42 protein-coding genes (1 of these 42 running past the window's edge) are annotated in these 43702 nt (G+C 52.9%); 40 read left to right on the forward strand and 2 right to left on the reverse strand.

Annotation, left to right across the window (positions count from 1 at the left end; translation table 11 throughout):
• From JNK54_04945 to ltrA, 38 genes are all read left to right on the forward strand, one after another.
• Window positions 1–638: the 3' portion of an ABC transporter ATP-binding protein gene (locus JNK54_04945; protein ID MBL8023612.1), read on the forward strand. 124 nt of this gene lie to the left of the window's left edge; the window shows 638 of its 762 coding nt (coding positions 125–762); its start codon lies off the left edge, out of view; the stop codon is at window positions 636–638.
• Window positions 635–2287, forward strand: coding sequence for a hypothetical protein (locus tag JNK54_04950; protein ID MBL8023613.1), 1653 nt, complete (start codon window positions 635–637; stop codon window positions 2285–2287). The genes JNK54_04945 and JNK54_04950 overlap by 4 nt, the downstream gene beginning before the upstream one ends.
• A 92-nt stretch (window positions 2288–2379) precedes the next feature.
• Window positions 2380–2667 carry a MerR family transcriptional regulator gene (locus tag JNK54_04955; GenBank protein MBL8023614.1) on the forward strand — a complete coding sequence of 96 codons (288 nt, stop codon included), beginning with the start codon at window positions 2380–2382 and terminating at the stop codon, window positions 2665–2667.
• 68 nt (window positions 2668–2735) lie between these two features.
• Window positions 2736–3155, forward strand: a complete 420-nt coding sequence (locus JNK54_04960; protein MBL8023615.1) for an Hsp20/alpha crystallin family protein — start codon at window positions 2736–2738, stop codon at window positions 3153–3155.
• A 17-nt stretch (window positions 3156–3172) separates the two neighbouring features.
• Window positions 3173–3676: an Hsp20/alpha crystallin family protein gene (locus JNK54_04965; GenBank protein MBL8023616.1), complete on the forward strand. Its 504-nt coding sequence runs from the start codon at window positions 3173–3175 to the stop codon at window positions 3674–3676.
• A 77-nt stretch (window positions 3677–3753) separates the two neighbouring features.
• Window positions 3754–4926 carry a histidinol dehydrogenase gene (hisD, locus tag JNK54_04970; protein MBL8023617.1) on the forward strand — a complete coding sequence of 391 codons (1173 nt, stop codon included), beginning with the start codon at window positions 3754–3756 and terminating at the stop codon, window positions 4924–4926.
• Entirely contained in the window at window positions 4923–5555 is a 633-nt protein-coding gene (gene hisB, locus JNK54_04975; protein ID MBL8023618.1) for an imidazoleglycerol-phosphate dehydratase HisB, read from the forward strand. The genes hisD and hisB overlap by 4 nt, the downstream gene beginning before the upstream one ends.
• Before the next feature lies 1 nt (window position 5556).
• Window positions 5557–6198 carry an imidazole glycerol phosphate synthase subunit HisH gene (gene hisH / locus JNK54_04980; protein ID MBL8023619.1) on the forward strand — a complete coding sequence of 214 codons (642 nt, stop codon included), beginning with the start codon at window positions 5557–5559 and terminating at the stop codon, window positions 6196–6198.
• Window positions 6199–6201: 3 nt separating this feature from the next.
• A complete protein-coding gene (gene hisA / locus JNK54_04985) occupies window positions 6202–6924 on the forward strand; it encodes a 1-(5-phosphoribosyl)-5-[(5-phosphoribosylamino)methylideneamino]imidazole-4-carboxamide isomerase (GenBank protein ID MBL8023620.1) in 723 nt (240 codons plus the stop codon).
• The gene (gene hisF / locus JNK54_04990; protein ID MBL8023621.1) at window positions 6925–7758 is read left to right on the forward strand and encodes an imidazole glycerol phosphate synthase subunit HisF; all 834 of its coding nucleotides are present in this window, start codon (window positions 6925–6927) and stop codon (window positions 7756–7758) included. It abuts the gene before it with no gap.
• Window positions 7759–7772: 14 nt separating this feature from the next.
• A complete protein-coding gene (gene hisI / locus JNK54_04995) occupies window positions 7773–8150 on the forward strand; it encodes a phosphoribosyl-AMP cyclohydrolase (GenBank protein MBL8023622.1) in 378 nt (125 codons plus the stop codon).
• Between the two features lie 3 nt (window positions 8151–8153).
• Complete coding sequence (gene lepB, locus JNK54_05000; GenBank protein MBL8023623.1) at window positions 8154–8660, forward strand: signal peptidase I; 507 nt, start codon at window positions 8154–8156, stop codon at window positions 8658–8660.
• Window positions 8657–10117: an anthranilate synthase component I gene (gene trpE, locus JNK54_05005; protein MBL8023624.1), complete on the forward strand. Its 1461-nt coding sequence runs from the start codon at window positions 8657–8659 to the stop codon at window positions 10115–10117. Before lepB ends, trpE begins: the two co-directional genes overlap by 4 nt.
• Entirely contained in the window at window positions 10114–10689 is a 576-nt protein-coding gene (locus JNK54_05010) for an aminodeoxychorismate/anthranilate synthase component II (protein MBL8023625.1), read from the forward strand. The genes trpE and JNK54_05010 overlap by 4 nt, the downstream gene beginning before the upstream one ends.
• A complete protein-coding gene (trpD, locus tag JNK54_05015) occupies window positions 10686–11723 on the forward strand; it encodes an anthranilate phosphoribosyltransferase (protein ID MBL8023626.1) in 1038 nt (345 codons plus the stop codon). Before JNK54_05010 ends, trpD begins: the two co-directional genes overlap by 4 nt.
• A complete protein-coding gene (gene trpC, locus JNK54_05020) occupies window positions 11720–12520 on the forward strand; it encodes an indole-3-glycerol phosphate synthase TrpC (GenBank protein MBL8023627.1) in 801 nt (266 codons plus the stop codon). The genes trpD and trpC overlap by 4 nt, the downstream gene beginning before the upstream one ends.
• On the forward strand, window positions 12510–13145 hold the full coding sequence (locus JNK54_05025) for a phosphoribosylanthranilate isomerase (protein MBL8023628.1): 636 nt from the start codon (window positions 12510–12512) through the stop codon (window positions 13143–13145). The genes trpC and JNK54_05025 overlap by 11 nt, the downstream gene beginning before the upstream one ends.
• A gap of 68 nt (window positions 13146–13213) precedes the next feature.
• Window positions 13214–14404, forward strand: coding sequence for a tryptophan synthase subunit beta (trpB, locus tag JNK54_05030; protein MBL8023629.1), 1191 nt, complete (start codon window positions 13214–13216; stop codon window positions 14402–14404).
• 42 nt (window positions 14405–14446) lie between these two features.
• A complete protein-coding gene (locus tag JNK54_05035) occupies window positions 14447–15244 on the forward strand; it encodes a tryptophan synthase subunit alpha (GenBank protein MBL8023630.1) in 798 nt (265 codons plus the stop codon).
• Between the two features lie 2 nt (window positions 15245–15246).
• A complete protein-coding gene (locus JNK54_05040) occupies window positions 15247–16083 on the forward strand; it encodes an acetyl-CoA carboxylase carboxyltransferase subunit beta (protein ID MBL8023631.1) in 837 nt (278 codons plus the stop codon).
• Window positions 16084–16086: 3 nt separating this feature from the next.
• A complete protein-coding gene (locus JNK54_05045; GenBank protein MBL8023632.1) occupies window positions 16087–17388 on the forward strand; it encodes a bifunctional folylpolyglutamate synthase/dihydrofolate synthase in 1302 nt (433 codons plus the stop codon).
• Window positions 17385–18290, forward strand: coding sequence for an ROK family protein (locus JNK54_05050; protein MBL8023633.1), 906 nt, complete (start codon window positions 17385–17387; stop codon window positions 18288–18290). The genes JNK54_05045 and JNK54_05050 overlap by 4 nt, the downstream gene beginning before the upstream one ends.
• Window positions 18291–18294: 4 nt before the next feature.
• Entirely contained in the window at window positions 18295–20520 is a 2226-nt protein-coding gene (locus JNK54_05055; GenBank protein ID MBL8023634.1) for a hypothetical protein, read from the forward strand.
• Window positions 20521–20523: 3 nt separating this feature from the next.
• Window positions 20524–21549 carry a dTDP-glucose 4,6-dehydratase gene (rfbB, locus tag JNK54_05060; GenBank protein ID MBL8023635.1) on the forward strand — a complete coding sequence of 342 codons (1026 nt, stop codon included), beginning with the start codon at window positions 20524–20526 and terminating at the stop codon, window positions 21547–21549.
• A 16-nt stretch (window positions 21550–21565) separates the two neighbouring features.
• Window positions 21566–22882 carry a UDP-glucose/GDP-mannose dehydrogenase family protein gene (locus JNK54_05065; protein ID MBL8023636.1) on the forward strand — a complete coding sequence of 439 codons (1317 nt, stop codon included), beginning with the start codon at window positions 21566–21568 and terminating at the stop codon, window positions 22880–22882.
• A gap of 132 nt (window positions 22883–23014) precedes the next feature.
• Window positions 23015–23185: a hypothetical protein gene (locus JNK54_05070; GenBank protein ID MBL8023637.1), complete on the forward strand. Its 171-nt coding sequence runs from the start codon at window positions 23015–23017 to the stop codon at window positions 23183–23185.
• Window positions 23186–23257: 72 nt separating this feature from the next.
• The gene (locus JNK54_05075; GenBank protein MBL8023638.1) at window positions 23258–25105 is read left to right on the forward strand and encodes a thiamine pyrophosphate-binding protein; all 1848 of its coding nucleotides are present in this window, start codon (window positions 23258–23260) and stop codon (window positions 25103–25105) included.
• 116 nt (window positions 25106–25221) lie between these two features.
• A complete protein-coding gene (locus JNK54_05080) occupies window positions 25222–26286 on the forward strand; it encodes a methyltransferase domain-containing protein (GenBank protein MBL8023639.1) in 1065 nt (354 codons plus the stop codon).
• 179 nt (window positions 26287–26465) lie between these two features.
• Window positions 26466–27905 (forward strand): ABC transporter substrate-binding protein, encoded by a 1440-nt coding sequence (locus JNK54_05085; protein ID MBL8023640.1) that lies wholly within the window; start codon window positions 26466–26468, stop codon window positions 27903–27905.
• A 482-nt stretch (window positions 27906–28387) separates the two neighbouring features.
• Window positions 28388–29272 (forward strand): transporter, encoded by an 885-nt coding sequence (locus tag JNK54_05090; protein ID MBL8023641.1) that lies wholly within the window; start codon window positions 28388–28390, stop codon window positions 29270–29272.
• Window positions 29273–29351: 79 nt separating this feature from the next.
• The gene (gene coaD, locus JNK54_05095) at window positions 29352–29855 is read left to right on the forward strand and encodes a pantetheine-phosphate adenylyltransferase (GenBank protein ID MBL8023642.1); all 504 of its coding nucleotides are present in this window, start codon (window positions 29352–29354) and stop codon (window positions 29853–29855) included.
• A gap of 201 nt (window positions 29856–30056) precedes the next feature.
• Window positions 30057–31001 (forward strand): phosphate acetyltransferase, encoded by a 945-nt coding sequence (locus JNK54_05100; GenBank protein ID MBL8023643.1) that lies wholly within the window; start codon window positions 30057–30059, stop codon window positions 30999–31001.
• A 23-nt stretch (window positions 31002–31024) separates the two neighbouring features.
• On the forward strand, window positions 31025–32689 hold the full coding sequence (tadA, locus tag JNK54_05105; protein ID MBL8023644.1) for a Flp pilus assembly complex ATPase component TadA: 1665 nt from the start codon (window positions 31025–31027) through the stop codon (window positions 32687–32689).
• 149 nt (window positions 32690–32838) lie between these two features.
• Window positions 32839–33915 carry a type IV pilus twitching motility protein PilT gene (locus JNK54_05110; GenBank protein ID MBL8023645.1) on the forward strand — a complete coding sequence of 359 codons (1077 nt, stop codon included), beginning with the start codon at window positions 32839–32841 and terminating at the stop codon, window positions 33913–33915.
• 13 nt (window positions 33916–33928) lie between these two features.
• The gene (locus JNK54_05115) at window positions 33929–35518 is read left to right on the forward strand and encodes a response regulator (protein ID MBL8023646.1); all 1590 of its coding nucleotides are present in this window, start codon (window positions 33929–33931) and stop codon (window positions 35516–35518) included.
• Window positions 35519–35568: 50 nt separating this feature from the next.
• A complete protein-coding gene (locus JNK54_05120; protein MBL8023647.1) occupies window positions 35569–36795 on the forward strand; it encodes a type II secretion system F family protein in 1227 nt (408 codons plus the stop codon).
• A gap of 158 nt (window positions 36796–36953) precedes the next feature.
• The gene (locus JNK54_05125; GenBank protein MBL8023648.1) at window positions 36954–37385 is read left to right on the forward strand and encodes a prepilin-type N-terminal cleavage/methylation domain-containing protein; all 432 of its coding nucleotides are present in this window, start codon (window positions 36954–36956) and stop codon (window positions 37383–37385) included.
• 605 nt (window positions 37386–37990) lie between these two features.
• A complete protein-coding gene (gene ltrA / locus JNK54_05130; GenBank protein ID MBL8023649.1) occupies window positions 37991–39226 on the forward strand; it encodes a group II intron reverse transcriptase/maturase in 1236 nt (411 codons plus the stop codon).
• A gap of 144 nt (window positions 39227–39370) precedes the next feature.
• Here ltrA and JNK54_05135 read toward each other — a convergent pair whose 3' ends face one another.
• Window positions 39371–39583, reverse strand: coding sequence for a hypothetical protein (locus JNK54_05135; GenBank protein ID MBL8023650.1), 213 nt, complete (start codon window positions 39581–39583; stop codon window positions 39371–39373).
• Window positions 39584–39929: 346 nt separating this feature from the next.
• On the opposite strand from JNK54_05135, the gene JNK54_05140 reads away from it, so the two are divergent.
• Both JNK54_05140 and JNK54_05145 read left to right on the forward strand, forming a co-directional pair.
• Window positions 39930–41591: a VWA domain-containing protein gene (locus tag JNK54_05140; GenBank protein MBL8023651.1), complete on the forward strand. Its 1662-nt coding sequence runs from the start codon at window positions 39930–39932 to the stop codon at window positions 41589–41591.
• 105 nt (window positions 41592–41696) lie between these two features.
• Window positions 41697–42203 (forward strand): hypothetical protein, encoded by a 507-nt coding sequence (locus tag JNK54_05145; GenBank protein MBL8023652.1) that lies wholly within the window; start codon window positions 41697–41699, stop codon window positions 42201–42203.
• Between the two features lie 102 nt (window positions 42204–42305).
• On the opposite strand, the gene JNK54_05150 is transcribed toward JNK54_05145, so the two are convergent.
• On the reverse strand, window positions 42306–43702 hold a 1397-nt coding region (locus tag JNK54_05150; GenBank protein ID MBL8023653.1), incomplete at its 5' end, for a catalase.

Here is a 43702-nt window from a genome sequence, read left to right on the forward strand (position 1 = left end):
AAACAACCACCGTGAAATTGATGACCGGGTTGTTGCGTCCCACGGCGGGGCGGGCGTGGGTGGGCGGTTTCGATGTTCAATTGAATCCGCGTCAAGCCAAGAAAGTGATGGGGCTCGTTCCGGATCAGCCTTACGTTTATCCCCACCTCACGGGGAACGAATTTCTCCGGTTCATTGGAGACATCTACGAAGTGGATCTTTCATACCAAAAAAAGAAAATTCCCGAGTTGTTGGAAATGTTTGAGTTGGGGGAGATGGGGTCGGAACTGGTGGAAACCTACTCGCACGGAATGAAGCAAAAACTTGTTCTCGCGGGGATCCTTCTTCATCAACCGAAAGTCTTGTTTTTAGACGAGCCCATGGTGGGATTAGACCCCAAAAGCGCTCGATTGGTCAAGGATGTGTTCAAAAGATTGTCAGAGAACGGGGTGACGCTTTTTATGTGTACCCATGTTCTTGAGATCGCTGAACGACTTTGCCATCGGGTGGGGATTGTTCAGCGCGGGTGTCTCACCCGTGTGGGGACGGTGGCCGAGCTTCGTGGCCAGTCGACTGAGGGCGGGTCTTTGGAGGACATTTTCCTGGCGCTCACGGGTGGGGATCACTATCGGGACCTCTTGAAATACCTTAACGAATGAGGTGGCTCCTTCGCGTTCAGTTCCTTAAGTTCAAGAACTGGATCACTCATGGGTCTGCGGGGGATCGGGTCAAGGCGGCGGGGTTCCTCTTTTTAGGGTTACTTTTTGTTTCAGGTCTCTACTGGGGATTTTTTCGGTTTTTGACTGTTCTTCAAAACGTGGAGCTGGTGGGCGATCTTCTTTTGATGAAGGTCTTGGCGATGGCGTTCATGACGAGTTTTTTGATGATTATTTTCTCCAGTACCATCGCCAGTTTCTCCACGCTTTTTTTTGCCCGTGACCTTTCAATGTTGGTTCATACCCCGTTGCCTTACCGAACCCTGTTTGCTTTTAAATCCATAGAAACGACCATTTTTTCTTCTTGGATCATGGTCATGGCGCTCTTCCCCTTTCTCGCGGCTTTCGGTCGCGTGATGGGGCAGGGGGCAGCGTTTTTCCTTTTGTTGTCGGGTCTTATTGTCCCTTTCGCGTGGATTGCGAGCGCTCTGGGGATTGGGCTCTCGTTACTGCTCATGCTCGTTTTTCCCGCTCGCCGTGTCAGAGAAGTCATGTTGGTGGTGGCCGTGCTGATCGGCACCGGTCTTTTCCTTTGGGTCCGATGGTTGGCCCCCGCCCAGTTCCTTCGGGCGGACACTCTGGATTTTGTTATTCAATACATTTCTCTCTTAAAGGCGCCCACCGCGCCCTATTTGCCTTCCTACTGGTTCGCTCAGTCCCTGGGTGGGTTTGCCATGGGCCAGAAAGAGGTGGCTCTCCAATCCGGTTCTCTGTTGGTAGGGACCGCCCTGTTGGTTTGGTTCGGATTACTCTTTTTTGGGGAGAAGGCTTACTATGGGGGGTGGGCTGCCGCTCAGGAGTCCAGCCGGCGTGGACGGCCCCAATCTTTGGGAGGGGAATGGCGATGGATTCCTCCTCTCTTCGGTGTTCGGTTTCAGGCGACGCTTGGAAAAGATCTTGCTGTTTTTCGAAGAGACTCCAATCAGTGGTCACAGCTTCTCATGTTGGCGTCCATCATTGCCATCTATCTGATCAGTATTCGAAAACTTCCCTTGGACTCACGCTACTTGCGGGCGTTGATTTCGTTCCTGAATATTGGAATGGTGGGGTTTGTTCTGGCCTCTGTGGCGCTTCGGTTTGTTTTCCCCGCCATAAGCTTGGAGGGGAAAAGTTGGTGGGCGCTGCGGGCCGCCCCCTTAAGTCTTTGGGAAATCCTGTGGGGGAAGTTCCTGGGCGGGTTCATCCCTATTGGGGTCATGGGGGTGCTCCTCGTTTGGATTTCGAATTCGTTCTTGGGCGTGGACCCTTTTGTTGTTCACCTCTCGAATGTGACCGTTTTAGTTATGGCGCTGACTCTTTCCGCCATGGGTGTCGGGTTCGGGGCGATGTTTCCTCGGTTTGGAATGGAGAACGTGGCCCAAATTCAAACATCTCCCGGGGGGATCCTGTTCATGGTCACGGCGCTCTTTTACGTGGGGGTCACCCTGGCCCTCGAGGCCATTTTGATGAAGAGGCACTATTTCTCTGGGCGATCCGTCTGGGGGTCGACGGAGGCCTTCTATGTCCTCGGGACATTGTTCCTTATCAATCTGGCTGGGTTCTTCCTCCCCTTGTTTTTCGGAAAAGCAAACCTCGATCACGCTGACCTTTAAACGAATGTGTGCACAAACCTTATATATCTTGTTAGGTTATCTATTGACAAAATTTAATTTTCATGATAGTCTCTAATAACGAAGAGGGGACTATGGACCAGGAAGTGATCATTCGAAGGACGCGTCGGACCCCCCTCTACAGTATTGGGGTGGCTTCCCGCCTATGCGGGATTTCTATTCACACCCTGCGCTGGGTGGAGCGGGCAGGGCTGGTTGCACCCAGTCGAACGGAGGGGAACCAGCGGCTTTTTTGTGATGAGGATATGGACCTTCTGGTTGAAGTTCGGAATCTTTTAGCTCAGCGGGTGAATCTTTCTGGGATCCGAATTATTTTACGAATGCAAGCAGGTGATGGAAAAAAAGAAAAAGGGCGGGAATAGGGCCTCTTTTTTTTGTGATTATATTAGCAGTCAATGTTAGAGAGCGCTAGGATAAAAAGGAGGTATTAATGTCGTACATTGCGAGTTGGGTGGATCCATTCCTGAGAGACGTTTCGGAAAGGCGTTTGGCGGGGGAGTCCGCTTCAAGGCCAGAAACGAAGGTGTTACCCGTCACCGATGTTTTAGAACGTCCCGAGGCTTGGGTGTTATTGTCGGACATGCCTGGGGTGGAGCCTGCCGGAGTGGAGGTTTCGGTAAATGAAGGGGTGTTGCATCTGACCGGTCGCCGATCAACAAGCGCGGAAGCAGGAGCCGGTATTGTTGAGGCGGAACGCACCAAAGGGGCCTTCCACAGGTCTTTCAAATTGGACCTGACCAAAGTTGATGTGGCCGCCATATCCGCCACGATTAAGAACGGCGTGCTCCGGGTGTGTGTTCCGAAGAGCGGGCCAGCGCGTGTTCATCGAATTCAGGTTAAATCCGAATAAAAAAGGAGGCGGTTGCCATGACGGACAAAGAAATGGTCCCCTCGGGGGACAAACGGGAAACGGGTTCAATGGGTGTGTGGACTCCCTTCGGATCGTTTTCCCGGGAAATGGATCGGTTGTTTGATGATGTCGGACGGGGGTGGGGAATCGCGCCCTTCCGGTTATTCGAGCCGCGAACATCAGCGGATCGAATTCCCCGGCTGGATATCGCGGAAACAGAAAAGGAGATCCGAGTGACGGCGGAACTTCCAGGGATGGACGAGAAGGATGTTGATGTGTCTTTGGAAGGAGATCTCCTCACCTTGAAGGGTGAAAAGAAAGCGGAAGCGGAAGAAAAAGGAAAAAACTTCCATCATATGGAGCGCTCTTACGGGTCGTTCCTTCGCACCGTGAGGCTTCCAATGGAAGTGGATCCCACGAAGGTCACCGCGGGGTTTAAAAAAGGTGTGCTCACCGTGACATTGACCAAAAGTCCGGCGGCTCAAAACCGGACCCGTAAAATAGAGGTCAAAGCGGAATAAGAAAACGTTGTCCCAATGAAAAAATGACGTATTCAAAAGGGGGCCTGCGGGCCCCCTTTTGATATAATCAAGTTCTCGTGCCCCTACAATCGAAAGTAACCTCTATCCTAAACGACATCCAAAAACGTGGAGATTCCGCGATCCAAGCAGCACTCCTGCGTTTTGATGGTGTGGATATTAAGCCCTCTGGTTGGAAGGTTCCTCTTGCACGGGCAAAGACAGCACTGAAAAATCTCGCTAGGGAAAAACGCCAGACCTTGGAGGTGTGTGCCAAAAGGATAAGGCTCTTTCATGAGGCGGAGCGCCGTCATTCGCCACGCTCCTGGCGGGAACGGGTGGCGGGGACTGTTTTGGGGCAGGAGGTTCGGCCGGTGGAATCTGTCGGTGCCTATGTGCCGGGCGGGCGTTTTGCCTACCCCTCCACGGTTCTGATGACATGTATTCCCGCGCGTGTGGCGGGGGTGGGCCGTGTGGTCGTTTGCACGCCGCCGAAACACTTGACGGAGGAAGTCTTGGCCGCCTCCGTGTTGGCCGGAGTTGATGAGCTCTATCAAATCGGTGGCGTGGCCGCGGTGGGGGCGATGGCTTTTGGTACGAAAACAGTTCCCGGGGTGGATTTAATCGTTGGCCCTGGTGGGGCCTGGGTGACGGAGGCCAAACGACAAGTTTTTGGAAAAGTGGGTATCGACATGCTGGCGGGCCCCAGTGAGATTGTTATTCTCGCTGATCGATCCGTTCCGGCCGAATGGCTGGCCGCGGACATGATGGCCCAAGCGGAGCATGACCCACTGGCCCGGGCCACATTGATTTCGTTAAACGCCGAGGTCCTCTCGCGAGTCCGGCGGGGGATCGCGCCTCTTTACCGAAAACAATGCCGTTTTTTTCAGGCGCGATCCTGGGCCATGGCTATGGAAGAGGCCAATCGTTTAGCGCCGGAACATTTTTCGTTAGCGGTGTCCTCTCCCTCTTTAATGCTTTCAATGGTTCGGAACGCGGGCGCAGTGTTTGTTGGGCCGTACTCTCCTGTGGCGGCGGGAGATTATTGGGCGGGGCCGTCCCATGTTCTTCCCACAGGGCGGTCCGCGCGTTTTTCATCAGGTCTGTCCCTTCAATCCTTTTTGAAACGCACGAGCGTTATAGAGATCCCTCCACGCGTCCTGGGGCAGGTGTCCCCGTTGATTGCGGGGTTTGCGGAGGCCGAAGGGCTGCGTTGCCACGCGGCGTCCGTGCGGGGTCGGGAGAAACCATGAAAAAGCGAGCGGCTGAACGAAATCGAATCACTTCGGAGACCAAGGTGAAGGTGACCTTGGGACTGGATGGTCCCGGGAAATATCACGTTCAAACAACGATCCCCTTTCTTGACCACATGCTGGAACTCTTTGCCAAGCACGGGAACTTTGCTCTGACGGTTGACGCCCGGGGCGATACGCACATTGACGATCACCATCTGGTGGAAGACATTGGACTGGCTCTGGGCGAAGTCTTGGGGGAAGCTCTCGGCGAAAAACGTGGCATCACCCGTTACGGGCAGGCCCTGAAAATCGGGACGGACGGTCGTGGCCTTGGGCGGGCCCTCACGCCCATGGACGAAACGGTTTCTTACGTCGCGCTCGATCTTTCCGGGCGGCCGGCTTTTGATTTTAAAGTTAAATTCAGGGTGCAAAATAAGGCCCCCTTTTGTTTTGAACTGTTGGAAGATTTTTTCCAGGCTTTGGCCATGACGGCCAAGATGAATCTGCACATCAAATTGCTCCAGGGGCGAAATAATCATCACATCGCGGAATCCCTTTTTAAAGGGTTTGGACGAGCGTTGGCCCAAGCGGTGACAATCGATCCGCGGCGGGTGGCCTCTGTCCCTTCGACAAAAGGAATCCTTTGAAATGAAAGGGCCCGTAGGTGTTCTTGACTACGGGATGGGGAACCTGCGTTCCGTTGAAAAAGCGCTGATTCATTCGGGGGCCAAAGCGTTCGTCTCCGATGATCCCCACGCTTTGAGCCAGGCCGCTCTTTTGGTGGTCCCTGGGGTCGGGGCATTCGACGCGGCGATGACGGTCTTACGCAAAAAAAAATTGGATCGTTTTATCCAGGATTGGGTGAACAAGGACCGTCCTTATCTTGGAATTTGTCTTGGGCTTCAACTGCTTTTTGAATCGAGCGAAGAGGCTCCCGGCAAAAAAGGACTGGGGGTGTTGAAAGGAAAGGTGGTGAAGTTTCGTTTGGCCGATCGCCGATTGAAAGTCCCCCATATGGGGTGGAACGAAGTCCATCCCAAAAAAAATGCGGCGGGGTGTTGGAAAAAAGTCCTGACCCGAAAGGACTACTTTTATTTTGTTCATTCGTATCTGGCCCGTCCAACGGATCCTGCTTTGGTTTGGACAAACACACCCTACGCGGGTGAATTTTGTTCGGCCGTGGCTCGAGGGAATCTTTTGGCCACGCAGTTTCATCCGGAAAAAAGCGGCCCCACAGGCCTTCGTTTCTTGAGAGAAGTCTTAAAGAGTGTTTCTTTAAACCCGAGGTGACCTATGCTCGTTATTCCCGCCATTGATATTAAAGCCGGATCCGTCGTTCGTTTGGTTCACGGAGACCCGAAACAGCAGACGACGTACTCTTCCGATCCTGTGGAAGTCGCCAAGCAGTGGGTGGCCCAAGGGGCGCAACGCCTTCATGTGGTGGACCTGGACGGTGCTTTCAGCGGTCAAGCCGCCAACCTGGATCTTTTATTTCGAATTAAAGACGCGGTCAATGTGGTGGTTCAGTTCGGGGGTGGACTTCGGGATCCAGAATCGGTGCGAAAAGTTTTAGAAAAGGGGGTGGGCCGGGCGATTGTGGGGACCGCAATTCTTAAATTCCCTCAGTGGATCAAATCGGCGATTGCCGAGTTCCCCGGTCGATTGATGGCCTCCCTCGATGCGGTGAACGGTGAAGTCATGATCGAAGGCTGGCAGGCGGATTCGGGGCATAGTTTGGCCGACGCCATCAAGACCATTGATCAGTTGGGGTTTCGGGAACTCGTTTACACGGACATCAAGCAGGACGGGACCTTGAAAGGCCCCAACTTGAAATCGATTGAAGACGTTTTGGGCATGACCCATATGGGCGTTTATGCTTCGGGGGGTATTTCTGGGCTAGCGGACATCCAGGCGTTAAAGAATTTAGAAGCCAAGGGTCTCCGAGGTTGTATTTTGGGGAAGGCACTTTACGCGGGCAAAGTTACCTTGCCCGAGGCTCTCGCCGCCGCGCGTTAGATGGGGAAAAAGATTCGTTCCTCCTCCCCGCGAAAAAAAATCCCGAGTATCGTTTTCGGGAATTCGGGGCTCACGCGCCGAATCATTCCCTGCCTGGACGTCAACGCGGGGCGGGTGGTTAAAGGTACGAAGTTTGTTCACTTGAGGGACGCGGGCGATCCCGTGGCGGTGGCTGAGCGCTACAATCGGGAGGGGGCTGACGAAGTGGTGTTTCTCGACATCACGGCGTCTTCCGACCAGCGGCCGATCCTTTTGGATGTGGTGCGGCGAACGGCGGAAACGGTATTCATCCCGTTAACAGTGGGCGGGGGGGTTCGCCGGTTGGAAGACATTCGCCTTCTTTTGAACGCCGGGGCAGACAAAGTTTCGATTAACACGGCCGGTGTTCTACGCCCCGGTTTTTTTGGAGAAGCGTCCAAGCGGTTCGGCGCCCAATGTGTTGTGGCGGCGATAGACGCCAAGCGGCATGGAAAAGGGTGGGAAGTTTTTATCCATGGGGGGCGTACGCCAACGGGTCGTGACCTGGTGGCTTGGGCTCGGGAAGTGGAACGGCGCGGAGCGGGAGAACTATTGTTGACGAGCATGGACGCGGATGGGACGAAGGCCGGGTATGATGTGGCAATGTTGGCGGCGGTATCGAAAGCGGTGAGAATTCCGGTCATTGCTTCGGGCGGGGCTGGGAAGGTCGATCATTTTTTTGACGCGTTTCAGGCGGGGGCCGACGCGGCTTTGGCCGCCTCGCTGTTTCACTTTAAAGAATTAGAAATTCATCATCTGAAACACGGTTTGCGCCGTCGTGGCGTACCCATACGAATGGAAAGGAGGGCATCATGAATATCCCCGACTGGATGAACGAGGTTAAATACGATGACAGGGGATTGGTCCCTGCGGTGGTTCAGGACGATAAAGATGGAACGGTGTTGATGGTGGCGTACATGAACCGGGAATCTCTGTTGGAATCCTTAGATCGCCGTCGGGGTGTTTTCTTTAGTCGGTCCCGCAACAAGTTATGGCGAAAAGGGGAGGAGAGCGGTAACCATCAAGAGATCCGATCCATCGCGTTGGACTGTGACAAAGATTGTGTTCTTATTCGGGTTCATCAGGTGGGCGGAGCGGCTTGTCACACGGGGCGGAAATCTTGTTTTTTCCATCAAGTGACGTCCGAAAACCTTTTGGAAACCACCGGTGAAATTCTATTCGATCCTGCGAAGGTCTATAAGAAATAACCCATGGCGCGGGTCTTCTTTTTGGTCGCGTTGGGGTTAGGCGGGGCGTTTTTTCTGCGGACATTTGCTTTTGAGCGGATCGAAATTGTTTCGGGTTCCATGGAGCCCGCCCTGCCTGTAGGGGCCCGTGTGATGGTAAACAAGCTGGCTTACGTCTTCCACCCTCCTGAACGGGGGGATATTGTGACCTTTCTATCGCCGAAAGGGGAAAAAGGTTTGGTGAAACGCGTTGTGGCGGTGGGGGGAGACAATGTTCGTGTGGTCAAAAAAAAAGTTGTTTTAAATGGAAAGCCGCTTGAAGAACCTTACGTGAAACACACTCGCCCGAACGAGCTTTTAAAGGGAGACGATTTCAATATGGGGAAGGTCCCTTCAGGGTTTGTGGTGGTCATGGGGGATAATCGGGACGAATCCGGTGACAGTCGGGATTGGAAAGGGACGGTCACAGGTCTCCCCACTCCTTTCGTTTCCCAAAAAGCCATTGAAGGGAAACTGATGGTTAACCCATGATCTATCCATCACTTACCGAATTTAAGTCGTTGGCAAGAAAACATTCTCTGGTCCCTGTTTGGGTGGAATGTCCCGGGGATGAAGTGACACCCTTGGCCCTTTTTCATGCGCTCTACGCCCAAAGTCCCCAATGTTTTCTCTTGGAAAGCGTGGAAGGGGGGGAACATTTGGGGCGGTATTCCTTTGCGGCTTTTGAGCCCAGCGTTGTCCTGCGCTCGAAAACGGTGACTTCCCCTATTCCCACTCCCCAAGGGGTTGGACCTCTGGAAGCGTTGCGGGTTGCGCTGGCCCATCGACGGGCGCCAGAAGTTCGGGGGCTTCCCCGGTTTTATGGCGGGGCTGTGGGATTTACCAGCTACGATATCCTTCGTCATTTTGAGCGATTGCCTTCCCGAACCAAAGATGTTTTGGGTGTTCCGGATTTCGTTTTCATGTTAACGGGGGACATGTTTATCTTTGATCATGTGGCCCATACCATCCGTCTGGTGCGCACGGTGGCGATCCCGCGAGGGGCTTCCGCCGAAAAAATACATCGGAGAGCCGGCCGCGAATTGGTGGAAAAGCTTTCCCGTCTCCGTCCCACGCCGGCCCCCTTGACGCCCCTGGCCAGGGCCGAACGGAAGCCCTTGGCTTATTCTTTGGAAGATCGGCGTCGTTTCGAAAGCGGTGTGCGATTGGCAAAAAAATACATCAACGCGGGGGATATTATTCAGGTGGTTCCCTCGCGCCGGGTGACGCGACAGGTGAAAGCTCACCCTTTAGAAATATACCGAGCTCTTAGACGGGTGAACCCCTCCCCCTATATGTACTTCTTTCGGGACGGGGAGACCCATGTCATTGGTTCAAGCCCTGAAATGCTTGTGCGGTTGGACGATGGTGTTGCGGAAACCCGCCCCATTGCCGGAACCCGACCTCGGGGAACCACGCCAGAAGCCGACGACCGGCTGGCCCAACAGCTTTTGGCGGATCCCAAAGAGCGGGCGGAACATCTGATGCTGGTGGATTTAGCCCGAAACGATTTGGGGCGAGTGTCCCGCAACGGGTCGGTCCGTGTTTCGGATTTCATGGGGATAGAGCGTTACAGTCATGTGATGCACATCGTTTCCAAAGTCACGAGTCGCCTTCTCCCCCACCACGACGCCTTTGATTTATTTCGGGCGGTATTTCCCGCGGGGACGCTTTCGGGGGCGCCCAAAATTAGGGCAACGGAAATCATTGAAGAACTTGAATCCACACGGAGAGGTCTCTATGGGGGAGCCGTGGGCTATTTTTCGTACACGGGGAATATGGACATGGCCATCGCCATACGAACCATCTTGATGCAAAAAAACAGGGTGCACCTGCAGGCCGGCGCGGGCATCGTGGCCGATTCCGTTCCTGTGAAAGAGTTTGATGAAACACAAAGTAAAATGGCGGCACTCGTCGCCGCCCTTCGCTTGGCGGGAGAAAAAATTTGATTTTGGTCATTGATAACTACGATTCTTTTACCTATAACTTGGTTCAATATCTTGGGGAACTGGGAGAAAAGGTTCTTGTGGTCCGGAACGATGAAATTTCCGCCGCAGACGTGGGGCGACTGAACCCCACGCACCTTTTGGTTTCTCCGGGGCCGTGTACGCCAAAACAGGCAGGGATATCGGTGGGTGTTATTCGGCTTTACGCGGGGAAATTGCCTGTTTTTGGGGTTTGTCTCGGCCATCAATCTCTGGGGGTCGCTTTCGGCGGAAAAATTGTTCGGGCCAAAAAATTAATGCACGGAAAAACATCCCAGATTTCTCATGATGGGAAGGGGTTGTTCAAGGGGTTGAAAAACCCCTTTACCGCAACCCGATACCATTCCCTGGTCATTGAAAAGAAGACCTGCCCAAAAGAGTTGATCGTTACAGCGACCAGTGAAGACGGGGAGATTATGGGGGTTCGGCATCGACGTCTCCCCGCTTTGGAAGGGGTGCAATTTCACCCGGAAAGCGTTTTGACGGTGGGAGGAATGGATTTGCTGCGTAACTTTCTTCGGATGAGAGTGAAATGATTCAAGGAGCCTTGTCAAAACTGGTGGAGAACCAGAACCTGACTTTTGAGGAGGTCCGGGAATCCGTATCCGAAATATTGACAGGGGGCGCGACGCCCAGCCAAGTCGCCGGTTTTTTAGTGGCGCTGCGAATGAAGGGGGAGACCGTTTCTGAAATTGCCGGGGCGGCGGAAGCCATGCGGGGAGCCGGGACCCGCATCACCCTTTCTCCTGGATCTGTGGTGGTGGATACCTGCGGAACAGGTGGAGACAAACGAGGGACCTTTAATATTTCAACCGGCGCGGCGTTTGTGGTGGCGGGCGCTGGGTTTACAGTGGCCAAACACGGGAACCGTTCCGTCTCGTCTTCCTGTGGAAGCGCCGATGTTTTGGAGGCTTTAGGTGTTAAAATCGATCCGCCGGTTTCTGTGGTGGAGCGGTGTCTTAAGGAGATTGGGATCGGGTTCCTGTTCGCCCCATCGTTTCACCCAGCCATGAAACACGCCATGCCTGTTCGCCGGGAGTTGGGGATTCGAACGGTTTTTAATTTGGTGGGACCTCTCACGAATCCCGCGGGGGCGAATGCCCAAGTGATTGGGGTTTATTCCGAAGCGATGGTGGAGGTTGTGGCCCGGGTTTTGGTCCGCCTGGGCACGCGCCATTCCCTTGTGGTTCATGGGGCCGGTCATGATGAAATTACGTTGTTCGGAAAAACGAGTGTCATGGAAATCGTGAATGGACGTCTTCGTAAAAAAACGCTAACTCCCGCTGATTTCGGATTTCGACGTCATCGTCCTTCTGATTTGTGCGGGGGGAACAAAAAGGACAATGCGGAGATCCTTCGGCAGGTCTTAACGGGGCACCCAGGGGCTCCCCGGGACGCGGTGGTGGCCAACGCATCCGCCGCCCTTTTGGTGGCGTGCCGTGCGGCGGGGCGTTCCGAAGTAAAAACCTTACGGCAGGCACGTCTTGTGGCGGAACGATCCATCGATTGCGGTGCGGCCAAAGAAAAGTTGGATCAACTCGTTTCGCTCAGCCGATCGGACGCTCCGTGAATCGCGTTCTTGAAAAAATAGTTTATGAGACACGGATGGACTTAGCCCAAAGGCGAATTTCCATCCCATTAAGTAAAATGGAAAAAATGGCCAGTCGATCGCCTAAAACCCGATCGTTTTCCGCCGCTTTGAAAACGGCGGGCGTAAGTCTCATTGCCGAATTGAAGGCCAAAAGCCCATCGGCGGGAGTGATTCGAAAAAACTTTGATGTAACGGTTGGGGCGAAGACCTACGCCCGGGCGGGTGCCCGGGCCCTTTCCATCCTCACTGAACCGCGATTTTTCGGAGGGAAACTCGAGCATCTTCGTCTTGCGCGAAAGGCCACGGGGGTGCCCCTTCTTAGAAAAGATTTTATTGTGGATCCTTATCAGGTGGTTGAATCGCGGGTCTATGGGGCCGACGCCATTCTCCTCATCGTCCGGCTTTTAACCGATTGGGAATTGGTGGTTTTGTCTGGATTGGCCCGAGATTTTGGAATGGATGCGTTGGTGGAGACCCATAACGCCAACGACATGACCCGAGCGAAAATGATGGGCGCTCTATTAATCGGAATCAACAGCCGTAACCTGGACACGTTGGCGATGGACCCCAAAACCTTTGAACGTCTCATGCCCCTGGTCCCGGAGGGAAGTGTTTGTGTGGCGGAAAGCGGTTTGAAGGCACCGGCCGATGTCCGCCGGATCGCTGGGCTCGGAATGGACGCCATGTTGGTGGGGGAATCTCTCTTAAAACAAAAAGATCTTGAATCCGCGGCCCGAACATTGGTGGCCGCTGGAAAGGATGATTATGTCAACTAAAGTGAAAATCTGTGGTATAACCAACGAGGAAGACGCCACCTGGGCGGTAAATATAGGCGCCCATTTCATTGGCTTGAATTTTCATAAAGAAAGTCCGCGGAAAGTGTCCCCAGATCTCGCGGCTCGCATCGCTTCAAAAGTTCCGTCGTTTGTCCCGACCGTTGGCGTTTTTGTTGAACAAAGTGCGGCGGACATTATCAAGATCGCCAAAAAAGTCGGGCTGGCCGGTATTCAGCTACACGGAAACCAAACGGTGGAGGAGTGTGAGGCCATCACCAATGAGCTGGAAGTTTTTTTAATCAAAGCTGTTCGCGCGGCCAATGAATCCGACCTCGACACTCTCTCGTCCTATAAGCACATCGTTCACTACGTTCTTCTGGACGCACGCGTGGAAGGCCAAATGGGCGGAACAGGACAAACGTTTCCTTGGGACTTAGCCACAAGAGCCAAGGTCTTTGGAAAACCTCTTTTTATCGCGGGAGGGCTCAACGCCGAAAATGTGGCCGAAGCCATAGAAGCCACCCAGCCGTTCGCTGTCGACGTTGCCAGCGGAGTCGAAAAATCCCCCAAACGAAAGGATTTCGAGAAAATGAAGCGATTTTTAGAAACCGTGAAATATGCCTAACTCAAGGGACGCTCTTCTACGAGTCGCTGGGTTGAACGATTTTTTCTGCCCGGATGATGGGGTTCGATATGGGTAAGTGGCCAGACCGGCGGGGCTATTTTGGGGCGTATGGGGGGAGGTGGGTCCCGGAAACGTTGGTCGGTCCCTTGGTCGAGTTGGAGGCGGCGTTTCGGGCGGCTCGTCGGGACCCGTCGTTTCGGGAGGAACTGGTGGACCTTTTGGGGTCTTTTGCGGGCCGACCCACTCCGCTGATGTTTGCTCGAAATCTCACGATGCGATTGGGTGGGGCTCGGATCTTTTTGAAGCGGGAAGATCTTTGTCATACGGGGGCTCACAAAGTCAACAACACGTTGGGGCAATGTTTACTGGCCAAGCGGTTGGGTAAAAAACGTGTCATTGCTGAGACAGGGGCTGGTCAGCATGGGGTGGGGACAGCCACGGCCTGTGCTCTTTTGGGGCTTTCCTGTGAAGTGTATATGGGGGCTGAGGATATGGAACGGCAGGCCCTGAACGTGTTTCGCATGCGGAGCATGGGAGCGAAAGTGATCCCTGTGACGTCTGGATCGCGAACTCTCAAGGACGCCATCAATGAAGCGATGCGGGATTGGGTGACCAACGTCCGCACGACTTTCTACTGTATTGGGTCGGTGGTGGGGCCACACCCCTATCCTTGGATGGTGCGGGAATTTCAAAGCGTGATCGGTCGGGAAGTGAAACGTCAAATTCGGGAATTTCAAACGGATCGTCCGGACGCCCTCGTGGCCTGCGTGGGAGGGGGATCAAACGCCATCGGCCTTTTCGCTCCTTTTTACGACACGCCCACCGTTCAGTTTTTTGGTGTTGAGGCCGGCGGCGAGGGAATTCGGTCAGGACGTCATTCGGCGACCCTCTGCACGGGAAGCCCCGGTGTCTTGCACGGCGCGCGGACCTATGTGATGCAAGATCAGCACGGTCAGGTGTTGGGGACCCATTCCATCTCCGCTGGGCTGGATTATCCCGCCGTGGGACCTGAACACGCTTTTTACAAGGATTCCGGGCGTGCCACTTACGTATCGGTCACCGATCGGGAAGCGTTGGCGGGTTTTCGCCTTTTAAACGAAACGGAAGGGCTCTCCGCTGCGCTGGAATCGTCTCACGCGTTAGGGCTTCTTCCTCGACTTGTTCGCCGGATGAAAAAATCCCAGACGGTTGTCCTTGGGCTTTCCGGAAGGGGCGATAAAGATATGGGGCAATTGACGAAAATGTTAGATCTTAAATGAGGTTTTCCTGTTTCGGGGAGAGGTTAATTCTTAATAGGATGGATTCCTGTGAATAGAATCGACAAACTTTTTTCGGATTTAAAAATCCGCAAAAAAAAGGCGCTCATCGCGTATGTGACCGGTGGGTATCCCACGCTTTCGATCATGGACCGAGCGGTGCGGGATCTTGTGCGATCCGGTGTGGATTTGGTGGAAGTGGGGATTCCTTTTTCCGATCCCATCGCCGACGGCCCCACCCTTCAGTTCTCTTCTCAAAAAGCCCTGGAAGCGGGGGTGACCCCCGTCACTGTTTTGGATTGGGTGAAGGTGTTCCGGAAGACTCATGAGACCCCTGTTGTTCTGATGACGTATATGAACCCTCTTCAACGGATGGGGCTTGATGTTTTCGCGCGTCGTGCTCGGGCGGCGGGCGTGGATGGAATTATTGTTCCTGATCTTATTATAGAGGAGGGGGGCGCGCTTGAAAAAGCCTTGACGCGTGTGGGGATTCACTTGATTTACCTCGTTGCTCCGACCACTCCCCCGAAACGCCGAGCCGCCATCGCCCGTCGGTCTCGGGGGTTCCTTTACGCTGTTTCTTTAACGGGGGTCACCGGCGTGCGCCGTGCTCTTCCAAAATCATTGGGGTCGTTCTTGGCGGACGTTCGGCGAAAGTCGCCTCTCCCCGTGGCCGTGGGTTTTGGAATTTCGGACCCGAGGCAGGCCCGGACGGCAGCGCTTCACGCCGATGGAGTTATCGTGGGGTCCGCTTTTGTGAATCGGCTAAAAAATCGGGAGTCGTTAGCTCCTTTTGCGCGCTCGTTACGTCACTCATTGGATTCTGTCACAAGGAGATCTTGATTATGGCCATCGATGAACCCGGACAAAAAAAACGTGTGCCCCATGGGCTCTGGACCAAATGCCCTAAGTGCGAACAAATCATTTACAACAAGGAGCTCGAAAAAAATCTCAAGGTCTGTCCCAAATGCCAATACAACTTGCGCGCCAGCGCGCGGGAACGCATCGATCAAATTTTCGATCAGGGGACCTTTGTGGAATTTGCGGGAAATTTGACAGCGGCGGATCCATTGGGGTTTCGTGACTCAACGTCTTACGTGGACCGCGTCAAAGAGAGCCGAAAGAAAACAGGTGAGAAGGAAGCGATTGTTGCCGGTGTCGGAAAAATCGAAGGCCAGGCCGTTTCCTCGGCAATTTTGGATTTCGGGTTTATGGGGGGGAGTATGGGGAGTGTGGTGGGGGAAAAAGTGACCCTGGCCATCGAACGGGGGCTCGCGGATGAAATTCCCGTTTTGGTTGTTTCTTCCTCGGGGGGGGCGCGCATGCAGGAAGGAATCCTTTCCCTTTTTCAAATGGCCAAAACGAGTGTGGCCTTGGGCCGACTGGAAAAAGAACGACTGCCCTTCGTTTCTCTGGTGACGGACCCCACCACCGGTGGGGTAACGGCTAGTTTTGCCATGTTGGGTGATGTGATTGTGGCGGAACCCAAAGCCCTGATCGCGTTTGCGGGGCCCCGGGTGATCGAACAAACCATTCGACAGACGCTTCCTCAGGGATTTCAACAGTCTGAATTCCTTTTAAAACACGGGATGGTGGATATGGTGGTGGACCGCCCGCAAATGAAGAAGCGGCTCGCGAACCTTTTCGCTTTTTTTATGGCCGCACGAAAATTCTCGGTCTAGTCGGTGCCCTTTTCACGCGCAACCCGCAATCGAGCGGGTGCTCGCGCTCCTTCTCCCCGCTTTTCAAAGGAGATCCGTCCCGGGCTTAACCGCGTCATCCGGGCTTTGGATTTGTTGGGACATCCGGAGGAATCCTTTGCGTCCCTTCTTGTGGCGGGGACCAACGGGAAAGGGTCGGTGTGCGCGATGGTGGCCTCCTCTCTTCGGGAGGCAGGCTACCGAACCGGTCTTTACACTTCGCCTCATTTGATTCACCCCCGGGAGCGCGTTTGTGTGAATGGAACACCCGTTTCTTCCCATGACTGGACTTGGGCCGCGTCCCGCGTGGCGGAGGTTTCTCGAAAAAACAAATTGGCGTTAACGGAATTTGAAGCGCAAACTTTGGTGGGGTTTTTGGTTTTTGAACGTGCGGGGGTGGATCTCGCTGTTCTCGAAGTGGGGCTGGGCGGTCGGTTGGACGCGGTCAACGCGGTGGCGGCCCCTGAGCTTTGCGTGATCACGTCCATTGGTCTTGATCATACGGAATGGCTTGGACCAACGGTTCGGCATGTTTATTTGGAAAAGAGAGGAATCGCTCGGAGGGGAACGCCTCTCTTACAGGATCTTCCGTCCTCTCTTCACCGGGAATCGCAACGGTTTGCGGCGGTGTCCGGAGTGCCCTCCTGGACGTTGGGGCGCCATGTTTTATTTAAGGTGTTAAGTGAAAACACGAAACCATTGGGGCAAACCATTCGGGTTCAACTGGAAGGAGGGAGTTGGGGTGAGGTGACTGTCCCCTTTTGGGGAATGCATCAGGCACGAAACGGGGCGCTGGCTTTTGCGGCTCTTGAGCTCTTGGATCGTCAGGGTTGGCGGTTGGGAAAACGAGCCATACAGGAAGGGATCGCGCGGGCCCAATGGCCCGGGCGGTTTGATGTGGTTCGGACTTGTCCTCCGGTGGTCTTAGATGGGGCCCATAACCCCGCCGCTGTTCGCGAATTGGTCAACGCGTGGAAATCCTCCCCCTGGGGGCAACAGCGAGCCACCCTGATTTTTTCCTGCTTGAAAGACAAAGATGTTAAGTCTATGGCCAAAGCGCTTTCTTCCATCGTCCGTCGTGTGATCGTGACTCCCCTGGTGTCCGACCGCGCTCGGCCTTTGGAGGACCTGGTGCGGGTGTGGAAAAACTTTTGTCCGACGGAATCGGCCACGAGTTTTCGAGAAGCCTGGCGGAAGGTTTCTCCGGATTCAGGATCTCCTGTCCTTGTGACGGGATCCCTCTATTTGGTTGGGGAAGCCCTTAAGAAATTAGGGAGAAAAAAATGAGACGGGGTGTTCGGTTGGGTGTGGACTTGGGTGGCACTCAGGTCAAAATGGCTTTGGTCAATGAGAGGGGTCGCGTTTTAGACCGGACGGAAGTTTTGACCACCCGCGAGCCGTGGGGGTTGGTGAAGTCCCTTCGGTCGGCCGCGGCCCCGTGGTTTTCCAGCGCCCTTTTGGGAACGGGGGTCGGGGTGGCGGGCGATGTGGATCCGGCCCGTGGCGTTGTCCGTGTTTCCCCCAATTTAGGATGGAAAAAGGTGAGATTGGCGGCCCTTTTCCGGCGGGCGGGATTTCCCGGTCCCATTCGCATGGACAACGATGCCACGGCAGCGGCGTGGGGCGCGACTCATTTGGAGTTTCGAGGCCGTGCGAAGAATCTTGTCATCCTTACGCTAGGGACCGGTGTGGGAGGGGGGCTGGTTTTCGATGGGCGTCTTTATCATGGGACGACAGGCACAGCGGGCGAAGTGGGGCACCTTTGTGTGGAGGAAGGAGGGGATCCCTGCTCTTGCGGGAATCTGGGTTGTCTGGAAGCCTATCTGGGTGGGGCTTCGCTTGTTCGGCGCGCTCTATTGGCCTACAAAAGAAGGGGACGCGTTGTTGATCCCCTGAATCCAAAAATTCTTGCGGGTCTGGCACGGAAAGGCGATCCAGTGGCTCGGAAGGTTTGGGACCGGGCGGCTAACGCTCTTGGGGCCGCGCTTTCAAACATCGTAAACCTGCTTAACCCGGACACGATCTTATTGACGGGGGGTGTTTCCCGAGGAGCGGCTCTCTTTTTGCCCAAAGCGCTGCGGATCATGAAACAGCGTTCTTTCCTTACACCTGCCCAAGCTGTTCGCGTGGTGGTTTCTGAGCGGAGCTCTGACCTCGGAGTGGCCGGGGCGGCGCTCTTAGTGGAATGATGCCATGAGCCGTTCTCCCACCAAAGTTCCGATGAAGAAAGGGTCTTGGATTGTGGTGTGGGCCCTCTTCTTGTTGGGAGGAGCCCTGCCTTCTCTTCGAGCAGAGAAAACGGCGAGCGAAAAAATACCGGCACTCTCCACAGCGTCTTTGACCTGTGATTTTATGGAATTTCGGGAAGAAGAAAACGTTGTTTTCGCGCGCGGTCACGCGGTTGTCGTTTCCAGCGGAACGCGTCTGGAGGCGGACGAGCTCACTGTATATTTATCAAGCCGGGTGGTGGTGGCCCAGGGGAATGCCGTGCTCATTTCCAGCGGAACGCGCTTGGAGGCGGATGAGTTGACGCTTTATCAATCCAGCCGGGAAGCCATCGCCCGGGGCCGTGTTTATTTGAATGACGAAGAATTGTCTGTTCTGGGGGACAGTGTGCATTACAATTGGGGCAATTCAACGGGTGAATTCCAAAACATTTACATTCAACAGGGAGTCTGGCGCACGTGGGGCCGGAGCCTGGAACGGTTGAGCCCAACCCATTACCGCATCAAACGAGCCGCTTTTTCAAGTTGTGATTTAAACCCTCCCCACTATCATTTCCGTGGAGGATCGGCCGAGTTTCGGGTCAAGGAACGGATGAGCGTGACCCACATTCGGCCCGCCGCTGAAAAAACACCTTTTCTCTACTTCCCCTACTACACGCGATCCTTGAAAGACAACCGCTGGACCTATACGGTGGATCCGGGGAACAGTGCCCGAAACGGGTTGTTCGCTAAAAATGTTTTTTCCTATCCCATTGGGGAAAACGCTCGGGCACGGGTTCTCTGGGACCACTACACCCTTGCCGGGAATGGTTTTGGGGGAGAATTCAGCTATTCAACTCACACGGTGCGGGGATCTGTTTCGGGGTATCAAATTCATGACAAAATTGACGACCGCCGTCGGTGGAATCTTCGGTTGGGGCATTGGCAACAGTTGAACCCGCGATGGCAGGTTCAGTCTCGCGTGGCCATGCAAAGCGACGAATCGGTCAACGACGTTTTTGTGGGGGACGATTATCAACGTTCGCGGCAGTTGGGCGAGTCCGATCTGGCGTTCACGCGAACAGGGACGTGGTACACGGCGCGTCTTTACGTCGAACACGACCGGACCTTAGATCCCGTTCAGAAGCGATTTGTCACCAGCAAGACCATCCTTCCCCAATTCGGGTTTCAATCCTCGTCGCTCCGTCTGGGTCAATCCAATGCTTATTTCAATTTCGGGGGAAATTTTCGGAACGAATATGATCGCCCTCAAGAAGAGTCTGGGCAATTCCATCCGATCCTTCCAGGTAAAGACCATTTTCGTCAATACGCGGATGGGACGGGGCGATTCTCGTGGCGGTTGCCTGTGACGAAAAAGATTTCGTTGGAACCTTCGCTGGGGATATCAGAGGTTTGGCAGTCCCACCAGGTGGATGGTTTCAATTTAGATCCCACGGATATTCTTCAGGGAAAAGGGTTTACTGGGCTGAACATGCGTCATCGTGTGACGCGAAGTTTGGATTATGACCTCGGCCATACCTATCGTGTCCGATGGCGTCCCAATACGTTTCGGAGGGATCATTCTGCACCGGATCATGGGGTTGAACTGAACGGGTTGAATTTCTTGGCTTCCTATCGCCCCTCCTCTTCAATCTGGGGCCGGGCGTCGACGTTCTACGATTTAAGGGATACCGAATATCAAGGGTATCACACCCCGCGCCAGCGGTTTTCGCCCCCGACAGTGGACGCTGGTTTTTCGCCGAATCGATGGTTTTCCCTCACGGCAAGAGAATCAGTTCAACTTTATCCAGCCCGAAAAATACAATCGAGTGTTCTGGATTTTCGATTGGGGCCAGACGACAAAGCCTTCTTTTCATCGGGCTTTAGCTATAATGTCAGCCGCCCAGGAGAACTGGACCTGACGAATGGGGCGGCTTTTCAGCTGACGCCGGGTTGGTGGTTGTCCGGGGACGTGCGGTCCACCGCCTCGGGTTCGGGGTCACTTCGTTACAACGGGATTTCCTTTACAGAAAAAAATCTTGTTGTTCGTCGGGATCTCCACTGTTGGGTCGTTCGGGTCAATTACCGTGAACGGACAGGTGTCCATGAGATCTTTTTTCGTTTGGATTTGAAGACGAACCTGGACTTCCGAAAAAATGGCGCGAAATTTGATGACAAACAATTTTATCCCGCACGCCGTCCTACTGGAGAGTGACCAATGAAACTCTTGGTAACCGGAGGCGCTGGTTTTATCGGATCCCATTTCGTTCGGTATTGGTTAAAGAAACATTCGGCCGATCGTGTTACAACTCTTGATAAACTGACTTACGCGGGGACACTTGAAAATTTAGCGGACGTCCTCACATCCTCCCGCCATCGGTTTGTTCGGGGAGACATCGGTGACGGGCGAACGGTTAAGCGGGTTCTGGCTGGCGTTGATTCGGTGGTCCATTTTGCAGCGGAAACCCATGTGGACCGATCTCTCCTGGATGCGAACCCCTTTCTGCAGACGAATGTTCAAGGGACTTATACGTTGGTTCACGCCGCGCGCGAGGCCGGTGTTCGGCGGTTCCTTCACGTTTCCACAGACGAAGTATATGGATCGGTGGGTAAGGGAAAATCTCGGGAAACCGCTCTTCTCAACCCGACCAGCCCTTACGCCGCGTCCAAGGCGGCGTCTGACTTGGTGGTCCTCTCCCAGTGGCTCACGTACAGATACCCTGTGCTCGTGACTCGGTGCACCAACAATTATGGCCCGCAACAGCACCCGGAGAAATTTCTGCCTCTTTTTATTACGAACGCTTTAGAGGGGGTCCCCTTGCCTCTTTATGGTCGCGGGTTGAATGTTCGAAATTGGATTCATGTTTTAGACCATTGTGAGGCCTTGGACCGTGTGTTGAAACAGGGACGGCCAGGGGGAATTTACAATATTGCTGGCGCGCGCGAATACAAGAACATCGACGTGGCCCGAAAGATATTGAACGAACTGGGGCGGCCCGGCGACCTCTTGAATTTTGTGAAAGACCGAGAGGGTCACGATCAGCGCTACGCCCCCGACACCCAAAAAATTTTCCGGGAATTGGGATGGCGCCCGAAGCGATCTTTTGAGGAGGGCCTTGTGGAAATGCTGGACTGGTATCGAACCAACGAAAGATGGTGGCGTGCCATTCGAGGTAAGAAGGGCGGGTTCAAAAACTATTACAAAAAACAATACGCCACGCGTCTTAAAACGGCTCGCGCGTAAAGGAAAGGGACGGGCGATGAATTCTAAACATGTTGCGGTGGTGGGGAGTGGGTATGTGGGGCTGGTCACCGGCGCTTGCTTAGCGGAAATAGGTCACCGGGTCACCTGTGTGGATGCGGATCGCGCGAAGATTCAGATGCTCAAGAAAGGGGAAATTCCCATTTACGAACCCGGCCTTCCGGAAGTTGTCGCCGCGAACCGAAAAGCGAAACGGCTTCAATTCACCACACGCTTGGAAGACGCGATGAAGCATGCCGAATACGTATTTATTGCGGTCAATACCCCCCCCCTCCCGAACGGCGAAGCCGATCTGTCTTATGTGGAGACGGTGGCTCGGCAAGTGGGCCGCGTCTTACGCCGGTACACCGTCGTTATCGATAAGTCCACGGTTCCTGTGAACACCGGGGACAAAGTTCGTCAAACCCTCTTGCTCCATGGAAAAAAAGAGATTCCCTTTGACGTGGTCTCCAACCCGGAGTTTTTGCGAGAAGGCACCGCTGTCCGTGATTTCATGAAGCCGGACCGAATCGTTGTGGGGGTGGAATCTCGCAAGGCCGAAACCATGATGCGGGAGCTTTACTCTCCGCTTAAATGCCCGGTGATCGTTACCGATATCAAGAGCGCCGAGTTAATTAAACACGCGTCGAACTCTTTTCTTGCGACAAAAATATCTTTTGCCAACGCGCTCGCCGCTCTCTGCGATCGGGTGGGAGCTGACGTTTCTCTCGTGACGGCCGGGATGGGAGCGGATCCGCGGATTGGGACTTCGTTCCTTCGGGCTGGGCTGGGGTATGGGGGGTCTTGTTTCCCGAAAGACGTGAGCGCTTTTATTCACATGGCGGAGAAGGAAGGTGTGGACTTTAAAATTCTTCGGGCGGTTCGGGAAGTGAACGATCACGCTCGGATGTGGGCGGTGGATCGACTGAAAAAGGCCCTGTGGAATTTGCGCGATAAAACCATCGCGGTCTGGGGACTTGCCTTTAAGCCGGAAACAGACGATTTACGCAACGCCCCCGCCCTGGACATTATCCAACGGCTACAATCGGAAGGCTGTCGGGTGAACGCCTATGACCCTGTGGCGATGGTCAAGGCACGCGGTCATTTGAAAAATGTTCGGTATTGTCGAACGCCGTACGATGCCGCCCGTGGAGCTGACGCGATTCTTCTCTGTACGGAATGGAAAGAGTTTCGTGATGTGGATCTTCAGAAAGTTAAAGCTCTTTTACGAACGCCGGTGTTCTTGGACGGTCGGAATCTCTATGACCCCGCTCACGTCGCGGCTCTGGGATTTCAATACCACAGCGTTGGGCGTGTCGCCCCATCCGTCGGATAATTGAGTTTCCACACTCTTGTGTTTTAGAAACGGCTTATTTGTTTACATAAAATTTACATCTTTTTTGTTGACATGAAACACCGAAAAACATAGAAGTAACTGTAAGCAGCAGGGCATTCCCTCTTCTAGGGAATGGAAGAGCGAAAGGCGTTGGGAGGCGTCTGGAGCGAACATCCCGTTGTCCTCCTCCGTCCTTACGCCCATGTGATTTTGGGTTCTTTCCCAAAAGCCCATGGAATTTCGTTAACGGTGATTGTGCCTTTTGGGAGGCGCGTGTATGGGTCCTGTTTGTCCATGGGGTGAGTCACCCGTCATCGGCCAGCTTGGGGAGTTGCTTTATAGGGATAAATTATTTCTCCTCGCCTCAGCTTTCCAATGATTACAAACTTTACCGCACTTTCTCAACTCAATTCCCCCGAAGTCAGTTCCCCGCCCCTTGCAGAACCAGATCCACCCCGAATTCCCGTTGATAAATTTCCTTGCACGGAGCCACTCATTCTTCCGGCGGTTCAAGTTCTTCTGGCCTATCTCGAACAAGAAGGAGTGGATTCTATTTTTGGAATACCTGGAGGCCCTCTCATGCCTTTTTATGAGGGTCTCTTTGATCGGGGGAAAATCCGTCCGATTATCGCGAAGCATGAAGAGGGCGCGGCTTTTATGGCGGATGGTTACGCTCGGGTTTCCGGGCGATTGGGCGTGTGTTGCACCACCACCGGCCCTGGGGCGACCAACGCCTTAACGGGAATCGCCTGCGCCTATCGAGACTCGGTCCCGGTCATGCTCATTACGGCTCAAGTGGCCTTAGCCGCGTTTGGGAAAGGAGCCGCACAAGAAAGCTCCCCGTTAGGGATTGATATCGTGGATATGTTCAAGGACGTGACGAAAGCCAGCGTGATGTTAATGACCCCCGAACGGATCTCTGACATTACCCGTCACCTTCTCCGCACAGGGTTGACTGGTCGCCCCGGACCCATTCACTTGAGTCTCCCGGCGGACATGATGAAAACAAAAGTACAGGCAGACATTCGCCCTCCATCCCAGTACCGAACCCCTCCTGAACTTTTCGACCGCCGGTCTGTCAAGGAAGCTGTTCGACTTCTCGGTCAGGCCCACCGACCTGTTATCTTGGCGGGGTACGGTGTCCATCTGTCCCGTGCCTATGCGGAGCTTCTCTCTTTAGCTGAACAGCAACGGATCCCTGTGGCGACAACCCCGAAAGCCAAGGGGGTCTTTCCAGAAGATCATATTCTCTCCTTGGGGGTCTTTGGGTTTGCGGGTTCTCCTCAGGCGGACGCCATCCTTCTTTCTGAAGATGTGGATTTAGTCTTAGCGATTGGAACCAGTTTTGGTGAGTCGAGTTCCCACGCCTGGGATCCCCGTTTTATTCAGGGGAAAAAACTCATGCATATTGACGTGGATCCCCGGGAAATTGGGAAGAATTATCCGGTTCAGGTGGGCCTTGTTGGCGATGCGAAACAGGTTCTCCTGGAGATGAGTTATCAGTTCCTTCGCGATACGAAATGGAAAGACGGGACCCATGACTTAGGCTATCGTCTCGCGGCCGTTCGAGCGACGAAAGCCATGTATCAACGATCTTTGGATGCTCAACTCATGATGGACGATTCCATGCCGATCAAACCCCAACGATTGATGGATGAGTTACGACGGGCCATTCCGCCCAATGGAATCTTATTTGTGGATATTGGAAATGTCATGGCGTGGGCCCTTCACTACTACACAGTGATAGAGCCCGGTACGTTTTTTCTTAATATGGGTTTCGGTTCCATGGGGCATGGCGTTGCAGCGGCCATAGGGGGGAAACTGGCGATCAAGGACCGGCCCGTTTTCGCCTTGGTTGGAGATGGGTCTTTTGCCATGAACGGGATGGAAATCCACACGGCTGTGGAGAATAATATCCCTGTCGTTTGGGTTGTCATGAACAATGGAGGCCATGGGATGGTCCATCTTGGCGAAAAAGTTCAGTTCAAGAAAAAATTCAACACTTCTCTTTTTAACCATCCCCTGCAAATTGCCGAAATGGCAAAAGCCATGGGGGCGGAAGGGATTCGTGTTGAGGATCCCAAAGAACTCTCAAAGGCTCTTCATCGTGCGATGGGTATAAACAGGCCATGTGTGATTGAGGTCATGACCGATCAGGACGCTATTCCTCCATTAGGGGTCCGGATGGCCACGCTTGAGAAATTTTTTCAAAGCGGAAAATAAAAATGTTCTCTTCAACAGGCATATCCTTTTGGAGATATTGATGATGGAAATCCCTGGTGTCTTTTTAAGTCCATGGATCTCTTGGATTTAGGCATTTATTTCTGGAGAGGTGGTTGATGAATTTATTGAAAAATACAAAAAGAGATTTATCGAACATTTGTCCTCCCGTTGTGAGTGATCGGGAAGGTCTGGATCGATTGGCTCAGCTAGGGATGGGGTTTCGCGGTTTTAGAGCCCTGACCTTAGCTATTGAGCTCGAGATTTTCGACTCGCTTGAAATGGCTCATGGTCGTCTTGAATTTCTTTCCCAAAAACTCTGTCTACTTCCGCATCATTTAAGTCAATTACTCGATGTCCTTGTGGCACTTGGTTTTCTTACTAAAAAAGCCAACATTTATCGCCATACTCAATTTTCAAGGAACTGGTTTCGAAAGGTCGGGAGCAAGAGCATGGCGAGGAATTTGAAATTCCAATCTTTTTTGGTGCAGGCCTATGCAGACCTCCCTAAAACATTCAAAAGAGGGCGCCCCACCCAAAGCTTGGGTCGCCTTCTTTCTCGAAGGAAAGATTTTCTAACCGATTATATTGCCGGGATGGCCGAAATAGCTAAAGGGCCGTCTATCGTTTTGGCCAAGTCCATAGATCTTCGTGGTGTTCGTCAGATTCTTGATGTCGGAGGCGGGCATGGATTGTTTTCCCTGGCCTTGTTGAAAAAGAAATCAACACTTCATGCGGATATCCTTGATTTTCCATCAACTCTAGAAATGACTAAAAAGTTTATCCCGTCTCGCCGCTATAAAGGGAGAGTTTCGTTCCTCAAGGGGGATTATCGATCAACCCCATTCAGGCGGCGTTATTATGACCTCATCCTTTTTTCGCATGTGTTGCATGATGAAGACCCCTCCACCATTCTCCTTCTTCTGAAAAAAGCACGCGCCGCTTTGGCGCCAACGGGAAAAATTCTAATTCATGATTTCTTTACTAATGAAGAAGGATTGACCCCTCTCTTTAGTCTCCTTTTGGGGTTCCAATTGGCGTCTTACACGACGGCAGGTCGATGTTATTCTGTTAAAGACTTAAGATTTTGGTTGAGGGAAACGGGTTTCAAATCACTTTGGGTAAAAACCATTAATGCGAACCTGCCTTCCGCGACAATGGCCATACTTGCCCGAGAAGATTAAACCATTCGAAAGGGAGAATCTGTTTCATGGATACTTTTTCAGGTCTAACAAAGGGTGGGTTTTTCAAGGAGTACAGAGACATAAATACGACTGCTTTTTTTAAAAGATATGGCACCCTCCTTCTCTTCGTTTTGTTTCCGCTTTTTCTAATGGGTGCGGGGGGTGAGGGTAACAAAAAAATGAAAACTCGGCGCATCGTTGTTTGTGACGATAATGTTGACCCCGGGGCTCTTGATCCATTTTTCACGTTTTCTGAAAAGAAATTCACATTACTTCAACAGATGTTAGAGGGTTTGGTCCGATTTGATTCGGAAGCAAATATTGTTCCTTCTCTGGCTAAATCTTGGGAACGTGTAAGTCCCCTCCGAATGCGGTTTCACCTTCGCCACGGAGTCCGGTTTCACAACGGAGAACCATTTAACGCGGAAAGCGTTCGATTTACCCTTGAACGAAGTCTTGACCCTAAGACGGGATCACCTCTTCAGGGTTTTCTCGCATCGATCGATCGTATAGAAGATGTTGACCCCTATACGGTTGATATTATAACGAAATTCCCTGACGGACTTCTTCTTCGACGTTTGGCCGGACTTGTGCTACTCGTTCCCCCCAAAGATTATGAGAATAAAGGGCCCTCCCGTTTCGCTAAAAGTCCTAATGGAACGGGGCCATTTAAGCTGAAATATTGGTCCTCAGGGAAAGAAATTGTTATGGAAAGAAATGTGGATTATTGGGATTCATCCCTTCCTAAAATCGATGAACTCGTTATGAGTTTTCTTCCGAATGTGGATGAACAACTTGAGGGGTTGTTGGATGGTCATGTGGATTTAATGACTGAACTACCTGGGACATACACGCTAAAAGTAGCCGAGGCACCCAATGCCCATATTGTCAAGAAAGAAGCCTTATACGCCGTGGGCGGTCATTTTAACACGGCGATTCCCCCCTTTAATGATGTGAGAGTTCGGCAGGCGGTGAATTATGCCCTAAACAAAGCCGAGTTCATTCGCTACGATTTGTTAGGAAATGGCGAAGCGGTTTCAACCGTTGCGACCCCAGGTCAGATTGGATACAACAAAAAGTTGATTCCCTACCCATTCAATTTGTCTAAGGCTAAGGAGCTCCTTCGTGAAGCCGGGGTTCAACTTCCTATTACTATCGATGTTTTTTTGGTCCCATTTGTCGAACGACCGGCTCGAATTGCGAAGAAACAATTGGAGGCGATTGGGATTAACGCGGTTCTTCATGTGTTCCCAGATGGAGATGCTGTGGAAGAATTTAAAAAAGGAACTTGGAATTTGGGAATGGCAACATTCCCCTCCCCAACAGCCCACGTTTCATTTTCTGAAGGATTACTCTTCTATTCCAAATCCCACTTCAGTATGCACAAGGACCCTTCTTTCGACAGTGCTTTTGAAAAGGCCATGATGATACTAGATTCCAAAGAAAGTGATTTAGCGTTTCAGGAAATAGAAAGAAAAGTTCACGAAGACGCTCTTGGGATGTTTCTTTACAGGCGGATTAAAACCTACGCTGTGAGTCAACGGATAAACTTTCGTCCCTACCTTACCGGAATGCCCCATTACTCCGATGCTGTGTCTATTGAAACTGCCAAACAATGACCCCAAGTCTCTCTTTAGGTCTTAAGATATTTCTTCTGATTTCAGGAGTTTTTCATTTTATTCAAGTGATCGCGATGGTTGGTTTCTCTGGTTTTTTAAAACAAAGGTCCATGAGTTCGTGCGAGTGGACCCCTGAATCTGAGCTTGGAAAAGCGATCCGACGAGGTTTAATTTTGTTTGTGGTTGGTTCAGGTATCCTTGTTTTGTTGAATTTATCTGAAATTCTTCGGGGGGGGGGCTTGGCGATATCTCTGTGCGTTTTACTTTCCTGTATTTTTGGCTACCGGTGGTTTCTTCAGTTATTTTGTTTTTCAAAATTTTTGAAACTTGGGGCGTCTCGTTATGCCCATTGGTGTTTGATTTTAGGTTCAGGAATAGCGTCAATTACTTATGCGATTTGTGCGGTTATTCTTGTCATGGTTTAACAGGGAGGTCTCATGGAGAAGTGCACTGTGTTGAGATTCTGTTTGAGAATTCTGTTGATGTCAGTGGGCTTGGGGTGGACGTCCCTTTCTCTCTGGGGATTCAATCAACCCCCGCTGAACATGAGCGCGACCACTTTTTTGGATGGGGGGGCGCCTCGCGGGGTTTATTATTTGAATTATTCGATTTTTGTGAATGGCGATAAGGCTTTCACGGGGGATGGGAAGAAGATCCCCGGTGATGGGCAGGTCAATGTTTTGACTCAGCTTCATCAATTCTATTACCATTCCCCCCTTCAACTTTTGGGGGGAGACGTGGGGCTCATGGTGGCTGTTCCGGTGGTGGCGTTGACAGCGAAAGGGTCCCTTGGGGCGACCCCACTTTCTGGGGATACGGCGGGTTTAGGGGATGTGGTGTTTGCTCCGGCCATCCAGTGGGACCATGGGTCTCTGATGGGGAACCCTGTCTTTTATCGGGCGGAATTTGATGTGACACTGCCGACAGGGCGTTACAATAAAGATGGGGGGATTGATCCGGGATCGAATCTCGTTACGTACAATCCCTATGTGTCGGTGGTGTGGTTGTTTCAGCCCAAGTGGGAAACCAGTTGGCGGTTTTTTTACGCCCATCATTCCACGAATAAGGATCACCCTTTCGGGACAGTGAAACCAGGACAAGCGGTGCATTTGAATTACGCTGTTTCGCGTGAGGTCTTTCCGAAGTGGCGATTGGGCGTGGCGGGGTATTATCTCCAGCAGCTGAAAAACGATACGATCAATGGTGTTAAAGAAAGAAACACGAAGGAACGTGTGGTCTCCGCTGGGCCCGGGTTGGCCTACCTGGGGCAGGGGCTCACCGCGATGGTCAGTTACCCCATTGAATTCTCCGTCGAAAATCGGTTTAGAGGGTCACGGGCCACTCTTCAAATTATCCACAAGTTTTAAGTGCTTGGCGTGTGGGCGTGAGCGGTTGGGGAGGGTGGTGGGCGTTGACAGGTTCGGACGCACGATTTAGAATGGGTTCGTGAGAAAAAAACGTGTGGTGTATCCCGGGAGTTTCGATCCCATCACCAATGGGCACCTGGATATTGTTTGCCGGGCTTGTGAGATTTTTGACACTGTTATTGTGGCGGTCACGCGGAACGCCACGAAATCGCCTCTCTTCACTCTCCAGGAACGGCTCTCCATGCTGAACCTCGTTTTGGCTCCTTTGGTCAAAAACGGCAAGGTTCGCGTGGATTCCTTTGATGGGCTTTTGGCGGATTATTGTCGAGAAAAAGGGGCTCAAGCGGTAGCCCGGGGACTCCGGGCTGTCTCGGACTTTGAATACGAGTTTCAAATGGCACTCATGAATCGTCACCTGTCCCCTGAATTGGAAACGGTTTTTTTGATGGCCGATGAAAAATACACGTATCTCTCCTCCTCGCTCCTAAAAGACGTCATGCGGCTCGGTGGGGACGGCAGCCGTTTCGTCCCTTCTCCGCTCCTCGAGACGTTAAAAAAGAAACTCCGTCCCTCCACGCCCTAAGAATTTTCTTACCCCCAACACCCGTTTGTTTCGCCCTCTCGATTTAATCTGAGTTTTCGAGTGGGATTTGAGATTTTAGAAAGGATCCCCGGAATCCCCTTGACTTCTTCTTGTCCTGGGGTTATTCTTCGAACAGGCGTGATGAAATCGAGCGAGAAGAATTCTTTTTGGGAACACTGTCGACAGAAGGCGGCCTCCCATTTGAGGCGCGTCCTCTTGGTGGAATCGGAGGACCCGCGAGTTTTGTCCGCCGCCCAGATTGTTCATAGGAGAAGTATTGCCCATCCCCTTTTGGTTGGAAACGTTGATCGGGTTTCGGCAGAAGCTTCTCGAATAGGTCTGGATTTAAAAGGAATCGAATGTGTTGACCCGGCCACGGACCCGCGCACGGAGAGATTGGGGCGTGATCTCTTTGAAAAGAGGAAGGGTAAAGGGCTGACGGAGGAACAGGCCCATATTTTGGTTCAGGATCCCCTATTCTTTGGGGTGATGGCTCTCCATGGGAATTTTGCGGACGGACTTGTGGCGGGAGCTGTCCGAACGACCTCCGAAACCGTTCGTGCTGGATTTTGGGGGTTGGGGTTGGCTCCTCATGTTGAAATTGCTTTTGGAGCCATGGTGATGGATTGTCCTTTTTCTGGAGGCCATTCCCGCACATTGCTTTTCGCCGATTGTGCGGTTTCTCCCCATCCATCGCCTCGCGCGTTAGCGGCGGTGGGAATAGCCGCGGCGGAACTGTTTGAAAAATTGGTCGGGGGGCCCGCACGGGTGGCGTTCTTGAGTTTTTCAACTTTGGGAAGCGCGGCAGATGACAGCGTGGTTGCGACTCGACACGCGGTTGAGTTGGTCCGTAAGAAGGCTCCGACTCTTCTTGTGGATGGGGAACTTCAAGCCGACGCGGCGTTGGTGGACGTTATTGCCCGGCAAAAGGGTATGGGCCATTCTCTCGTGGCGGGCCAGGCCAACGTCTTGGTCTTTCCGGATTTGAACGCGGGGAATACGGGGTATAAATTGGTTCAACACTTGGGGGGGGCCCGCGCGGTGGGCCCCTTGTTGGTGGGTCTGGCGAAACCCATGTCCGATCTTTCGCGTGGGTGTACCGATGAAGACATTGTCGACGCGGTGGCCTTAACCGCGCTACTCTAAAGAGAGAACCTCTGGGGGGTCTGGTGGATCGAAAGAAACGGCTCGGGGATGCACTTGTTCAAGATGGTCTTCTCACTGAAAAACAACTTGATCAAGCGGTGGACGTTCAACGCACGAAGGGCGGCCGTATTGGGGATATTTTGGTGGACCTCAAGCTTTGTTCGGAAGACCAGATTCTCTCCTCTTTGGCCAAACGGGCAGGAATTTCTTCTGTTTCGTCTCTGGCCCCCTATGGGAAGATCCCCAGCGCTGTTTTGGCTCTGATTCCGGGGGAGATGGCCCGACTTCGTGGTTTGTGTCCGCTTTCTTTGGAAGGAAACGTCTTGACCGTTGCTTTGGCGGATCCGTTCGTCGAATTGAATGGGACGGACGATCTGAAGATCCAGACAGGTTTTGATATCCGGATGGTCCTTGTTTCCGAAAAAGAAATCCAAAAAGCCGTGGAGGTTTCTTACCCGGTGTCCTCCGTAAAGGACACGAGTCCATCTGTGGAATTTGATAGTCACTCCGGGCAGAGCACTGACCAACAGATGTCAACGATTTTGAACGCGCTGATCAGCAGCGCGGCCACTTTGGGAGCTGATCATATTTATCTTGAGCCAGGGCCCGCTTCCGTTCACGTTCGCTATCGCCTTCGCGGGGCGTTGCAACGAAAGCCTGACCTTCCCTTGCGCCATCTTCTTCCGTTAGTGGCGCACATTAAAGGGTTGGCGCGCATGGACGTGGAGGAACGTTGGTCCCCTCAAGACGGGCGGTTGCGGGGGAGCTGGGGGGGGCATTCCTTGGATGTTCAGGTTTCGTCACTCCCCACCGCGGACGGAGAAAAAATTGTTTTTTCTCTTTTGGACGCGGCCCGGGCTCTTCCATTGGATTTGACGGAATTGGGTCTGGTTCCCGAATTTTTGGATCAGTTTCGCCGAATCGTCGAAACGAAGAGCGGCCTTCTTCTTGTCGCTGGGCCGGCAGGATCAGGGAAAACCGCCACGGTTTACGCCACCTTGGCAAGCTTGAACGCAGAGGAGCGGCATATCTTAACGATTGAAGATCCCCTCGAGCGATATTTAGAGGGGGTGACCCAACTGCAATTGAGAGCGGATCATCGATTGTCTCTGGCGTCGGGGCTGCATGTGTTGCGACGGCAGGATCCCGACGTCCTTATGTTAACGGAAATATCAGACGTCACGACAGCCGAATCGGCGGTGGACGCGGCGGGGGAATGTTTGGTCCTGTCCTCAGTGACCGCGGCGGATGCGTTGGGGGCTGTCCATAAACTCATTGAAATGGGGGTTCCCCCCTCTCTTTTATCGGAGCGCTTGGTGGGCGTTTTGGCTCAACGGCTTGTGAGAAAAATATGTTCGAATTGTCGGGAGGTGTACACTCTTTCACTGCGAGAATTAATGGCGGCAGGGTTGGGCGAAAAAGAAATTCGGGGGGCGAAGCGTGCCGCTTCTTTTTCTGTCCATCGAGGACGAGGGTGCGGCCAATGTTTGGCGACGGGGTATGACGGTGTCACCGCTATTTTTGAAGGGCTTTTCGTCACGGAAAACTTTCGGCGGCTCATTGCTGAAAAGGCCAGTCTCGGGGTTATGGCTCGGGAAACCGCCGAACGGGTTACCTTACGGGAGGCCGCTGTCCAAAAAGTTCTTGCCGGGGAAACCACAGTGGAGGAGGCCCTTCACGTTGGATAAGAAGTTCTTGTTTTCATTTGCCTTTTGAAATACTCTAATCTAGTGGTGGTGTGGGCCCTGGATCAGGGAGTTCGTAATCATGAGATGGGGGTGGGGGTTTCGTCGGTCCATTCGTCGATTCGAGGGTAGAGGTTTTTCTGAGGTGGATGATGATCAACATGAATGACTTGCTTTTACTGATGGTGCAAAAGAAAGCCTCGGACCTTCATATGACGGTGGGGGTGGCTCCCAGCCTTCGGATCGATGGAATTCTGATCCAAAGCAATTTGGAAAAACTAAATTCGGACACCTGTCAGCGGTTGATTTATTCCCTTTTGTCGGACGCGCAGAAACAACGGTTCGAGTCAGAAAATGAGTTGGATGTTTCGTTTGGGATTAAGGGATTGGGCCGCGTTCGGATGAATGTCTATCGACAGCGGGGGTCGGTGGGCGCGGCACTTCGATCAGTCCCGTCACGTTTTTTGACGTTCGAAGAAATTGGTCTACCTCCTGGGGTGGCGGACCTGGTCAACTTGCCTCGGGGGTTGGTTTTGGTGACGGGCCCCACGGGGTCAGGGAAAACAACCACCATGGCCAGTCTCATTGATTACATCAATGAGAACCGGAAATGCCATATCGTGACAGTGGAGGACCCTATTGAATACGTCCATTCCCACAAACAGTCCATCGTTAATCAGCGCGAGTTGGGGGGGGATACCCCGAGCTTTGCCTCCGCGTTGAAATACGTTCTTCGCCAAGATCCGGACGTGATCCTTGTGGGTGAAATGCGGGATACGGAAACCATCTCCGCCGCGATTACGATCGCGGAGACTGGGCATCTGGTTTTTTCCTCGCTTCACACCAACGACGCGGCTTCGACTGTCAATCGGATCTTGGATTCTTTCCCTGCGGATCGGCAGAGCCAGGCCCGAAGTCAATTGTCCCTCACTCTTCAGGCGATCCTATGCCAAACTCTTCTGGCGAGTTCTTCCGGGGTGGGGCGGGTCATGGCCTGTGAATTTTTGATGGTGACACCCGCTGTAAGAAATCTAATCCGCGAGCAGAAACTGGAACAGATTTTTTTAGCGATGCAGACGGGATCCCGCACGGGAATGCAAACAATGAATCAATCCCTGTATTCCCTGCTGAGTAAACAGAAAATTTCTTTGGAAGAAGCCTTAACCGTTTCTCCCGACCCGGAAGAATTAAAGCGACTGCTTCCAAAAGGGTTTTCCAACCAAATATGAGGGATATTGCGCCATGACAACAGATCCCGTAAAAGTCATTGATCTCAAATCGGTTTCACGCCCAAAGATTCTCGTGGCCGAGGATGAGAAAGATATTGCTTCGTTGATTGAGGACTGGCTTTCGGAAATTTATGATGTCACGGTGGCTTTTGATGGAAAGACCGCTGTTCAAAAGGCGGTTTGGCATCAGCCTCAAGTGATCTTGTTGGATGTGGTTCTTCCGGACATGAGTGGCTATGACGTTGTTCGACAATTCCAGGGGGCTTCCCAGACCCGGGGAATTCCCGTCATCGTCATGACCGCAAAAAATTTTGATGATTCGACCATTAAGTTGATCAAATTGGAAAGCAACGTTTTCGGGTTTCTCAACAAACCCTTTAAACCCAGTGACCTCATTAAAATGCTGGAGGTTGTTTTGAAAGGAGGGCGCTCCCTTGGTCTCGGGGGGGCTCCCCTCCCAACGCCCGTTCCCCAATCGCCTGAAAGGAAATCGGAAAAGTCTTCTGGCGGGGGTGCGATGGGGGGAGCGGGGAGTCCCGGCCAAGAGCCACCGATTGAACCCATCCCTGAGACTCCCATTCCTGGGGAGCCCATTCCTGCGCCGGTTCGAGAGGCCATTGACCCGGTCCCTGAAGAAAAAAAAGAGAGGGTCAGGGATCAACAGCCAACAAGGTCCCACAGGAAGAGTCTGCCCCTTGAGGAAAAGGGGAATAACCCCGTTTCGGTGGTGAGAGCCGGGTTATTTAAATGGGTGGGTTTATTGTGTCTCGCGATCTTCTTTTTGATCTTGGCCCTTTTGGGTGTGGGGGAATGGACATGCCGACGTTCCGAGCAAGAACTGGGTGTTCGGTTCTTTACACCCCCTCTTTTCCCGGCGAGCCGTTTTAACTCGTTTATGCCCTATCAATGGAACGATCCTGGAAACACAAGCCCAACCGTGTGGAACGATGGCGATGTGGTTTACCCGATCAACCAATGGGGGCTGCGTGGTCCCGATGTCACTCTGGTGGCCCCAAACGGGGTGCGGCGGATTCTCCTCTTGGGGGGAACCTCGACGTTCGGTCCGGGGGTGGTGGAGTCGGCGACTCTCGCCCGGCGGTTGGAATCATTTTTAAACGAGGACCGGCCGGGAGGGTATCAGGTCATTAACGGTGGGTTGTGGGCCCTTTCCCCTGCGGAGCAATGGGCGTTCGTTAAAGGGCAGGGATTGAATTTCAAACCCGATACGATTCTGTGGCTTTGTGAAAATCGTCCTCCTGGGGTGCCATCAACGGAGGGATTGCGTTGGCTGGCCAATCGACGTTGGTTGGTGAAACCTCCTTTTTCTACAAGTCGCTTTCTGCAGATGTTGGTTCAAATTAAAATCCGGGGGGAGGGAGATCCTGTTCTCAAAGTGGGTGACCCTTTGTTATTAGCGGCTGATAAACTGGCGAAGGACCAGAAGATCTTTTTTCGTTATTGGATCGTTCCCCGAGAGAATTTGTCAACAAAAGGGCGGAGGGTCGGGTCGGAATTGTCCTGGATCTTGGGGGATGGCCCTCCCGTTCTGAACACGACTGTTGTGGAACGACTTGCCCGTGCGGTTGAGAAAAAAAGCGAATGACCCCTGGACAAAAGTCTAAAAGTCGGGTAGATAGGTAAGAGAGGAAACCCATGCCCCAATTTGCCTATAAAGTTCGTGCCGCGGGTGGAAGTGTGACCACAGGAGTGCTGGAGTCGGCCGATCAGCGCGCCGCTGTGGAGCAGCTCCGTTCCCAACGGATGATGATCTTGGAAATTGTCGAGCGTCAACCCAATCTCCTGGATAGTCTGAAGAAACTGGACCTTTTCAAGGCGTCCATCCCCTCCAAAGAAATTGTCTTGTTTTCCCGTCAGCTCTCTACGTTGGTTTCTGCGGGTGTGGCTCTCGTGTCGGGGCTTAATATTTTAGCCGAACAGATTCAGCACAAGGGTTTTAAGGCAGTGGTCTTGAAGGTGAAAGAAGATATTGAGGCGGGGCAACCCATTGCCGAAGCGCTTAAAAAACATCCCGACGCTTTTTCCAATCTTTACGTCGCCATGATCCGCGCTGGTGAAGTGGGTGGAATCCTTGATGTTATTCTCGAGCGACTGTCGAATTACCTTGAATCGGCTGAGGCCCTTCGTCTGAAAGTCAAGGGGGCCATGATGTATCCCATGGTGGTCAGTTCCATCGCCGCGTTGGTCACGGTCTTTCTTCTGGTGGGTGTCATTCCCACTTTTAAGGAAATCTTTTCCAGTTTTGGCGCTGAATTGCCGCTTCCCACTCGGATCGTTATCGGTTTATCAGAGAGTCTTCAGAATCAGTGGTATATCTATCTGTGTGTTCCCGTGGGACTTGTTTTCCTGGGAAAACGCTGGCTAAAAACGGAAAATGGGCGCAAGATATTCGATACCAAAGTTCTTCAACTACCGCTTTTCGGGGTCATGCTTCGTAAGGTGGCCGTCGCTAAATTTACCCGGACGTTGGGAACCTTGGTGAAATCTGGAGTTCCTATTTTGCAGGCCATGGAGACCGTGGCTCAGACCGCGGGAAACAAAGTGATTGAAAGCGCAATTATGGCGGCGCGGGAATCCATCCGTGAAGGGGAACGCGTTGCCGATCCGCTCAAGCGATCCGGGGTGTTCCCTCCCATGGTGATTCAAATGATTTCGGTGGGAGAAGAGACCGGGAACATGGACGTCATGCTTCACAAAATTGCAGACTTTTATGACCAGGAAGTGGAACAAGCCATTAAGGGGCTCACCTCCATGATCGAACCCATCGTAATTGTTTTTATGGGCATCTTGATTGGGGGTATTGTGATCGCCATGTTTATCCCCATGTTCGAGTTGGGGAACCTGGCGGCCAAGCAGGGGTAAAAAATACCCCTTGAAAAATAATGGATGGAGCCCTATACTAAAAGGGACCGGGAATTTTAATCAGTGTTGACAGGGGATTCCTGGAATGGTAGGTAACAAGTTATCTGAAAGGTTTGATGTCATCATACATAGGGAGGTACGCAATCATGAGTCAATTAATGAAACGAATAACAAAAAAAGGGTTCACGCTCATCGAACTGATGATCGTGGTCGCCATCATTGGGATCTTGGCCGCCATCGCCATTCCCAAGTTCGCTGACCTCATCACGAAATCAAAAGAAAGTTCAGCGAAAGGAAGTTTGGGAAGCCTCCGCGGATCTCTCACCATTTACTACTCTGATAAAGAGGGTATTTGGCCCAATAGTGCGGCGGCAGGATCCTTGTCTGATCTGGTCCCCACTTACATTGAAAGAATCCCGTTCATCTCACTCCCAGCCCAGGGCAGTTTTACTGGGCACGTGACTCTTTCCGATGCCGTGACTGGCACCGCCGGGGATTCCAGTGGTTGGTTTTACAATAGACTTAACGGGGTCTTGAATATCAATTGCACGCACAGAGATACGAAGAATTCCATATGGAACACCTGGTAGTTTCTATTATTCGGTAGGTGTTTTATGGGAGAGGGGCCCCTTCGGCCCCTCTCCCTTTTTTGGTGTGCCCAGCATGAGACACGACCAGGAGGTGTAAGTCCTCTGGGGAACTTGGTCACAGGGACCCCAAGCGAACCGCAAGGCGGGCAATGCCGTGAGGCCCCGGCTGAAAGAAGTGGGTAGCGAAACGTCCAAGCCGACGAACAGGAACCGGATAGAGGCGGAGTCAACCAGGGCGAGCGGGCCAATGACCGCGAAGCTCTTGCGACCAAAGGGAGGCGACGTAGATCCGGCGGTTGTGGAGGGAAGGCCGTGTGTCTTACCTGGGGAGTCCTCGCGTTGGGTCCGAAAGGGCCACGGGGAAACTCGGAGCGAGGTGTCAGCAGAGGCCATAGGAGCCAAAGGCTCGGTGGAAACATCGAGACAAGACGAAGGGCCAAACGGAAGGAGAGCGAAACGACGATAGGCCTCAGAAACGCGAGCGACAGAAGTCCAAGCAGTTGGAGCTCCCGTGGGGGAATAGGGGTGAAGCCCCGAAGGCGACACGGAGCGTCGAAGCGTGGAGGGCGGCCCATGGAAACGAACGCTCAAGGACTGATCATCTGATGGAACGGGTGGTCGAAGAAGGGAACGTGCAGGCCGCCGTAAGGCGGGTGAAGAGGAACAAGGGCAGTCCCGGCATCGACGGGATGAATGGGAAGGATCTTCCGCATTCCCTGAGGGAGAACTGGGAACGGCTCCGGCAAGAGCTATTGACGGGGAACTACCGACCTCAAGCGGTGAAGCGGGTGGAGATACCGAAACCGAACGGGGGAATTCGACAATTGGGGATTCCTGTCGTAGTGGATCGGATGATCCAACAGATGGTCCTGAACGTTCTACAACCGATGATTGATCCGACGTTTTCGGAGCACAGCTACGGGTTCCGACCCGGAGGGAGCGCGCACCAAGCGGTGAAAGCGGCGCGGTGTTACGTCCAGGAAGGACGGCGATGGGTGGTGGACGTGGATTTGGAGAAGTTTTTCGACGGCGTGAACCACGACATCCTGATGTCCCGGCTGGCAAAGAGGATCGAGGACAAACGAATGCTGGGGTTGATCCGCCGATACCTGACGGCTGGGATGATGGCCGAAGGTGTGGTGGTGAGGCGGGAAGAAGGGACGCCGCAAGGAGGGCCCCTCTCTCCGCTTCTGGCAAACGTGCTCCTGGACGAAGTGGACAAAGAGCTGGAGAAACGCGGACATGTCTTTGCGCGCTGTGCGGATGACGGGAATGTGTACGTCCGAACCGAGCGAGCGGGAAAAGATGTGATGGAGACGCTTGAGCTCCTCTACGCGAAACTCCGACTGAAGGTCAACACGACCAAGAGCCGAGTCACACGGGTGTGGGACAGGCAATTTCTGGGCTACGGTTTATGGGTGGCCAAGGGAAAGGAAGTCAAACACCGCGTGGGAGCCAAAGCCTTGAAGGCGATGAAGGAGCGCGTAAGGGAAATCACCTCACGCAACGGAGGCCAGAGCCTTGGCCAGGTGGCGGGACGACTGAAGGAGTATCTGCCAGGGTGGAAGAACTATTTCCAACTAGCGGAAACCCCAGGCGTCTTCGCGGGACTGGACCAATGGATCAGCCACCGGCTACGGATGGTGCGTCTGAAGCAGTGGAAGCGGGGAAGCACGGTTTACCGAGAACGGAAGGCGTTGGGGATCAGCCAACGGGCTTTGGGGTCGGCGATCGCGCGACCGCGGAGCTGGTGGAAGACCGCCGGAAGTCAGGGACTCCACATTGCTTTGCCGAACACCTACTTTAAAAGCCTGGGCGTTCCGCGCCTGGCCGAAGGATAAAGGCCGCTGACCGAACCGCCGGATGCGGACCCGCATGTCCGGTGGTGTGGCAGGGGCCGGGTCAAGGAAAATCACCTTGGCCCGCCTCTATGCCGATTGCGGCCCATGCTCCCCCGCTCGGGAGGGACAAAAATACAGTTTTGATTATCCAGCAGTCGAAACACTTGAATCTTTGCGGAACCAATAGGCATACACGGCCCAGGTTCCGGTGATGACCGCCACGCCAATAAATACCCACAGATAATTCTTTACAAAGGCAGGCACAAAGGCCCCAATGACCATGCCCAGACTAAAGACGTAAAGCTTAAGGGCCGCAATGTCCACCGGGGACCATTTTTTTGTGATCAAGAGCTTCATATGTTACCTCCTTTTCATCCGCTGAACAATTTTGTTGACCACATTATTACGAATCCTCTTCCTTCATCGCTCCACATATTCCGCCGTCGATGGATTTTCCCAGCCAAGATCCCGAAGTGACCGGAGACTTTAGCAGGTTTTGGCCCCGAGTTCTTCCATTCTTGAACAATAATCTATTTTGATCACTTGTCGAAATTTAATGTTTCCGTCTATTTCGTTTGCCCTGTTCCATAATGTCCTTTCGAGTGCCTACTGGACCGGGGTACCTTGAAACGTTCTTTTCGTCTAAAGGAACAAAGTATCGAACGGGGTGTCGAACTGGCATTGGAACAAGGGGAGGATGACAATGAAACGAATCGTATTGGCGGTATTAGGGGTCGTGGTATTCACAGGAGAAGCCCGACTCTGGGCCGTGGATCTTATGGCATGGCCAGAAGAGGCCCGGGAGTCCTCCAGCTATTTATTGCCAATTTCATCCGGGCGCCGTTCTCTGACGTGGGCCCAGGGTGTACCCCCCGTCCGCAGCGATCTGACTCCACTCCAGCTCAAAGATATGCGACTTTCTGGGAAAATCTTAAATAACACAGCACAAGTCACGGCGGATTTTACTTTTTACAATCCGTTGGTCCATCGCATGGAGGGTGTCTTAATGCTCCCCCTGCCCGCGGATATTGTGATGACTGGGTTCGTTATGACCAATGGAGGAAAAGAAATGAAAGGGGAACTTCTTGAAGCCAACCAGGCTCAGGCAATATACGAAAACATTGTGCGCCAGATGCGGGACCCCGGTTTATTGCAACTTGTTGGACAGCGGTTGCTCCGCGCCCGGGTGTTTCCCATCGAGCCCCATGGCCAAATAGATGTGACAGTCACCTACAGCCAACTTCTCAATAAAACGGGGGACCTATACGAAATCACCTTGCTATTTACCCAGGCGACCGGAAACACGAAAATGACCCCCGCCAAAATCTCCATGGATATTGAAACGACAACATCGATCCGCCACCTCTATTCCCCTGTGAATGGCGTAGAAATATTGCGCCAAGGGGAAAACCGTGCCCAACTCACGTATCACGGGGACGCGGTTGGCCAGCCGTTCCAAGTTTTCTATGGAACCCAGGAGGACCCGTTGTCCGCCGGGTTGCTGGTTCATCGCGAAGCGGGGGAAGATGGATTTTTCATGCTCTCTCTTTCTCCGCGCCCGGGAAAAGGGGCTTCCGTCGTGGACAAAGACATCGTGTTCGTTCTGGATCGCTCCGGAAGCATGAACCAAAATGGGAAAATGGATCAAGCCAAAGAGGCCCTGCGATTTTGCTTAAAAAGTTTGGGGCCCAAAGATCGGTTTGGCATTGTCACCTTTGCCACTTCGGTCGACATGTTTGATGATACCTTGGTGGGGGCGAGGGAAGGGAAAGAAAAAGCGATGCGATATGTGGACCGCATCGAAGCGTCGGGGGGAACCAACATTGAAGAGGGACTAAAAGAATCCCTGCGGTTATTAAAAAACAGCACGGATCGCGCACCTATGGTGTTTTTTATCACTGACGGTCTCCCCACTATTGGCGAAACGAATTTTGACCAATTGTTGGCAAAGGTGAATCAAGCCGCCGTCGAGGGGAAAACGCGCCTCTATGTTTTTGGCATCGGGGACGACGTTAATACGCTTTTACTGGACCGGATGGCACAGGAAAACCATGGCGCCCGGGACTACGTCCTTCCAGGGGAAACCATTGAAAACAAGGTATCTACGCTCTACACCAAAGTCGCCAGACCTGCACTCTCCGACGTTCAGTTGAATTGGACCCGTGCAGAGGTTCACGACCTTTTCCCCCGAAAAATCAATGACCTGTTCTACGGGGAAGATTTGGTCGTCTTAGGCCGATACGGACATGGGGGAAAAGCCACTCTCACCGTTTCCGGATGGCGGGGAGAGCAGAAAGAAACACACACGTTTAATGTATCCCTCCCGGACCGATCTGTGGAAAATGGTTTTATCGGTCGACTTTGAGCCCACCGAAAGGTTTCAGCGGAACTGGACGCGATCCGTCTCGGTGGTCGAGCCGAAACGGAAGTCATTGAAGGGATTGTCCGGATTGCGAAACAGTATGGGATTGTGACGCCCTATACCTCTTACCTAATAACGGAGGATGGTCAAACCCTAGGGAATGCGGTGCAATCCGCAGGCATGCAAATACGGGGCATGGCGGTGGATGCTCGTGAAGGAGGCGTATCGGGTTTCCCCATGAGAGCAAAAAAAGCACAAATGGAAAGCCTCTCCCTTGGTCGTTCGGAAAGGGTCATGCTTCCCAGTGGCGCGGGTGGGAGTATTACCTTGGGCATCGAGGCTTCTCATATCGAGGTGAAAGATAAAATGAAGGCCATGGGAATTCCTGTGGTGGATACTCGGGAAATCGATGGGAAAATATTCTACAAGCGAGGTGAAATCTGGACGGATGGGGACTATGAGGCTCATCCAGACATCGCTGTAAAAGAGGTGGTTCCCTTGGGCGAAGACTACTTTAAACTCATCCAAGCCCACCCGCGACTGGCCAAGTTCTTTTCAATTGGCCATAGCGTCATTGTTCAATGGAATGGTGTTGTCTACAAGGTTCATCCTTAAAGGAGGCTGGCATACAAATACCCATTCAATTGTTCATTGTCGTAGTTCTGTGGGGAGCCAGCGCGTCAGTTCAAGCCGCAGGTCCGCGGGTGTTGGTCCAATTTATTTCAGGGCTTTTTTCACACCTTCCCCGTAGGCTGGGTCCGCTTTTTTGAAATGGGCCAATTGGCGTTCAACGATTATCGCCGGAACGCCTGTCATAGCTTTTGCGATGGCTTTGTGTAAGCGCTCTCTCTCCGCTGTTGGCATGAGGCGATAGAGGTTCCCGGCTTGGGTGTAATCATCATTCCCTGCCCGGTGATCGTAGCGGTCGGCGTCTCCCGAAAGGGGAAGGGGAGCTTCCCGGAAAGAGGGGTTTTCTTTGGGCCCGCTAAAACTGTTGGGTTCGTAATTAGGACCAGAGCCGCCGTTGTCATCGAAACGCATGGCCCCATCCCTGTGGTAGGTGTTCACAGGGCAGCGGGGACGATTCACCGGCAGACTTTCGTAATTGACACCGAGGCGGTGCCGATGGGCGTCCGCGTAAGAAACCGCGCGGAACTGAAGCATCTTGTCTGGACTCAGGCCGATGCCCGGGACCATGTTGGCTGGGGAAAAAGCCGCTTGTTCCACTTCAGCGAAGTAGTTGTTCGGGTTGCGGTTGAGCTCTAAAACCCCGAGCTCCATCAAAGAATAATCTTTGTGGGGCCAGACCTTCGTCAGGTCGAACGGGTTGTAGGTGGTCTTACCGGCTTCCTGTTCCGGCATCACCTGGACCTTGACGCGCCACTTGGGAAAATCTTTCCGTTCGATGGCCTCGAACAGATCCCGTTGGTGGCTTTCCCGATCTTGACCCACCAACTGTTCGGCCTCTTCGTCCGTGATGGTTTGGATGCCCTGCACTGTTTTGAAATGAAATTTGACCCAAAACCGTTCTTGGGCGGCGTTGAGGAAACTGTAAGTGTGGCTCCCGTATCCGTTGACGTGGCGGTAGCTTTTTGGTAAACCCCGATCGGAGAAAAGGATCGTGATTTGGTGCAAGCTCTCCGGGGAAAGGGACCAAAAATCCCACATGGCGGACCCGCTTCGAAGATTTGTTTTTGGGTCCCGTTTCTGGGTGTGAATAAAGTCTGGAAATTTATAGGGGTCCCGGATGAAAAATACGGGAGTGTTGTTTCCCACCAGGTCCCAATTTCCTTCTTCCGTGTAAAACTTTAAAGCGAATCCCCGCACGTCACGCTCGGCGTCGGCGGCACCTCGCTCGCCAGCTACAGTAGAGAAACGGAGGAAGCACTCTGTCTTCTTCCCCACTTCGGAAAAGAGGCGCGCGCGGGTAAAACGGGTCAGGTCTTGGGTGACGGTGAACGTCCCATATGCGCCGGAGCCCTTGGCGTGCACGACGCGCTCTGGAATGCGTTCTCTGTTGAAATGGGCATGTTTTTCGTGTCTGTTTAGCTCCAGGGGGTGATCGACGGGGAACATAATTTTTGAATTAAAATTTCCCAGGCCATAAAAACTGT

Source organism: Elusimicrobiota bacterium (assembly GCA_016788905.1).
Taxonomy (GTDB): domain Bacteria; phylum Elusimicrobiota; class Elusimicrobia; order FEN-1173; family FEN-1173; genus JADKHR01.

What these genes read in the sequence shown, in the direction of transcription:
- JNK54_04950 (MBL8023613.1), top strand. Translation starts at nt 635, where the DNA reads ATGAGGTGGCTCCTTCGCGTTCAGTTCCTTAAGTTCAAGAACTGGATC.
- JNK54_04955 (MBL8023614.1), top strand. Translation starts at nt 2,380, where the DNA reads ATGGACCAGGAAGTGATCATTCGAAGGACGCGTCGGACCCCCCTCTAC.
- JNK54_04960 (MBL8023615.1), top strand. Translation starts at nt 2,736, where the DNA reads ATGTCGTACATTGCGAGTTGGGTGGATCCATTCCTGAGAGACGTTTCG.
- JNK54_04965 (MBL8023616.1), top strand. Translation starts at nt 3,173, where the DNA reads ATGACGGACAAAGAAATGGTCCCCTCGGGGGACAAACGGGAAACGGGT.
- hisB (MBL8023618.1), top strand. Translation starts at nt 4,923, where the DNA reads ATGAAAAAGCGAGCGGCTGAACGAAATCGAATCACTTCGGAGACCAAG.
- hisH (MBL8023619.1), top strand. Translation starts at nt 5,557, where the DNA reads ATGAAAGGGCCCGTAGGTGTTCTTGACTACGGGATGGGGAACCTGCGT.
- hisA (MBL8023620.1), top strand. Translation starts at nt 6,202, where the DNA reads ATGCTCGTTATTCCCGCCATTGATATTAAAGCCGGATCCGTCGTTCGT.
- hisF (MBL8023621.1), top strand. Translation starts at nt 6,925, where the DNA reads ATGGGGAAAAAGATTCGTTCCTCCTCCCCGCGAAAAAAAATCCCGAGT.
- hisI (MBL8023622.1), top strand. Translation starts at nt 7,773, where the DNA reads ATGAACGAGGTTAAATACGATGACAGGGGATTGGTCCCTGCGGTGGTT.
- lepB (MBL8023623.1), top strand. Translation starts at nt 8,154, where the DNA reads ATGGCGCGGGTCTTCTTTTTGGTCGCGTTGGGGTTAGGCGGGGCGTTT.
- trpE (MBL8023624.1), top strand. Translation starts at nt 8,657, where the DNA reads ATGATCTATCCATCACTTACCGAATTTAAGTCGTTGGCAAGAAAACAT.
- trpD (MBL8023626.1), top strand. Translation starts at nt 10,686, where the DNA reads ATGATTCAAGGAGCCTTGTCAAAACTGGTGGAGAACCAGAACCTGACT.
- JNK54_05025 (MBL8023628.1), top strand. Translation starts at nt 12,510, where the DNA reads ATGTCAACTAAAGTGAAAATCTGTGGTATAACCAACGAGGAAGACGCC.
- trpB (MBL8023629.1), top strand. Translation starts at nt 13,214, where the DNA reads ATGGGTAAGTGGCCAGACCGGCGGGGCTATTTTGGGGCGTATGGGGGG.
- JNK54_05040 (MBL8023631.1), top strand. Translation starts at nt 15,247, where the DNA reads ATGGCCATCGATGAACCCGGACAAAAAAAACGTGTGCCCCATGGGCTC.
- JNK54_05050 (MBL8023633.1), top strand. Translation starts at nt 17,385, where the DNA reads ATGAGACGGGGTGTTCGGTTGGGTGTGGACTTGGGTGGCACTCAGGTC.
- JNK54_05055 (MBL8023634.1), top strand. Translation starts at nt 18,295, where the DNA reads ATGAGCCGTTCTCCCACCAAAGTTCCGATGAAGAAAGGGTCTTGGATT.
- rfbB (MBL8023635.1), top strand. Translation starts at nt 20,524, where the DNA reads ATGAAACTCTTGGTAACCGGAGGCGCTGGTTTTATCGGATCCCATTTC.
- JNK54_05065 (MBL8023636.1), top strand. Translation starts at nt 21,566, where the DNA reads ATGAATTCTAAACATGTTGCGGTGGTGGGGAGTGGGTATGTGGGGCTG.
- JNK54_05070 (MBL8023637.1), top strand. Translation starts at nt 23,015, where the DNA reads ATGGAAGAGCGAAAGGCGTTGGGAGGCGTCTGGAGCGAACATCCCGTT.
- JNK54_05075 (MBL8023638.1), top strand. Translation starts at nt 23,258, where the DNA reads ATGATTACAAACTTTACCGCACTTTCTCAACTCAATTCCCCCGAAGTC.
- JNK54_05080 (MBL8023639.1), top strand. Translation starts at nt 25,222, where the DNA reads ATGAATTTATTGAAAAATACAAAAAGAGATTTATCGAACATTTGTCCT.
- JNK54_05085 (MBL8023640.1), top strand. Translation starts at nt 26,466, where the DNA reads ATGAAAACTCGGCGCATCGTTGTTTGTGACGATAATGTTGACCCCGGG.
- JNK54_05090 (MBL8023641.1), top strand. Translation starts at nt 28,388, where the DNA reads ATGTCAGTGGGCTTGGGGTGGACGTCCCTTTCTCTCTGGGGATTCAAT.
- JNK54_05110 (MBL8023645.1), top strand. Translation starts at nt 32,839, where the DNA reads ATGATCAACATGAATGACTTGCTTTTACTGATGGTGCAAAAGAAAGCC.
- JNK54_05115 (MBL8023646.1), top strand. Translation starts at nt 33,929, where the DNA reads ATGACAACAGATCCCGTAAAAGTCATTGATCTCAAATCGGTTTCACGC.
- JNK54_05120 (MBL8023647.1), top strand. Translation starts at nt 35,569, where the DNA reads ATGCCCCAATTTGCCTATAAAGTTCGTGCCGCGGGTGGAAGTGTGACC.
- JNK54_05125 (MBL8023648.1), top strand. Translation starts at nt 36,954, where the DNA reads ATGAAACGAATAACAAAAAAAGGGTTCACGCTCATCGAACTGATGATC.
- ltrA (MBL8023649.1), top strand. Translation starts at nt 37,991, where the DNA reads ATGGAACGGGTGGTCGAAGAAGGGAACGTGCAGGCCGCCGTAAGGCGG.
- JNK54_05135 (MBL8023650.1), bottom strand. Translation starts at nt 39,583, where the DNA reads ATGAAGCTCTTGATCACAAAAAAATGGTCCCCGGTGGACATTGCGGCC.
- JNK54_05140 (MBL8023651.1), top strand. Translation starts at nt 39,930, where the DNA reads ATGAAACGAATCGTATTGGCGGTATTAGGGGTCGTGGTATTCACAGGA.